The sequence below is a fragment of the Kitasatospora sp. MBT66 genome, assembly GCF_000710405.2.
In the GTDB taxonomy this organism is placed as follows: Bacteria; Actinomycetota; Actinomycetes; order Streptomycetales; family Streptomycetaceae; genus Kitasatospora; species Kitasatospora purpeofusca.
Genome location: NZ_JAIY01000003.1, coordinates 997,464 through 1,053,643, shown reverse-complemented (window position 1 = coordinate 1,053,643; position 56,180 = coordinate 997,464). Strand labels below are relative to the sequence as shown.

At 74.1% G+C, this 56,180-nt stretch carries 55 protein-coding genes and 1 pseudogene (1 of these 56 only partly in view); 28 read left to right on the top strand and 28 right to left on the bottom strand.

Going from position 1 to position 56,180, the window contains the following annotated elements; all coding sequences use genetic code 11:
• Both BI06_RS06670 and BI06_RS06665 read left to right on the top strand, forming a co-directional pair.
• Positions 1-166, top strand: partial view of a GMC family oxidoreductase gene (locus BI06_RS06670; protein ID WP_082558306.1) — the end only. Its footprint begins 1,742 nt before the window's first position; only the last 166 of its 1,908 coding nucleotides appear in the window; its start codon lies beyond the left edge, outside the window; the stop codon is at positions 164-166.
• Complete coding sequence (locus tag BI06_RS06665) at positions 163-1,050, top strand: hypothetical protein (protein WP_030397662.1); 888 nt, start codon at positions 163-165, stop codon at positions 1,048-1,050. The genes BI06_RS06670 and BI06_RS06665 overlap by 4 nt, the downstream gene beginning before the upstream one ends.
• Before the next feature lie 217 nt (positions 1,051-1,267).
• Here the strand turns inward: BI06_RS06665 and BI06_RS06660 are convergent, their stop codons facing one another.
• The 7 genes from BI06_RS06660 to BI06_RS06630 form a co-directional block, all read right to left on the bottom strand.
• Positions 1,268-1,789 (bottom strand): hypothetical protein, encoded by a 522-nt coding sequence (locus BI06_RS06660; RefSeq protein WP_043465680.1) that lies wholly within the window; start codon positions 1,787-1,789, stop codon positions 1,268-1,270.
• Positions 1,790-1,943: 154 nt separating this feature from the next.
• The gene (locus BI06_RS06655; RefSeq protein WP_082558305.1) at positions 1,944-3,044 is read right to left on the bottom strand and encodes a bile acid:sodium symporter family protein; all 1,101 of its coding nucleotides are present in this window, start codon (positions 3,042-3,044) and stop codon (positions 1,944-1,946) included.
• Positions 3,041-3,388: a hypothetical protein gene (locus BI06_RS53250; RefSeq protein ID WP_037782338.1), complete on the bottom strand. Its 348-nt coding sequence runs from the start codon at positions 3,386-3,388 to the stop codon at positions 3,041-3,043. The genes BI06_RS06655 and BI06_RS53250 overlap by 4 nt, the downstream gene beginning before the upstream one ends.
• Positions 3,385-4,275, bottom strand: a complete 891-nt coding sequence (locus BI06_RS06645) for an oxaloacetate decarboxylase (RefSeq protein WP_030397666.1) — start codon at positions 4,273-4,275, stop codon at positions 3,385-3,387. Before BI06_RS06645 ends, BI06_RS53250 begins: the two co-directional genes overlap by 4 nt.
• Before the next feature lie 190 nt (positions 4,276-4,465).
• On the bottom strand, positions 4,466-5,530 hold the full coding sequence (locus BI06_RS06640) for an acyltransferase domain-containing protein (RefSeq protein ID WP_233290028.1): 1,065 nt from the start codon (positions 5,528-5,530) through the stop codon (positions 4,466-4,468).
• Positions 5,531-5,636: 106 nt separating this feature from the next.
• Entirely contained in the window at positions 5,637-6,554 is a 918-nt protein-coding gene (locus BI06_RS06635) for a class I SAM-dependent methyltransferase (protein ID WP_369826051.1), read from the bottom strand.
• Between the two features lie 168 nt (positions 6,555-6,722).
• Positions 6,723-7,265 (bottom strand): PadR family transcriptional regulator, encoded by a 543-nt coding sequence (locus BI06_RS06630; RefSeq protein ID WP_030397669.1) that lies wholly within the window; start codon positions 7,263-7,265, stop codon positions 6,723-6,725.
• A gap of 204 nt (positions 7,266-7,469) precedes the next feature.
• On the opposite strand from BI06_RS06630, the gene BI06_RS06625 reads away from it, so the two are divergent.
• From BI06_RS06625 to BI06_RS06605, 5 genes are all read left to right on the top strand, one after another.
• Entirely contained in the window at positions 7,470-8,882 is a 1,413-nt protein-coding gene (locus BI06_RS06625) for an MATE family efflux transporter (RefSeq protein ID WP_063794918.1), read from the top strand.
• 38 nt (positions 8,883-8,920) lie between these two features.
• On the top strand, positions 8,921-9,121 hold the full coding sequence (locus BI06_RS06620) for a hypothetical protein (RefSeq protein WP_030397671.1): 201 nt from the start codon (positions 8,921-8,923) through the stop codon (positions 9,119-9,121).
• A 20-nt stretch (positions 9,122-9,141) separates the two neighbouring features.
• On the top strand, positions 9,142-9,963 hold the full coding sequence (locus BI06_RS06615) for a hypothetical protein (protein WP_043465670.1): 822 nt from the start codon (positions 9,142-9,144) through the stop codon (positions 9,961-9,963).
• A 105-nt stretch (positions 9,964-10,068) separates the two neighbouring features.
• Positions 10,069-10,959 (top strand): alpha/beta fold hydrolase, encoded by an 891-nt coding sequence (locus BI06_RS45970; protein ID WP_233290027.1) that lies wholly within the window; start codon positions 10,069-10,071, stop codon positions 10,957-10,959.
• 156 nt (positions 10,960-11,115) lie between these two features.
• A complete protein-coding gene (locus BI06_RS06605) occupies positions 11,116-11,592 on the top strand; it encodes a hypothetical protein (RefSeq protein WP_043465667.1) in 477 nt (158 codons plus the stop codon).
• A 197-nt stretch (positions 11,593-11,789) separates the two neighbouring features.
• Here the strand turns inward: BI06_RS06605 and BI06_RS06600 are convergent, their stop codons facing one another.
• Positions 11,790-13,211 (bottom strand): MFS transporter, encoded by a 1,422-nt coding sequence (locus tag BI06_RS06600; protein WP_051740320.1) that lies wholly within the window; start codon positions 13,209-13,211, stop codon positions 11,790-11,792.
• Positions 13,208-13,834, bottom strand: coding sequence for a TetR/AcrR family transcriptional regulator (locus tag BI06_RS06595; protein ID WP_030397676.1), 627 nt, complete (start codon positions 13,832-13,834; stop codon positions 13,208-13,210). The genes BI06_RS06600 and BI06_RS06595 overlap by 4 nt, the downstream gene beginning before the upstream one ends.
• A 74-nt stretch (positions 13,835-13,908) precedes the next feature.
• On the opposite strand from BI06_RS06595, the gene BI06_RS52285 reads away from it, so the two are divergent.
• A complete protein-coding gene (locus tag BI06_RS52285) occupies positions 13,909-14,082 on the top strand; it encodes a hypothetical protein (RefSeq protein ID WP_199523237.1) in 174 nt (57 codons plus the stop codon).
• Between the two features lie 36 nt (positions 14,083-14,118).
• On the opposite strand, the gene BI06_RS06590 is transcribed toward BI06_RS52285, so the two are convergent.
• From BI06_RS06590 to BI06_RS06580, 3 genes are all read right to left on the bottom strand, one after another.
• Positions 14,119-15,456 carry a cation:proton antiporter gene (locus tag BI06_RS06590; RefSeq protein WP_043465665.1) on the bottom strand — a complete coding sequence of 446 codons (1,338 nt, stop codon included), beginning with the start codon at positions 15,454-15,456 and terminating at the stop codon, positions 14,119-14,121.
• A gap of 7 nt (positions 15,457-15,463) precedes the next feature.
• Positions 15,464-15,949, bottom strand: a complete 486-nt coding sequence (locus tag BI06_RS06585; protein ID WP_030397678.1) for a cation:proton antiporter regulatory subunit — start codon at positions 15,947-15,949, stop codon at positions 15,464-15,466.
• A gap of 268 nt (positions 15,950-16,217) precedes the next feature.
• Positions 16,218-16,397 (bottom strand): antitoxin, encoded by a 180-nt coding sequence (locus BI06_RS06580; protein ID WP_030397679.1) that lies wholly within the window; start codon positions 16,395-16,397, stop codon positions 16,218-16,220.
• A gap of 229 nt (positions 16,398-16,626) precedes the next feature.
• Here BI06_RS06580 and BI06_RS06575 point away from each other — a divergent pair, with 229 nt between their 5' ends.
• Together BI06_RS06575 and lpdA are read left to right on the top strand one after the other, a co-directional pair.
• Entirely contained in the window at positions 16,627-18,132 is a 1,506-nt protein-coding gene (locus tag BI06_RS06575; protein ID WP_043466380.1) for a M28 family metallopeptidase, read from the top strand.
• Positions 18,133-18,339: 207 nt separating this feature from the next.
• Positions 18,340-19,755, top strand: a complete 1,416-nt coding sequence (gene lpdA / locus BI06_RS06570; protein ID WP_030397681.1) for a dihydrolipoyl dehydrogenase — start codon at positions 18,340-18,342, stop codon at positions 19,753-19,755.
• Positions 19,756-19,847: 92 nt separating this feature from the next.
• On the opposite strand, the gene BI06_RS06565 is transcribed toward lpdA, so the two are convergent.
• On the bottom strand, positions 19,848-20,288 hold the full coding sequence (locus BI06_RS06565; RefSeq protein WP_043466377.1) for an Lrp/AsnC family transcriptional regulator: 441 nt from the start codon (positions 20,286-20,288) through the stop codon (positions 19,848-19,850).
• A gap of 91 nt (positions 20,289-20,379) precedes the next feature.
• Here BI06_RS06565 and BI06_RS06560 point away from each other — a divergent pair, with 91 nt between their 5' ends.
• The 5 genes from BI06_RS06560 (at position 20,380) to BI06_RS06540 (ending at position 26,377) form a co-directional block, all read left to right on the top strand.
• Complete coding sequence (locus tag BI06_RS06560; RefSeq protein WP_043465661.1) at positions 20,380-21,300, top strand: SMP-30/gluconolactonase/LRE family protein; 921 nt, start codon at positions 20,380-20,382, stop codon at positions 21,298-21,300.
• A 221-nt stretch (positions 21,301-21,521) separates the two neighbouring features.
• Positions 21,522-21,728: a hypothetical protein gene (locus BI06_RS06555; protein ID WP_030397684.1), complete on the top strand. Its 207-nt coding sequence runs from the start codon at positions 21,522-21,524 to the stop codon at positions 21,726-21,728.
• A gap of 90 nt (positions 21,729-21,818) precedes the next feature.
• Positions 21,819-23,204: a diaminopimelate decarboxylase gene (gene lysA, locus BI06_RS06550; RefSeq protein WP_369826049.1), complete on the top strand. Its 1,386-nt coding sequence runs from the start codon at positions 21,819-21,821 to the stop codon at positions 23,202-23,204.
• 210 nt (positions 23,205-23,414) lie between these two features.
• Positions 23,415-24,479 (top strand): ATP-binding protein, encoded by a 1,065-nt coding sequence (locus BI06_RS06545; RefSeq protein ID WP_043465657.1) that lies wholly within the window; start codon positions 23,415-23,417, stop codon positions 24,477-24,479.
• Between the two features lie 98 nt (positions 24,480-24,577).
• Complete coding sequence (locus tag BI06_RS06540; protein WP_043465654.1) at positions 24,578-26,377, top strand: hypothetical protein; 1,800 nt, start codon at positions 24,578-24,580, stop codon at positions 26,375-26,377.
• Between the two features lie 76 nt (positions 26,378-26,453).
• On the opposite strand, the gene BI06_RS06535 is transcribed toward BI06_RS06540, so the two are convergent.
• Entirely contained in the window at positions 26,454-28,118 is a 1,665-nt protein-coding gene (locus tag BI06_RS06535) for a peptide-N4-asparagine amidase (RefSeq protein ID WP_051740319.1), read from the bottom strand.
• A gap of 189 nt (positions 28,119-28,307) precedes the next feature.
• Here BI06_RS06535 and BI06_RS06530 point away from each other — a divergent pair, with 189 nt between their 5' ends.
• From BI06_RS06530 to BI06_RS06515, 4 genes are all read left to right on the top strand, one after another.
• The gene (locus BI06_RS06530) at positions 28,308-29,042 is read left to right on the top strand and encodes a leucine-rich repeat domain-containing protein (RefSeq protein ID WP_043465651.1); all 735 of its coding nucleotides are present in this window, start codon (positions 28,308-28,310) and stop codon (positions 29,040-29,042) included.
• Positions 29,043-29,241: 199 nt separating this feature from the next.
• Entirely contained in the window at positions 29,242-30,585 is a 1,344-nt protein-coding gene (gene thrS, locus BI06_RS06525; RefSeq protein WP_304440870.1) for a threonine--tRNA ligase, read from the top strand.
• A 179-nt stretch (positions 30,586-30,764) separates the two neighbouring features.
• A complete protein-coding gene (locus BI06_RS06520; protein WP_030397691.1) occupies positions 30,765-30,992 on the top strand; it encodes a hypothetical protein in 228 nt (75 codons plus the stop codon).
• A 554-nt stretch (positions 30,993-31,546) separates the two neighbouring features.
• The gene (locus BI06_RS06515; RefSeq protein ID WP_043466367.1) at positions 31,547-32,389 is read left to right on the top strand and encodes an undecaprenyl-diphosphate phosphatase; all 843 of its coding nucleotides are present in this window, start codon (positions 31,547-31,549) and stop codon (positions 32,387-32,389) included.
• Positions 32,390-32,415: 26 nt separating this feature from the next.
• On the opposite strand, the gene BI06_RS06510 is transcribed toward BI06_RS06515, so the two are convergent.
• Positions 32,416-32,823, bottom strand: coding sequence for a VOC family protein (locus BI06_RS06510; RefSeq protein WP_043465649.1), 408 nt, complete (start codon positions 32,821-32,823; stop codon positions 32,416-32,418).
• Positions 32,824-32,913: 90 nt separating this feature from the next.
• Here BI06_RS06510 and BI06_RS06505 point away from each other — a divergent pair, with 90 nt between their 5' ends.
• Positions 32,914-33,411, top strand: a complete 498-nt coding sequence (locus tag BI06_RS06505; RefSeq protein ID WP_082558300.1) for a MarR family winged helix-turn-helix transcriptional regulator — start codon at positions 32,914-32,916, stop codon at positions 33,409-33,411.
• Between the two features lie 235 nt (positions 33,412-33,646).
• Positions 33,647-34,225 (top strand): DUF4240 domain-containing protein, encoded by a 579-nt coding sequence (locus tag BI06_RS06500; protein ID WP_043466363.1) that lies wholly within the window; start codon positions 33,647-33,649, stop codon positions 34,223-34,225.
• Positions 34,226-34,295: 70 nt separating this feature from the next.
• On the opposite strand, the gene BI06_RS06495 is transcribed toward BI06_RS06500, so the two are convergent.
• Both BI06_RS06495 and BI06_RS06490 read right to left on the bottom strand, forming a co-directional pair.
• Positions 34,296-35,237 carry a hypothetical protein gene (locus tag BI06_RS06495; protein ID WP_043465647.1) on the bottom strand — a complete coding sequence of 314 codons (942 nt, stop codon included), beginning with the start codon at positions 35,235-35,237 and terminating at the stop codon, positions 34,296-34,298.
• Positions 35,238-35,272: 35 nt separating this feature from the next.
• Positions 35,273-35,905, bottom strand: coding sequence for a C40 family peptidase (locus tag BI06_RS06490; protein ID WP_051740318.1), 633 nt, complete (start codon positions 35,903-35,905; stop codon positions 35,273-35,275).
• Between the two features lie 193 nt (positions 35,906-36,098).
• On the opposite strand from BI06_RS06490, the gene BI06_RS06485 reads away from it, so the two are divergent.
• Entirely contained in the window at positions 36,099-36,536 is a 438-nt protein-coding gene (locus BI06_RS06485) for a RidA family protein (RefSeq protein ID WP_051740317.1), read from the top strand.
• A gap of 292 nt (positions 36,537-36,828) precedes the next feature.
• On the top strand, positions 36,829-37,548 hold the full coding sequence (locus BI06_RS06480) for a ScbR family autoregulator-binding transcription factor (protein WP_051740380.1): 720 nt from the start codon (positions 36,829-36,831) through the stop codon (positions 37,546-37,548).
• A 138-nt stretch (positions 37,549-37,686) separates the two neighbouring features.
• On the opposite strand, the gene BI06_RS06475 is transcribed toward BI06_RS06480, so the two are convergent.
• Both BI06_RS06475 and BI06_RS06470 read right to left on the bottom strand, forming a co-directional pair.
• Complete coding sequence (locus BI06_RS06475; protein WP_043465643.1) at positions 37,687-38,748, bottom strand: TIGR03617 family F420-dependent LLM class oxidoreductase; 1,062 nt, start codon at positions 38,746-38,748, stop codon at positions 37,687-37,689.
• A gap of 64 nt (positions 38,749-38,812) precedes the next feature.
• A complete protein-coding gene (locus BI06_RS06470) occupies positions 38,813-39,268 on the bottom strand; it encodes a MarR family winged helix-turn-helix transcriptional regulator (RefSeq protein ID WP_030397701.1) in 456 nt (151 codons plus the stop codon).
• A gap of 159 nt (positions 39,269-39,427) precedes the next feature.
• Here BI06_RS06470 and BI06_RS06465 point away from each other — a divergent pair, with 159 nt between their 5' ends.
• Together BI06_RS06465 and BI06_RS06460 are read left to right on the top strand one after the other, a co-directional pair.
• Entirely contained in the window at positions 39,428-40,909 is a 1,482-nt protein-coding gene (locus tag BI06_RS06465) for an MFS transporter (protein WP_043465640.1), read from the top strand.
• A gap of 160 nt (positions 40,910-41,069) precedes the next feature.
• Positions 41,070-42,746: an AMP-binding protein gene (locus BI06_RS06460; protein WP_051740316.1), complete on the top strand. Its 1,677-nt coding sequence runs from the start codon at positions 41,070-41,072 to the stop codon at positions 42,744-42,746.
• A 94-nt stretch (positions 42,747-42,840) separates the two neighbouring features.
• Here the strand turns inward: BI06_RS06460 and BI06_RS06455 are convergent, their stop codons facing one another.
• The 7 genes from BI06_RS06455 to BI06_RS06425 form a co-directional block, all read right to left on the bottom strand.
• Complete coding sequence (locus BI06_RS06455; protein WP_051740315.1) at positions 42,841-43,992, bottom strand: peptidoglycan recognition family protein; 1,152 nt, start codon at positions 43,990-43,992, stop codon at positions 42,841-42,843.
• Positions 43,993-44,191: 199 nt separating this feature from the next.
• Positions 44,192-47,695 (bottom strand): ATP-binding protein, encoded by a 3,504-nt coding sequence (locus BI06_RS06450; RefSeq protein ID WP_051740314.1) that lies wholly within the window; start codon positions 47,693-47,695, stop codon positions 44,192-44,194.
• 195 nt (positions 47,696-47,890) lie between these two features.
• Positions 47,891-48,364 (bottom strand): hypothetical protein, encoded by a 474-nt coding sequence (locus tag BI06_RS06445; RefSeq protein ID WP_043465639.1) that lies wholly within the window; start codon positions 48,362-48,364, stop codon positions 47,891-47,893.
• Positions 48,365-48,543: 179 nt separating this feature from the next.
• Positions 48,544-49,599, bottom strand: coding sequence for a CU044_5270 family protein (locus BI06_RS06440; protein ID WP_043465638.1), 1,056 nt, complete (start codon positions 49,597-49,599; stop codon positions 48,544-48,546).
• Positions 49,596-50,294, bottom strand: a complete 699-nt coding sequence (locus tag BI06_RS06435; protein WP_043465637.1) for an RNA polymerase sigma factor — start codon at positions 50,292-50,294, stop codon at positions 49,596-49,598. Before BI06_RS06435 ends, BI06_RS06440 begins: the two co-directional genes overlap by 4 nt.
• Positions 50,295-50,427: 133 nt before the next feature.
• Entirely contained in the window at positions 50,428-50,808 is a 381-nt protein-coding gene (locus BI06_RS49240; protein WP_149030278.1) for a hypothetical protein, read from the bottom strand.
• A gap of 107 nt (positions 50,809-50,915) precedes the next feature.
• Positions 50,916-52,427 carry an MFS transporter gene (locus BI06_RS06425; RefSeq protein WP_107113275.1) on the bottom strand — a complete coding sequence of 504 codons (1,512 nt, stop codon included), beginning with the start codon at positions 52,425-52,427 and terminating at the stop codon, positions 50,916-50,918.
• A 167-nt stretch (positions 52,428-52,594) separates the two neighbouring features.
• On the opposite strand from BI06_RS06425, the gene BI06_RS06420 reads away from it, so the two are divergent.
• The 3 genes from BI06_RS06420 to BI06_RS06410 all read left to right on the top strand — a co-directional run bounded on the left by BI06_RS06420 (position 52,595) and on the right by BI06_RS06410 (position 54,956).
• The gene (locus BI06_RS06420; protein WP_369826055.1) at positions 52,595-53,059 is read left to right on the top strand and encodes a MarR family winged helix-turn-helix transcriptional regulator; all 465 of its coding nucleotides are present in this window, start codon (positions 52,595-52,597) and stop codon (positions 53,057-53,059) included.
• A 305-nt stretch (positions 53,060-53,364) separates the two neighbouring features.
• Positions 53,365-53,571: a hypothetical protein gene (locus BI06_RS06415; protein WP_030395545.1), complete on the top strand. Its 207-nt coding sequence runs from the start codon at positions 53,365-53,367 to the stop codon at positions 53,569-53,571.
• Between the two features lie 152 nt (positions 53,572-53,723).
• A complete protein-coding gene (locus BI06_RS06410) occupies positions 53,724-54,956 on the top strand; it encodes a serine hydrolase (RefSeq protein ID WP_030395544.1) in 1,233 nt (410 codons plus the stop codon).
• An 81-nt stretch (positions 54,957-55,037) separates the two neighbouring features.
• On the opposite strand, the gene BI06_RS06405 is transcribed toward BI06_RS06410, so the two are convergent.
• Entirely contained in the window at positions 55,038-55,697 is a 660-nt protein-coding gene (locus BI06_RS06405; RefSeq protein ID WP_082558299.1) for a GNAT family N-acetyltransferase, read from the bottom strand.
• Between the two features lie 78 nt (positions 55,698-55,775).
• Positions 55,776-56,180: pseudogene (locus BI06_RS06400) on the bottom strand (ornithine cyclodeaminase family protein); the annotation flags it as partial.

Below are 56,180 nucleotides of genomic sequence, written 5' to 3'. Positions count from 1 at the left end.
CATGGCCGCCCTCGCCCTGCGCAGCGCCGACCGCGCCCACCACGACCTGACGGCCCTGCGCGGCCCGGCGGAACTCACCGCGCCGCGACCGTCCGAGCCTTCCGCCGCGCCCGCTTCCTCCTCCGCGCCCGCGTCTTTACCGACCCCGTCCAGGGAGCCCTCATGACCGGTCTGCCACTGCCCCCCGTGCCGGAGCCGTACTACCTGCCCTTCCACTACGGAGCCCTGCACAACATCGGGGTGGACTACCTGGTCGACCCCGGACCGGTCCAGGAACTACTGGCCGAGCGTCATCCGGCTCTGGCCGCGGCCGACTTCGGCGGCCGGGCCTGCGTCTCGCTCAACTACCAGCTGTACTTCGCCCAGTACCCGACCGGCGGCGGGATCACCGAGGAGGTGGAGATCAACGTGATCGCCCACCCCCGGTCCGCCGCCGACCGCCTGCCGGCCGTCGACTACGGCCAGTACGCCCGGGGCCACGACCAGACCAGGCTGCTCGGCATCGCCCGCCTCCATGTGCTCTGCGACAACCCGCTCGCCATCGACGCCGGCACCCGGCTCTACGCCGAGCCCAAGCACCCCGGCTGGTTCACCGCCGTCCTGCCCTCCCTGAACGCGGCCGCCGTGCACGACCGCTGGTCTGTCGCCTGCCACCGCGCCACCCTCGGCCCGGACGGGCTGCGCCGGCACGAGGAGGAGTTGTTCGCCGTCGAGGCCGACCTGGCCGGCCTCGACAGCGAGCCGGTCGTCAACACCCCCGTCACCGGCTACGGCACCGACGAGGAGGGCCGACTGCTGGCCGGCCCGCTCACCGTCCACCAGCCCTACCGCTTCCACCCGCTGGACGCCCGCACTGCCGACCGGGTCCGCCTCACCCTCGGCGAACGCGGCCCGGAAAGCCCTGGCGCGGACAGGCCCGGTCCGGGCGGTCCCGCCCGGGAAGCCGTCGCCGACCTCGCCCGCCTGGTCGGCGACGCCCCCGCGGCCGGCGCCTGGACCTACCAGTCCGCACCGGTGGCCGCCCACCACCGCCCCTACTACATCCCCTGACGCCGGGTGGGTGCGGAGGTGGGCGCCTCCTGGTCGATGGTGGACCGGGCCCGGAGGCTCCGTCCGCGTCCTTGCCCACAGTGACCGGTGGGCCGGACAGCAGCCGCCCGTGGGCTCCACCGGCGGCTGCTGTCACGGGCCCTGGTTGCGCCCGGCGCGCCCCGTGGGCCGCCGTTCGGTCAGAGGCAGGGTGCCGTGCGGAAGGTCGGATCCGGGCCTACGGCAGGTTGACGCTCGCGCTTCCGTAGATGGGGCTGGTCACCGGGGTGCCGCCGAGGACCGTCGTGATGGTCGCCCGCGCGCCGGTCTGGTACGAGCCCTGCTTCAGCGGGTACTCGGTGTCGGCGGTCGCATTCAGCGCGTTGTACGCGGTCCTGGAGTTGTAGGTGACCTGGGAGCCGTTGTAGTAGAGCGCCACATCGACCTGGATCTTGTAGACGAGGGCCGAGCACTCGACGCTCGCCAGGCCCTCCTCCCCTCCGCCGTAAGGGCCCCCGTAGTAGCGGAAGGGCGTCGACGGGGTCACGGTGCAGTCGATCGTCAGCGGCGCGGCCCCGGGGCGGGTGGCGGGGACGGTGAGGGTCAGGACGCCGGCGCCGTTGCCCGGCTTGGCCAGGGTGGCGGTCGGGTGCGCGGTGGCCGCGTGCGCGGTGGTGCTCGGCACCACCAGGGCGGCCAGGGCCGCCGCGCAGGCGCCGAGGGCGGCGCGTCGGATGAAGGGGCGGGTGTCGTTGCTCATGGCTGTCTCCTTGGACCGCCCGCGCGCGGAGCCGGATGCTCCGGTGGCGGGGCTGTGAAGAAGTGACATGTACGAGCGGAACACTCCGGGGCGGCGGCGCCGGGGATGGTGCCGCGCCAGGGCCGTGCCAGTCTTCAGGCATCCTGACTGAACGTCAATATGCCTTTGTCATACTCGTGTTGACCCCCGAGCCTCCTTCGTCCGCCTGACCTGCGGGAGTCGGTTCCCCGTCCGCGGCTCGGGACCAGCGCCCGGCCAGGAGCGCGCCGGCCACCAACTGCAACTGGTGGTACATCATCAGCGGCAGCACCAGCAGACCCGCCCGGGAGCCGAAGAGGACGGTGGCCATCGGCAGCCCGGCGGCCAGGCTCTTCTGCGAGCCGCAGAGCACCGCAGCGATGCCGGAGGCGCGCTCCAGGCCCAGCGCCCGCGCGCCGAGCCTGGCAATGGCGAGGGCGGCCGTGAGCAGGCACAGCAGCACCGCCAGCAGCCCGAGCAGCGCGACCGGTGTGACGGTGGCCCACACGCCCTGCTCGACCGCGCCGCTGAACGCGGTGTACACGACCAGCAGGATCGACCCCCGGTCGACCGGGGCGAGCGCCCGGCGGTGGCGCCCCAGGAAGTCGCCGATCCAGGGGCGCAGCAACTGCCCCGCCACGAAGGGCGCGAGCAACTGGGCGCAGATCCGCAGCAGCCCGTCGGCCGAGAGGGCCGCGCCCGCTCCCAGCAACCAGGCCGCGAGGAGCGGCGTCAGCAGCAGACCCGCCAGGCTGGAGTAGGTGCCGGCGCAGATCGCGGCCGGGACGTTCCCCCGGGCGACGCCGGTCAGTGCCACCGAGGACTGGACGGTGGACGGCACCAGGCAGAGGAACAGCACCCCGGTCCGCAGCGGGCCGGTGTCCGCGACGGGGGTCACCGCCGTAAGGGTGAGACCGAGCAGGGGGAACACGACGAAGGTGCAGGCCAGGACCAGGCCGTGCAGTCGCAGGTGCCGCAGTCCGGCGACCGTCTCCCGGGTGGACAGCCGCGCCCCGTACAGGAAGAAGAGCAGCCCCACCGCGAGCTCGCAGGCCAGCTCGGCCCGGTGCGCCGCCCGTCCGGAGGCGGGGAGCAGCGCGGCCAGGGCCACGGCCCCGGCCAGCGCGGCCACATAGGGGTCGAGCACCCGCCACCACGGCCGCCGCCGTTCGCCGCTGCCCGCCGGGGGCGACGCCTCCGGCGGGGGCGTCGCCCGGTGCTGACCGACCGTGGTCATTCCTCGTCCTCCTCCGCTGCCGGGGGTGGGGGCAGGGGCGCGGCGGTGCTTCCGGCGAGGTCCAGCAGGCCGGGCAGCACCGAGGTCGAGCCGTCGTGGTCGCTGCCGGCGGACCCGTGCCCGAAGAGGAGATCGGCCGTCCGGTCGATCTCGACGATCGAGTCCGCCCCGGAGTTGTCGATCACGGTGAGGAGACTGCCTGCCCCGACGGCCACCCCCGGGACGGCGCAGCCGAGCAGGGCCCACGCCGCCAGCGCCAGCCCGACGGCGAGCACCCGGTGGCGGCCCCGGCGCGACGCCTCCGCCGGGGCCGGTACGGCCGGACCGGGCACCCGGAGCGTCATACGCCCACCTCCTCGCGCGTCCGGACGCCGGCGATGTTCCGCTCGAGCAGCTCGGTCGACTCGCGGACGCCGATCGGCTGGCGGCCTCCGGCCTCGGCCGGGAGCCGGCCGTCCGCGACCTTGAGGCCGGCGAGCGCCTCGTCCATCGCCCGGTGGGCGGCGAACAGGCACGGGGTGCTGTAGATGGCCACGTCCACCCCGAGGGCGTCCAGCTCGGAGAGCGACAGCCGGGGCGACTTGCCGCCGGCGATCTGGTTGAACAGCAGCGGCTTGTCGCCCACCACCCGGCGGATCCTCCGGATCCACTCCTCGCTGCGCACGCCGTCGACCAGCACCACGTCCGCCTCGGTGGCGGCGAGGGCCTCGGCCCGGCGCAGGATGTCGGCCTCCTCGGTGGCGTCCGTGCGGGCGACCACGACCAGATCGGTGCGGGCCGCGAGGACCTGGTCGAGCTTCTCCAGGTACTCGTCGAGGGGGAGGACCTGCTTGCCGTCGGCATGGCCGCAGCGACGCGGCCGCTTCTGGTCCTCCAGGATGACGCCCGAGGCTCCGATCCGCTCCAGCCGCCGCACCACGTGGCAGGCCACCTCGGGGTCGACGTAGCCGTCGTCGATGTCGACCAGCAGGTGGTGCCGGGGGAAGGCGCCGCGCAGCCGCTCGACGAAGGCGACCATGTCCGGCCAGGCGATGAAGCCGATGTCGGGCAGTCCGTAGTAGGAGGCCGCGAAGCCGAAGCCGGAGACGAACATGCCGTCGTAGTGCTCGGCCGCGATGGAGGCGGAGTACATGTCGTAGACGCCGATGAGCGGGGCCGTCCCCGGGGCGGCGATCCGCTCGCGCAGCCGCTGCCCGTAGCCGTCGTGAAGGTTCTCGTGACGCAACGTCATCTCCTCGTCTTCCGGGGATCCGTGCGCGACACGCACGGGACTTTGCCGAAAGTTGGCCATTCCTATGGCCAACTGAGGCATCATCACTATGCGCTCTTTAATGTTCCGTGGGCAAATCTTTAATGGATGTTCCCTCGTTCGAGTGAGTCCGATCAGATTTATCTGAATGGTCATTCCATCGGATATCGACTCATCGATCCGGCGTCTGCCCGACGGCCGGGTGGACTGCCGGGGCACCGGCCGTGACACCGGCCGGGAACGGCAGCCGGCCGCCCCGCACGTACCAGTGGCCGCCCGCCCGCAGATGGTCGACCAGGGCGCGCTGGACGGCGGTGTCGCGGGGCAGGGAGTCCAGCGGCCGCTCGACGTCGCCGAAGACGAATTTCAGCGGATTGGTGTCCTCGGGCACCGACGGCCGGTCCGGCTGCTCCAGCGGGGAGAACCGCCGCTGGAACCGGACGATGTTCGACCCGGCCGGCAGGTGGTCGGCGAGCTGCGGATCGAGCAGCCAGGAGAAGATGTGGCAGCTCCGGTACGGCTCCCCGGGGAAGTGGCGGGGGAAGAACTCTCGGGCCCGGTCCAGCGCGCGGTCGCAGGCCGCGGGGGAGAGCGGCCCGCAGTGGTCGGGGATGTGCAGCTGCAGGCTCCACGCGTCGGCGCCCCCGGTCCCGGTGGCCGGGATGTCCGCGGCGGCGAGCCGGGTGCGCTGGAACTGGAGGCGGCCGAGCTGGAACAGCTCGCCCCGGAAGTGCAGCGTCAGCCAGCGCGCGTTGCCCAGCCCGGACCGGCCGCGCCACCGGCTGACCGCGAGCTGCCGGCCGAGGTCGGCCAGCGTCGACCCGGTCACCTCGGCCGGGATGCCGAGCGCCCGGTGGTGCGCCCGGGCGAGCGGTGCCAGCGCGACGAACAACAGGGTGGCGAGGCCCGCGCCGCCGGCCGTTCCGGCGGCCCAGTCGCGGTCCAGCCCGGCCGGTTGCCCGAGCGTCCCCACGGCCGCGGCCTGCGTGCGCAGCATCTCCTCGAAGAACGTCCGCAGTCCCCGGTCGCGGTCCAGCCGGGTCCGGGCCGCCAGCAGGCCGTTCACCTCCTCGAACGGCACCGCGAGCCCCCGCAGGGCCTCGACCAGTTCCTCGTCCGACGGGAGCGGGGGGAGTTGCGGGAGCGATGCGAGCTGCTGGAACTGCTCGAGCCGGGGGAGCCGAGCGGACTCGGAGGCGTTCGGTGGGTACGGCAGATCGGGCGTACGCGACGGCACTTCGGGGCCCTCCACGGGTGCGGCGTCCGGCCCGCCCGGCCGGCGGACCCGACCCGGCGACCCTATCGGCGGTCCGGCCCTACCCGCCGCGCCCGTCGCACCTCCGCTACGCCCCCGGCCCCCGCCGCGTCCGCAGCGCGCCCAGCGCCCGCCGGACCGACCGGGTGGCGACCGGCGGCAGCAGGTCGAGCAGCACCCGGCGCGCGCCCGAGCGCCGCGCCGCCGGACGGACCGCGTTGTTGAGCCGCAGCACCGACTCGCCGGCGATGGTGTCCTCGTCCACCGTGAACCCCTCCGCCCGCCAGTCGCGCGCCAGCAGCGCCCGCCGGACCGGATCCGGATCGCCCCACGTCCCGTAGAACTTCATCGGCGTCAGCAGCACCGGCCGCAGTCCGCCGGTGAACACCGCCTGCCATACCGCCGCCGACACGCCGGGCGTGTGCTCCGAGCGGTAGTCGTCCAGCACCACCAGGCCGCTCCCGGACAGCGCCCGCCGCGCCACCGCGATGTCCCCGGCCACGTGCTCGTAGAGGTGGGAGGCGTCGATGTGGACGAAGCGGCAGCTGCCGTCCGGGACCCGGCCGTCGGCCAGCACCGAGGTCGGTGCCTGCACGATGGTCGGCAGTTCGGGATGGAACGCGAGGTAGTTCGCCTCGAAGCCGCTCCGGGTGAGCGAGGCCCGGTAGGACATCGTCATCTCGGCGGCGTTGTCGGCGTCGCCCGCCTCCGAGTCGAACAGGTCGCAGACCGTCAGGTGCTCGCCCGGCCGCAGGTGGTCGCCGAGCAGGACGGCGCTGCGCCCCAGGTAGCTGCCGAGTTCGAGGATGTCGCCGGTGGTGCCGGCCGCGCTCTGGGCGGCGAGGAGGTGGCCGAAGGCCTGCTGGTCCAGCCGGAAGAACCAGCCGGGGATGTCCTCCCGGCGTGCGGCGGCCCGGGGCGCGCCCGGTCCGGGGCCGGTCGCGGACCGTGCGGCGCCGGCGGTGTGCGCGGTGTTCGCGGCGGCGGCGATGTCGGCACTGGGCACGGCGGTCTCCCTCGGGTGCGGACGGCGCGGGTCGGGGACCGGCCCGTGACCTGGCCACTCGCGGCGGGCGCCGGGGTGCCGGACGGACCGGCCGCGGGGGTGGCGGTCATCATAGCCACGCGCCGCGCCGGTGGGATCCCCTCGGGGGCGACGTGTCCGGCGGCCCGTTCAGGCGTTCGGAGTGCCGCGTTCCAGTTCGGCGATGGTCTCGGTCAGCCAGGCCCGCTCGGCCGCGCCGGAGGCCCGGGCGACCAGCAGGATGCCGCGCCGGAACGGGTTGGGTTCCTGCTCGGCGGTGACCGGGAGACCGTCCGCGTCGTAGAAGAAGCTGCTCGGCGCCTCCAGGAAGGCGAGCCGCCGCCCGAGGACGGCGGCCTGCCGGGCCGGGTCGGCCAGCCGGTCGAGGAAGGTGGCGACGGTGAAGAAGCGGATCTGGTCGGAGATCTCGACCTCGGTCGGCTCGGCCAGCCGCCGTTCCAGCTCGGCGCGCCCCTCGGCGGTCAGCTCCAGGACCTGCCGGGGGGCGGCGCCGGTGCCCGGCTCGGTGCGCCGCAGCAGCAGCCCGGCCTTCTCCAGCCTGGTGATCGCGGGGTAGAGCGCGCCGTCGCTGACCGGCCGGACATGGCCGGTCAGACCGGTGATCAGGGCCTTCAACTGGTAGCCGTGCAGCGGCTCGTCGTGCAGGAAACCGAGGATCGCGAGCGTCAGCACGGTCGGGGGCCCTCCGTCGTCGTGGCGTTCCGGCGTCGCGGCGCGTCGCCGTTGCGTGGTGGTGCACAGGTGCGACGGCGCCACAATATCTCTTGTCGAGGTGCCTCGATTCGATGTATCTCTATTCGAGGCCAGCAGGCCAGCGGGCCGGCGAGGCCAGCGAGGCCATCGCGACCGAAGGCCGACGGGGACAGCGGAGGAAGCATGCGGGGGCATCTGCCACGGCTCGTGGCACTGGCGGGACCGGTCTACGGGGAACTGCTCTCGGGGGTGGTCGCCTCGGTCGTCGGCGCCTACTGGGTGGCCGGGTTGGGCGCACCGGCGGTGGCCGCCGTCACCCTGGCCGGCACCGTGGAGAACCTGCTGCTCGGCCTGGTCCTGGTGGTCGCGTCCGGCACCACCGTGCGGCTCGCGCACGCCCACGGCGCCGGTGACCGGGCCGGGGCCGGGCGCGTCGCCCGGGCCGCCTGGCGGCTCTGCGCGCTCGGCAGCCTCCTGATTGCCGTCCCCGGCTTCCTGGTCAGGGACCGTATCGCCGGCGCCTTCCTGGACGGCGAGGCCGCCGCGCTCGCCGCCGACTGGTTCACCGTGGCCTTCCCGGCCTTCGCCCTGTTCTTCGCCCAGCGGATCGCCGACGAGCTCTTCAAGGGCGTCGGCGACACCCGGACGCCGCTGCGGACGGCCCTGCTCGGCAACGCCCTGCTGCTCGTCCTGGACCCGTTGCTGATCCTCGGGCCCGGCCCGTTCCCGGCGCTCGGCGTGACCGGCGCGGCGCTGGCGCTGACCGCCTCCCGGGCGGTCGCGCTCGCCGTCACCGCCCTGCTCCGCCGCCGCCACCGGTTGCCGGCCCCGGCGGGCGGGGCGCTCGCTGAGGGGCCGCTCACGGAGGGCCTGCTCGCGGAGGGGCGCGCGATCACCGCGACCGGCGCGCCGTTCGGCCTGGACTTCACCGCGCGGATGGGCGTCGGGACGGTCCAGCTCGGACTGGTCGCGGCCTTCGGCGTGCCGGCGGTGGCCGGGTACGGAGTGGGCTACCGCGTCCTGCTGATCGTCACGATGGCCTTCTACGCCGTCCGGCAGGCCGCCGCCATCGAGGCCGCCCGGCTGACCGGCGCGGCCCGTCGGGCCGGAGTCGACCCCGCCGTCCTCGTGCGCTCCCTCGCCCGCGACACCGCCGGGCTGGCCGGGGTGCTCGGGGCGGCTGCGGCCCTGCTCTGCGCGGCGGCCGCGCGACCGGTGGCCGCGCTGTTCACCGACGACCCGGCGGTGGCCGGCGAGGCCGTCGGTTTCCTCCGGATGGCCGGCCTCTACCTGCTGCCCTACGCGCTGGTGGTCGCCCTCGGCGGAGTGCACCAGGCGGCCGGTGCCGGACGGCGGCCGGTGGTCGCGGTGCTGCTCGGCCTCACCGCCCAGCTCGCCTCCGGCGCGGCCCTGTCCGGTCCGTTCGGGGTCCGCGGCCTCTGGGCCGGGATGACGATCGGCGCGCTGGTCCAGCTCGCGCTGCTCCTGCTCCCGCTGTCCCGCCGCCGGGCCGGAGCAGTTGGGGACGAACCGCGCCGGAACGTGCCTGAGGAGTCGTCAGAAATTCGATTGATCGAGCGGAACGCGTCTGCCTAAGGTGCGTGCGATCGATTTCCGAGACCGGAGCGTGCGCCATGGAACTGAACAGCCGTCACACCGCCCTGATCGGTGCCGCCACCGCGGCGCTCGCCGCCGCCGCCGTGGTGAGCGGCGTCAGCGCGGTCCAGGAGCCGGCCACCGCCCCCGGCATCGTCGTCGAGGCGCACATAGCCCTGTTCGGGCAGCCCGTCGGCGGCTCCGACGGGCTGGCGGTCCAGGACCACATGGCGCTCTGACCGCTCGCCGGACACCGCCCATGACCGAGCCGACGGCTGCGCCCGGGCACCCCGGGGCGGGCGCCGCCGCCCGGCCCGGCGACCCCACCGCCCTCATGGTCGCCGGCACGGCCGAGCGGCTGATCCGCCTCTGGGCCGGCCGTGCCGAGCTGCACCACCCCGGGTGGGGCCGACCGTTCCGGCAACTCGGCGACCTGCTGCCCGAGCAGGACGTCGAGTTCGCGGCGCACAACCCGCAGATGGTGCCGCTGCTGTGGTACCCCGCGCTCCGCCACGGCAGCCGCACCCGACCGGTCGTCGAGGTGTTCGACCACCTGCCCGCCGGGCTGGGCCCCGCGCTGCCCCGGCGGCAGGAGCTCTCCCGGGTCTACAGCTGGGCCCTGGCCTCCCGCACCGCCCTGGACTGGATCGCGGACTGCCTGGACGGCCGGGGTCTGCTGGAAGTGGGTGCGGGCAGCGGTTATTGGGCCTGGCTGTTGCGGGCCCGCGGCGTCGACGTGCTCGCGACCGATGTCGAGTCCCGTACCGAACGGAACGGCTTCACCGACCGCTTCCAGTACACCGAGGTCCGGCCCGGCCGGGCCGCCGAGGACGCCGCCGCCCACCCCGACCGGGTACTCGCCCTGCTCTGGCCCCCGCACCGCGACCCGATGGCCGCCGACACCCTGCGCGCCTACCGGGGGCCGGGCGTGCTGTACCTGGGCGACCGCCCCGGCGGCCTCTGCGCCGACCACGACTTCTTCACCGAACTGACCACCCACTGGCGTCGGCTGTCCCGCTGCCCCCTCACCCTCCGCTGGCTCGGCAACCGCGACGCCGCCACCTACTTCGTCCGCCGCTGAGCCCGACCCACCGATCATCCCGAGCCCGTCGGGGCACGCATCCGACGATCCGGCCCGACGAAACGACCTTGGCGGAGCATCAGCGACGCCGGTAACCTCCTGGCGGTGACTCCGACGGAGAAGCAGGGCTTCGTGACGATGACCGACGGGGCGCAGGTGCACTGGAAGGCCCTGGGGGACACGACTCGGCGGCCGGCCGTGGTCCTGCTCCACGGTGGTCCCGGGCTGCCGGACTACCTGGGCGGCATCGCCCCGATGGTCGCGGACCTCGCACCCGTGTACCGGTACGACCAGCGCGGCACCGGTCGATCGGAGTGGCGCGGCCGTCATTCCCTCGCCCGGCACGTCGAGGACCTCGCCGAACTCCTCGACGCCTGGGAGCTGTCCGAGGCCGTGCTGATCGGCCACTCCTACGGCACCGGTCTGGCGAGCCGGTTCTGTCTGCGCCACCCCGAGCGGGCGCGCGCCGTACTGCTGCTGTGCGGTCCGTTCGTCGGCGACTGGCGCACCGGCGAGCGGGCGGAACGCGGCCGCCGGATGTCGACGGCCCAGCAGCAGCGGCTCCGCGAGCTGGAGGAGTTGCCGCAGCGTACGGAGGAGCAGGAGGTCGAGCTGCTCACCCTGGCATGGTTCACCGACCACTCCGATCCCGAACGCGGGTGGCGCTGGGCGGCCGAAGGTGCCCGGCGGCGTCGGCCGGTCAACTGGTCCATGAACGCCGAACTCGGCCGCGAAGGCCGCGCCGATCCGCTCGACGGCCACCTCGCAGACCTGCGCACTCGCCTGCCCACCCGGACGGAGCTTCTCGGTGGGGTCGACGACCCCCGTCCGGTGTCGGCGCTCGAGTCGCTCGCACTCCGGCTGGGCGTGCCGCTGACCCGGATCGAGGGCGCGGGGCACGAGCCCTGGCTGGAGCAGCCCGACGAGGTGCGCGCGCACCTGCGCCGGTTCGTTCGGGACGCCATCGGCACCGGCCAAAGGCTGTCCGACAGTTGATCTTGTCGCAGTTCGAGGCGAGCTGACGGACGGCGGCCCCGGATGGGCATCGGCCCGGGCCGGTGCCGGCGCTCACCCGATGGAGTGGCCACGAACGGCCAGGTCGCGCGGAAACCCGCCACCCCGCAGACGATGTAGACCGGGCGCCTGGCCCTGGTGGCCGGGGCGGCCTTCATGGCCGTGCTGGTGCCCGCGACGACGGCCCAGGCGGCCGTGCCGTCGAATTCCGACCTGGAAGTGGTTCGGCTCGACCCGGACCCGGCCACGCCGGGCGGTTCGACAACGCTGCACGGCTTCGTCGCCAACGGCGGCCCTCAGAAGACCGCGAACAGCTTCACCGTCAGCGTCCGCCTGCCGCGCGGCGTGACACCCGAGGAGCCCTACTTCCCCGAGGACTGCCAGGCGACGCAGGGCCTGCTCGGCGTGTGGACCGTCCGGTGCGTCTTCCCGGCCGGCCTCAACGTGGACGACAGTGCCACCGCGCTCGTCCCGGTCAGGGTCTCCGAGGATGCTCCGCTCGGGAATCTGACCGGCGGACGGGTCAGCGTCAGCAGCATCGACGACATCCTCCACCTCGGCAACAACACCACGCCGTTCGTCATGAAGATCGTCGAAACAGGCCGGCAGGGCTGAAACCCGCGGCAGGGCTGAGGCCCAGCGGCGAACCCCGGGGGCCGCCCCCTGCTCACCGGCACCGCCGAGGAGCAGGGGGCGTCGCCCTTGCGCCGAGCACCGTGGCGGCGGCCCGGGCGGCGGCCCGGCTGCTGGAGCCGGTCGCGGACGGGGAGCCCGTCCCGGCACACGGCCGGAGGCATGTCCGAGGCCGGGCTTCAGCGCTCAGCGTCCCGGAACGCGGGCGCGGGCGCGGGCGCCGGTGTCGGTACCGGTGCGGCGGGTCGGTGGGCGGCCGGGAGGCGGGTGGCGAGGAGTGTGCCGGTGACGGCCACGGCTGCCAGGGTGAGCAGGGCCGGGGCGAGGGCTTCGGCCGGTGGGCGGCCGGCGGCGAGGGTGGTCGCGGCGGCGACGCCGAGGGCGGGGCCGATGTTCATCGCGGTCTGCTGGAGCCCGCCCGCGACCCCGGCGGCCCCGAGCGGCGCGGCGCGGACGACCGCCGTCGTCGCGGTGGCCATCACCGACCCGAAACCGGCGCCCAGCAGCAGGAACGCCGCGCTCGTCACGATCACCGGGGTGTCCGGGCGGAACCCGAAGGCGAGGAGGATGCCCAGGGTGAGCGAGGACATCCCCGCCACCACCGTCCGACGCGGACCGTGACGGCGGCCCAGGGCGGCGGAGGCGGGCGCGGCCACCACCATCGCCAGCGCGAGCGGCAGTGCCCGGAGCGCGCAGGCGAGCGGGTCGAGGGCGAGCACGTCCTGGAGGAAGTAGGTGACGAGGAAGAGCGTGCCGAACAGGGCCGCCGAGGCGGTGAGCAGGACGCCCAGTGCGGGGGCCACCGTCGGGGCGCGGAGGACGGCCGGTGGCAGCAGCGGGTGCCGGGTCCGCCGTTCGTGACGGAGGAAGGCGGTGCCGAGCGCCGTCGCGGCCGCCAGTCCGAGCCAGACGGCCGGGGACGGGCCGTGCTCGGGCACCTCGGCCAGGGTGAACACCAGCGCGGCCAGCGCGCCGCCCAGCAGCCCGGCGCCCGGCAGGTCCAGCCCGGCACCCGGCGCGGCGGCGGTCGCCTCGGCCGACGGCGGCAGCCGCACCAGCAGCGCCGAGACCCCGGCGACCGCGGCGGGGACGACCGTCAGGAAGAACACCGACCGCCAGCCCAGTTGGGCGGTCAGGGCGCCGCCGACCAGCGGACCGGCGGCGGCCGACAGCCCGATCGCGCTGGTGCGCCAGGCGATCGGCCGGGCGAGCAGTTCGGCCGGGTAGACGGCCCGGAGCAGCCCGAGGGTGGCGGGTTGGAGCAGCGCGCCCGCCACGCCCTGGAGGACACGCAGACCGATCACCCAGCCGATGCCGGGGGCGAAGCCGATGCCCGCCGAGGCGGCGCCGAAGCCGATCGCGCCGACGGCGAAGACCTGGCGGTGGCCGAACCGGTCGCCGAGCCGGCCCGCGAACACCAGCAGGGCGGCCACGGTGACCAGATAGGCGGTGCTGGTCCACTGTACGGCGGCCAGGGAGGTGTCCAGGTCGCGGCGGAGGCTGGGTTGGGCGACGGTGAGCACCGTGCCGTCGAGGGCGACGACGGCGGCGCCGAGGATGCTGCCGACGAGGGTGAGGCGCCGGGTGCGGGCGGCCGTCATCCGGCGTCCCGGCCGAGGTGGGCGTCGAGGGTGGCGCGGAGGACCGGTTCGACGCTGTCGCCGCCGGTGGCGAGGCGGAGGCTGCCCCAGGCGCGGAGCTGGGCGAGACCGTGCAGATTGGCCCAGAGCGCCGCCGCGACCACGGTGGGCGGCGGCGGTCCGTCCCCGTCCCCGTCCGCATCCGCGGACGGCCGGATCGCGGCGACCAGGCGGGTGACGGCCTCGAAGAGGGGGAGCGAGGTGCGGCGCAGCTCCGCGCCGCTGCCCTCCAGCACGTCGTGACGGAACATCAGCTCGAACATGCCGGGCTGCTCGGCCGCGAAGGCGAGGTAGCCGCGGGCGAGTTCGTCGAGCCGGGTCCGGGCTGCTGCGGCGGAGATGGTGCTGGCGGGCGGTGCGTCGAGGCCCAGCGCGGTGGCCAGCTCGCCGAAGCCGTGCCCGGCGATGGCGGCGAGCAGTTCGGCGTGGGTGGCGAAGTACCTGCGCGGGGCGCCGTGCGAGACCCCGGCCTGGCGGGCGATCTCGCGCAGGGTGAGGGCGTGGACGCCCTCCAGCGCGAGCAGTTCGACCCCGGCCGCGACCAAGCGGGCACGCAGGCCGACGGACTTGTCCTGTTCGGTCATGGGGATGTGTCTATCAAGATCGAGTAGACATTGTCTACTCGCGCTCCCGTCCGGCCCGGGGGCACAATCGCCGCATGGACGAGGGCGGCGAGCCGGCCTGCTGGCTGGACCGGGTGTGCGAGGACTGCGGACGCGTGCGCGAGCGGCCGGGTCCCGGCTCCTGCGAGAACTGCGGCAGCGGCGCGGACGCGGTGGACGGGAAAAAGGAGCAGCACAACGAGAACCCCCGGGCGGATCACCGGAGGTGAGCCGCCCGGGGGCAGGGGGTCAGGCGTGTCCCGGGGTCAGCGTGACAACCCGTCCAGAGCCTGATCGGGGCCGGGGTCCAGCACGGTCCCGGAGTCCGGCGAGTCCTCCACCGGCTCCACCTCCGGACCCTGCGCGGGCAGCACCGCCTCCGCGGCCGGGACGGCCGCAGTCACGCCTCCCGCCCGCGCCTTCGGCACCCAGGCGCCCCGCCGCCGCGCGAACACCGCGCCCAGCCGCTCCACGGCGGGCTGGGTGTACCGCGCGGCCAGCGGCCCGGTGATCACCAGGATCAGCACGTACGCCGTGGCCAGCGGCCCGAGCCCGGGCTCGATGCCGGCCGTCACGGCCAGCCCGGCGATGACGATCGAGAACTCGCCCCGGGACACCAGCGCCCCGCCGGCCCGCCATCGTCCACGGGTGGCGATCCCCGCCCGCCGGGCCGCCCAGTAGCCGGTCGCGACCTTGGTGACGGCGGTGACGGCGGCCAGCAGCAGGGCCGGCAGCAGCACCGGCGGGATGCTGGTCGGATCGGTACTGAGGCCGAAGAACACGAAGAACACCGCCGCGAAGAGGTCCCGCAGCGGGCTGAGCAGGGTGTGTGCGCCCTCGGCGGCCTCGCCGGAGAGCGCGATGCCGACCAGGAACGCGCCGACCGCCGCCGACACCTGGAGCTGCTGCGCGATCCCGGCGACCAGCAGCGTCAGCCCCAGCACCACCAGCAGCAGCTTCTCCGGGTCGTCGTGCGAGACGAAGCGGGAGATCAGTCGGCCGTAGCGGAGCGCGACGAACAGCACCGCTCCCGCCGTGGCGAGCGCGATGGCGAGGGTGATCGAGCCGGCGACCAGGCCGGCCCCGGCCAGCAGGGCGGTGAGGATCGGCAGGTAGACCGCCATCGCGAGGTCCTCCAGCACCAGGATGCTGAGGATCACCGGGGTCTCCCGGTTGCCCAGCCGTCCCAGGTCGCCGAGTACCTTGGCGATGACTCCCGAGGAGGAGATCCAGGTGACGCCGGCCAGCACCACGGCCGCCACCGGGCCCCAGCCGAGCAGCAGCGCGGCGATCGCGCCGGGTATCGCGTTGAGCAGGAAGTCGACCGCGCCGGCCGGGTACTGGGCCTTCAGATTGGTGACCAGGTCGGCGGCGGTGTACTCCAGACCCAGCATCAGCAGCAGCAGGACGACGCCGATCTCGGCGCCGGTCGCCACGAACTCCTCGCTGGCGCTCAGCGGCAGCAGCCCGCCGGTGCCGAAGGCGAGGCCGCCGAGCAGGTAGAGCGGGATCGGCGAGAAGCCGTACCGGCCGGCGATCCGGCCGAGCAGACCGAGGACGAGGATGACCGAGCCGAGCTCGATGAAGACGGTGGCGGTGTGCACCCCCCGATCACCCCCGGTCCAGGATCGCCGCCGCCGCGTCCACACCCTCGCGGGTGCCGATCACGATCAGCGTGTCTCCGCCGGCCAGCCGGAAGTCCGGCGCGGGGGAGGGCACGGCGCCGGTGCGCCGCAGGACGGCGACGATCGAGGCGCCGGTCTCGGTGCGCATCCGGGTCTCGCCCAGCAGTCGCCCGTTCCAGTACGAGGTGCCGTCGACCGGGAGCCGCTCGGCGACCAGGCCGAGGTCGGTGGTGTGCAGCAGACCCGGGCTGTGGTGGGCCGGCGTCAGGGCGTCGACCAGGGCGGCGGACTCCTCGGCCGTCAGCCGGAACGCCTGCGAGCAGGCGTCGGGGTCGTCCGAGCGGTAGACGTTGAGGCTGCGCGAGCCGTCGCGGTGTGCGATCACCGACAGGTGCCGCTGTTCTCGGGTGGTGAGGTCGTACTGGACGCCGACACCGGGCAGCGGGGTGGTTCGGACACGGGCGATCGACACGGCGGCTGTCCTCTCGTCAGGGGGGGTTCCCTCGGTGGTGCGCGGACACGGACGCGGACACGGGCGTGCCGGGGCAGGGGAACACCGGCGCCTGACCGCGTACAGGACGCGAACGCGCTACCGGATCAATAGTAATGAGTATGTAAAGTCCGAAAATATGACCAGGCCCGTGCGGGGCGCCGAAAGGCGCGCGCACGGGCCTGGGACGGACCGGGCGACTGCGTGACGGTCCGTGGTTCTGGAGCTCGGGGGGTCCGACGCGGTGGGCCTACTGCGGCGGCCGGTCGTCCCGCAGCTGGTCCTTGATCTTGTCCTGCGCCGTGTCGACGTGGCCGCTGTACTTGCCCTGCGTCCGCTCGTCGACCATGTCGCCGGCTTTGTCCACGCCCCTCTCGGCCTGGTCCTCATGGCCCTTGAGCAGGCCCTTGAGCTTATCCATCATGGACATCTGGTCACACTCCCGGAAGAGACGGCCCCACCTCCTCCAGCATCGCCGCAGAGCGGGGTGTCCGCATCCGGTCAGCTTTCGCGCCGGGGTTGGCAAGACGTCCCGGAGCATGTCAAATCGGGAGACCCACAGACCGTCGGAAGGACTCACGTTGAACGCTCGGACCGGTCGCCCGGCCACCGCACCCCGCTCCAACGCCGCCCCCACCCGCCGGACGGCGGGCGCCGCGCTGGCTGTCGCGGCGCTGGTGACCCCGCTGCTGCTGGTCGGCACCGGCAGCGCCGCCGCCGACGCGGACCCGGCCCGCAACGGGGCGAAGCTGGCCGCCCGGCTGATCGCGGGCAGTGACGCCGACGACGCCTTCGGGACCCTGGAGGCGTTCCAGCGGTTCGCCGACCGCAACGGCGGCACCCGGGTGGCCGGCGCCCGGGGCCACGAGCAGTCCGCCCAGTACGTCTACGACCAGGCCCGCCGGGCCGGGCTGAAGGTCTCCAAGCAGGAGTTCGAGTACACCTTCTTCCAGGCCCTCTCGGAGAAGTTCGCCGTCGTCTCCCCGCAGGCCGAGGCGGTGCCGCTGAAGGCCATGACGTACTCGCTCAGCGGCCCGGCGGGCGGCATCACCGCCCCGCTCGCGGTCGTCCCGGTGGACGACACCACCGGCTGCGAGGCGTCCGACTACGCGGCCGGCGCCTTCACCGGCAAGGTCGCGCTGATCAAGCGCGGCGGTTGCAGCTTCGCGATCAAGCAGGCGGCCGCGGCGGCCGCGGGCGCCGCCGCCGCCGTCGTGTACAACAACACCGACGCCGAGCTCAGCGGCACGCTGGTGGAGCCGGACGCCGGGCGGCTCCCGGTCGGCAGCACCAGCAAGGCGGCCGGCGAGGCCCTCGCCGCCAAGGCCGCCGCCGGGCCCGTCACCGTCAGCCTGGACCTGCGCACCTTCATGGAGAAGCGCAAGACCTGGAACGTGCTGGCCGAGACCCCGGGCGGGGACCCGAACAACATCGTCATGGTCGGCTCCCACCTCGACTCGGTGGTCGAGGGGCCCGGCATCAACGACAACGGCTCCGGTTCGGCCGGCATCCTCGAGGTCGCCAAGAACCTCGGCACCCGGCCGGTCAAGAACAAGGTGCGGTTCGCCTGGTGGTCCGCCGAGGAGTTCGGCCTCAAGGGCTCCGAGGCGTACGTGAACTCGCTGTCCGAGGCCGAGAAGAAGAAGATCCGGCTCTACCTCAACTTCGACATGATCGCCTCGCCCAACTCGGCCCAGTTCGTCTACGACGGCGACGACTCCGACCACGTCGGCTCGGGCCCCGGCCCGGCGGGCTCCGCCCAGATCGAGCGCCTGATCACGGACTTCTTCGACGACTGGAGCGTCCCGCACGAGGGCACCGACTTCACCGGCCGCTCCGACTACGGGCCGTTCATCGAGGCCGGCATCCCGGCCGGCGGCACCGACACCGGCGCCGAGGTGATCAAGACCGCCGACCAGGCGGCCAGGTACGGCGGCACCGCCGGGGTCGCGTTCGACAAGTGCTACCACAAGGCCTGCGACGACCTGGACAACCTGGACCTCGCCGCCTTCGACCTCAACATCGACGCCATCGCCAACGCCGTCGGCCGCTACGCCTGGGACCTCTCCTCGCTGACCGCGCCCGTCGCGCCGAAGCAGACCGACGGCCAGGTGGGCAGCGGCGGCGGCCTCCAGGAGAGCCACGCACACGAGGTCGCGTCCTGACCCGTCCCGAACCGGCCCGAACCCGGGCCTGACCAGGCCTGATCCCGCCTTCGGCCCCGCCCCGCGCTTCTCGGGGGCGGGGCCGCGGGCTTGTCGGGCGGGCGCCGGTCCCGGGCGATCGGGGGTCCGCCGGGTGCGCGGAGCGGCGGCCTGACACCATGGACGGCGAGAGCACGACACCGTGACACCCTCGGAGGAATCAGCACCATGAGCAGCAGCACGCACTACGACGTCGTCGTTCTCGGGGCCGGTCCCGGCGGTTACACCGCGGCTGTGCGCTCCGCCCAGCTCGGCCTGAAGGTCGCCGTCGTGGAGTCGAAGTACTGGGGCGGGGTCTGCCTGAACGTCGGCTGCATCCCCTCCAAGGCCCTGCTGCGCAACGCGGAACTCGCGCACATCTTCACCAAGGAGGCCAAGACCTTCGGCATCAAGGTCGAGGGAACGGTCACCTTCGACTACAGCGAGGCGTTCAAGCGCAGCCGCACCGTGGCCGACGGCCGCGTCAAGGGCGTCCACTACCTGATGAAGAAGAACGGCATCACGGAGTACGACGGCCGCGGCACCTTCGTCGACGACCGCACCCTCCAGGTCGCCCTGAACGGCGGCGGCTTCGAGGTCGTCACCTTCGACCACTGCATCATCGCCGCCGGTGCCAGCACCCGGCTGCTGCCCGGTACCAGCCTGAGCGACCGCGTGGTGACCTACGAGGAGCAGATCCTCACCGAGGACCTGCCGGGCAGCATCGTCATCGCGGGCGCCGGCGCGATCGGCGTCGAGTTCGCCTATGTGCTGCACAACTACGGTGTGCAGGTCACCATCGTGGAGTTCCTCGACCGGATGGTGCCGCTGGAGGACGCGGACGTCTCCGCCGAGCTGGCCAAGCAGTACCGCAAGCTCGGGATCCAGGTGCTCACCTCGACCCGGGTGGACTCGATCGACGACAAGGACCCGGCCGCCAAGGTCAAGGTCACCGTCACCGCCAAGGACGGGCAGCAGCAGGTCCTGGAGGCGGACAAGGTCCTCCAGGCGATCGGCTTCGCGCCGCGCGTCCACGGCTACGGCCTGGAGAACACCGGCGTCAAGCTCACCGAGCGGGGCGCGATCGCGGTCGACGGCCGGGGCCGCACCAACGTCCCGCACATCTTCGCCATCGGTGACGTCACCGCCAAGCTGATGCTGGCGCACGCCGCCGAGTCGATGGCCGTGATCGCGGCCGAGACGATCGGCGACGTGGAGACCATGGAGCTGGACTTCGCGATGATCCCGCGCGCGACGTACTGCCAGCCGCAGATCGCGAGCTTCGGCTACACCGAGGCGCAGGCCCGCGAGCTGGGTTACGACGTCAAGGTCTCCAAGTTCCCGTTCACCGCCAACGGCAAGGCGCACGGCCTCGGCCACCCGATCGGCTTCGTCAAGGTCATCAGCGACGGCACCCACGGCGAGCTGCTCGGTGCCCACCTGATCGGCCCCGAGGTCACCGAGCTGCTGCCGGAGCTGACGCTGGCCCAGCAGTGGGACCTCACCGTGCACGAGGTCGCCCGCAATGTGCACGCGCACCCGACGCTGGGCGAGGCGGTCAAGGAGGCGATCCACGGGCTGGCCGGTCACATGATCAACATGTGATCAGCCCGTTGAACGGCCGGGTCCGTCCGGCGGGGACCGCCCCGCCGGACGGACCCGTCGTGTTTCCCCGGCGGCTGTCGCCCTCGCCCCGGTCAGAGCGCCGGTGACGGCGGCCGCTCGAAGAAGGACTCCAGCACCACGGTCGCCCGGGTCCCGTTGACGCCCTCGATCGCGTACAGCCGGCGCAGCACGTCCTGGAGCTGCTCGGTCGTCGGCGTCCGCACCTTGACCAGCACCGACGCGGCGCCGGCGATGACGTGGGCCTCCTCGATCTCGGGGATCGCGGCGAACGCCCCGGCCGAATCGCCCATCCACGCCGACGAGTCGACCATCACGAAGGCCAGTACCCCGAGGCCGAGCGCCTTCGGGTCGACCTCCACCGTGGTGCGGCGCAGGACGCCGCGCTCGCGCAGTTTGCGCACCCGCTCGTGGGCGGCGGCGGTGGAGAGCCCCACGGCGCGGCCGAGTGCCGCGTAGGCCTGGCCCGCGTCCTGCTGGAGCAGCGCCACCAGGGCCCGGTCGGTGTCGTCCAGATTTTCGATCGCCATGGTGGAACCATACCTGGTTCTGTCATACTCATGATCATCAGAACCACGTTCGGCCGTTTGCGATAGGACATGAATGATGTCTGGTCAGATTGAGTTCGGGTTGTACGAGATCCTGGACGACCGCTTCCGCGCCTGCACCTACGGGGACACCCGGCTCGAGCAGCTCCACAGGGACTGCCGCTGGGCCGAGGGCCCGCTCTACGTGCCCGCCTGGCGGCAGCTGATCTGGAGCGACATCCCCAACGACCGGATCCTGCGCTGGGACGAGTCCACCGGGACGGTCGGCGTCCTCCGGTCGGCGGCCGGGCACAGCAACGGCAACACCCTCGACCGCGAGGGCCGCCTGATCACCTGTGAGCAGGGCAACCGCCGGGTGACCCGCACCGAGTACGACGGCACGGTCACCCTCCTCGCCAGCCACTACCGGGGCAAGCGGCTCAACTCGCCCAACGACGCGGTGGTCCGCTCGGACGGTGCGATCTGGTTCTCCGACCCGGACTTCGGCATCACCAGCGACTACGAGGGCCATGTCGCCGAGAGCGAGATCGGCGCCTGCAACCTCTACCGGATCGACCCGGACAGCGGCGAGGTCCAGCTCGCCGCCGACGGCTTCCGCGGCCCCAACGGGGTCCTGCTCTCCCACGACGAGCAGCGCCTCTACGTCTCCGACAGCCGCGCCGGGCACATCCGGGTCTTCGACATCCGCGAGGACGGCACCCTGGCCGGCGGCGGCGTCCACATCGAGGGCAGGGGCAGCCGCTTCGACAACATCCGCTTCGACCGCGACGGCCGGCTCTGGGCGGCGGCGTTCGAGAACGGCATCCACTGCTACGCCGAGGACGGCACCCTGATCGGCCGCATCCTCGTCCCCGAACCCGTCTCCAACCTCACCTTCGGCGGCCCGAAGCACAACCGCCTCTTCATCACCGCCACCACCTCGCTGTACTCGCTGGTGACCTCGATGACCGGTACCCACCGGGTCCCCCGCCACGCCTGACGCGGGACCGGTACGACGGCCCCCGGTGCGACGTTCCGCGTCGCCCGGGGGCCGTCGTCCTGCTCGCGCCGCCGCCGTCGTCAAGGTGCCGTCAAGGCGGGGCCGGTTCGCGTACGCCCCGCGTCAAGAGCCGGTGCGGACCCCCGCCCGTGGGGGTGGACTGGATCTGCGAGCGGGACCGACCGAGGCCCCCGCCGCGACCGGAAGGACGACGACCCGCCATGACCGAGTTCCAGGTGATCTCCGACGACCCCCGCAACCGCCGGCTGTCCGGCGCCGCCGAGGAGGCCCTGCTGCGCCGACTGCTGCACGGCACCGTCTTCGACCCCAAGGCCGGCGCGGCCGCCACGACGACGGCGGAGCGCGAGCCCGAGGAGCGCCGCGCGAGCTCCGCGCACTGCCGTCACGCGATGTACTACGAGGACTGACCACCCGTCGGCCGGCCCACCGCGCGCCGCCGACCCCGTCCTTCCCCTCCCGTTCCTCCCCTCCCGTCCTGTTCCGACCAGGAGCACCGTGTGACGACCACCCTGCGCACGCCCCCGTCCTCCCCGGGCCCCGAACCCGTCCGGTTCCCCCTGCCCCTGCCCGCCGCCGAGCCCGGCCCGCTCGGCAGCCCCTGGCCCGCTTCCGCCCGCCCCGGCCCGAACGGGGACCTGCTGATCGGCGGCGTCGGGCTGGCCGAGGCCGCCGACCGCTTCGGCACCCCGCTCTACGTCCTCGACGAGCAGGAGTTCCGCTCCCGCGCCCGGGCCTTCCGCCGTGCCCTGCCGACCGCCGAGGTCTTCTACGCGGCCAAGGCCTTCCTGTGCAGCGCGGTGGTGGACTGGGCCGCCGACGAAGGTCTCGGCCTCGACGCCTGCTCGGCGGGCGAACTCCGCCTGGCCGCGGCCGCCGGCTTCCCGCCCGAGCGCATCCTGCTGCACGGCAACGCCAAGACCCCCGAGGAACTGCGCCTCGCCCGCCGCCTGCGCGTCGGCCGGATCGTCGTCGACGGCGCCGCCGAGATCCCCCGGCTGGCCGCCCTGGCGGTCGCGGACGCCCCGCAGCGGGTACTGGTCCGGGTCCTGCCGGGGGTGGCCGCCGGGCACCACCGCGCGGTGCGGACCGGCGTCGACGGGCAGAAGTTCGGCTTCCGGATCGCCGGCGGGGACGCCGCCGACGCGGTCGCCCGGATCCTCGGCCAGCCCGGCCTGCGGCTCACCGGGCTGCACTGCCACCTGGGCTCCCAGATCACCGAGGCCGGACCCTACCTCGCCGCCGTCGACCGGCTCGTCGGACTCCTCGCCGAAATCCGCGACCGGCACGGCGTCGAGCTGCCCGAACTCGACCTCGGCGGCGGCTACGGCGTCCGCTACCTCACCGGGGACGCGGAGCTCGACCCGGAGCGCTTCGCCGCCGAGCTCACCGCCCGGCTCGCCGCCCGCTGCGCCGAACACGGCCTCGCCGTCCCGAGCCTGCTGGTCGAACCCGGCCGGGCGATCGCGGCTCCGGCCGGGGTGGCGCTCTACCGCGTCCTGTCGGTCAAGCGCGGCACTGACGGACGGGCCTTCGCGGCCGTGGACGGCGGCATGAGCGACAACCCGCGCCCCGCCCTCTACGGCTCCGCCTACCAGGTGCGGACGGTCGGGCGGCCCACCGACGGTCCGACCGCGACCTTCGACGTGGTCGGCCGACACTGCGAGGCCGGGGACGTCCTGGTGCACGGCGCCACGCTGCCGGCCGACCTGCGCCCGGGGGACCTGCTGGCCGTTCCGGCCGCCGGCGCCTACCAGCTCTCGATGGCCTCCGGCTACAACCTGGTCGGCCGGCCGCCGGTCGCCGCCGTGCGGGACGGGCGGCTGCGGCTGCTGATCCGGCGGGAGACCGTCGAGGACCTCCGCGCCCGCGAGGTCGGCCGCTGACCCGTCGGTGGCTGACCCCGTCGGTTGCCGACCCTGCCGACAGCTGACCCTGTGGACAACTGCCCCTGCCGACAGCTGACCCGCCGACAGCCGTCCGGCACGCCCGGCCCGGGAGCGGATCTGCCTCCCGGGCCCGGAAATCCAGGTGCGCCCGGGCCGACTCCCGCCGCACACTGGGCCGGTCACGCACCGTCGCCGCGAAGGAGCCCCGTGCAGGGAGCAGTCAGCGTCTCGCCCGCCCAGATCCCCGAACTGCTGCTCGGCCTGGCCACCGTCCGCCCGGTGTTCCTCTGGGGCGCCCCGGGGATCGGGAAGTCCTCCCTGGTCAGGGAGTTCGCTGAGGCGCTCGGACTGGAGTGCGTGAGCCTGGTCGGCACCCAGCTGGCCCCGGAGGACCTCATCGGCGTGCCGCAGCTCACCCCCGAGGGCCGCTCCCGCTTCTGCCCGCCCGAGCAGATCGCCCGCGACCAGCCCTACTGCCTGTTCCTGGACGAGCTCAACGCGGCGTCGCCGGACGTCCAGAAGGCCTTCTACTCGCTGATCCTGGACCGCCGGATCGGTTCCTACGAGCTGCCGCCCGGCTCGATCGTGATCGGCGCCGGGAACCGTGCCACCGACGGCGCGCTCGCCCGCCCGATGGCGTCCGCACTGGTCAACCGCATGGTCCACGTGCATCTCCGGGCCAGCGCCGAGGACTGGCTGCGCTGGGCGGGCGTCGCCGGCATCCACCCCTGGATCGTCGACCACCTCACCGACCGGCCCGACCACCTGTGGTCCGCGCCGCCCAAGACCGAGGAGCCGTTCTCCACCCCGCGCGCCTGGCACATGCTCTCGGACGCGCTGCACTCCTTCGGGCCCACCCTGGACGAGGGGACGCTCAAGGTCGTCGCCCACGGGCTGCTCACCGCGCAGCACGCGATCGCCTTCTGCGGCTACGCGAAGATCGTCCGCAACTCCTACGGCCTGGAGGCGATCCTCAAGGGCGACGCGCGCTGGCCGCACCGGGTGGAGGACCGCGACCTGCTCTACTACCTGGCCGACGCCTTCCGCGGCCGACTCGTCAAGGAACTGCCCGCGCAGAAGGAGCACGCCTCCGGGGCGCAGCGGCAGACCGCGTTCCGGGCGAAGTCGCTGCTGGTCCAGCTGGCCGAGATCTCGGTGGAGGTCGCTCGGACGGTGATCGCCGACGGTGCGGACGGCAACCCGGTGCTGCCCGCCTGGTTCCTGATCGAGGCCGCCCGGGACATGCCCCGGCTGGTCGAGGCCCGCCGGTGAGGCGCACCGCCGGCCCGCGGGTGAAGCCCGTCGTCGAGGTCCGCCGGTGAAGCGCACCGCCGAGGTCCGCCGGTGAAGCGCACCGCCGAGGTCCGCGGGTGAAGCGCGCCCAGGCCGACCGGAGGGAGCCGGACCCGGGCACCGAGGCCTTCGCGGAGGGCGTCCGGCTGCTCCGCCGCAATCCGGCCCTCGCCGCCCTGCGTGCCGACATCTGCCGCACCGAGAACTGCGACACCGCCCCGCCGGACGGCTGGGCGGTGGCCGACTCCAACGGCACCCTGCACGTCAACCCGCGCCGCCGGGCCGAACCCGAGGAGTGGGCCTGGGTGCTCGCGCACGCCCTGCTGCACCTGGGCCTCGGCCACCTCCCGGGCGCCCGCGGCACCCGGACCCCGCCCGACGCCTTCGAGGCCGCCGCCCGCTGCGCGGTGGTCAACCGCTTCCTCGCCACCTTCCCGGTCGGCCGCGCCCCGGTCGCCCTCCCGCAGGAGTACCCGGGCGGCGGCGAGGAGGAGTTGGCCGCCCGATGGCGCCGCGACGGCCTGCCCGCACCCGCGGTCGCCGGGACCGCCGGGACGGCCGGAACCGCCGAGCACGACCAGCTGCTGCTGGAGTGGCGCGGCCACGGGCCGCCCGAGGACTGGACGGTGGAGTTCGCGGCCGCGCTCACCCGTACCATGTCCGCCGCCATGGACCGGGCCGGCGGCCGGTTCGACGCCGAGACCGGCGAGCGCCTGCCCGAGCGGCCCTGGAGCAGGGCGCTCAACTGGTTCGTCTCCTCCTACCCGCTGCTCGGCGTCGTCGCGGCCGGCCTCACCGTGGTGGCCGACGCCGAACTGGCCCGGGCCCACGACATCGCCGTGGCCGCCGTCGACAGCGAGGCCGGGGAGATCTACGTCAACCCGCTGCGCCGCTACTCCGACGAGGAGTGGCGGTTCGTCCTCGGCCACGAGATCCTGCACGCCGCCCTGCGGCACGGCGAGCGCCGCGGCGGCCGGGACCCGTTCCTGTTCAACGTCGCCGCCGACTACGTCATCAACGGCTGGCTGCTGGAGATGGGTGTCGGCGAGATGCCGGACGGGCTGCTGCACGACCCGCAGTTGAAGGGCCTGTCGGCCGAGGAGGTGTACGACCGGATCGTCCGCGACCGGCGCCGGATCCGCCGCCTCGCCACCCTGGCGGGGAAGAACCGACCGGACATCCTCGGCGAACGGCTGGGGCCGCCCCGGGACTTCGTGGACCTCGACGACTTCTACCGGCGCGGCCTCCAGCAGGGCTTCGAGCTGCACGGGCGCGAACGCGGGCTGCTGCCGGCCGGGTTGGTGGAGGAGATCCGCGCACTGGCCCACCCGCCGCTCCCGTGGGACGCGCTGCTGGCGCGCTGGTTCGACGAGTTCGTGCCCCGGCCGGAACCGGTGCGCAGCTACGCCCGCCCCGCGCGCCGGCAGTCCGCCACGCCGGACATCCCCCGGGCGGGCCGCCACCACCCGGAGGAGGAGGCGCCGCGCTGCACCTTCGGGGTCGTCCTGGACACCTCCGGTTCGATGGACCGGACGCTGCTCGGCAAGGCGCTCGGCGCGATCGCCTCCTACGCCGCCGCCCGGGACGTGCCCGCGGCGCGGGTGGTGCACTGCGACGCCGCCGCGCACGACGCCGGGTACCTCCCGGTGGAGGAGATCGCCGGGCGGCTCCGGGTGCACGGGCGCGGCGGCACCGTGCTCCAGCCGGGCATCGACCTGCTGGAGCGGGCGGAGGACTTCCCTCCCGGGGCACCCGTGCTCGTGATCACCGACGGCGAGTGCGACGTACTGCGGCTGCGCCGCGAGCACGCCTTCCTCGTTCCGCGCGGTGCCGCACTGCCGTTCACGGCGCGCGGGCCGGTCTTCCGGATGAGCTGAGGTCCGCCGCACCGGGCCGCACCGGGCCGCACCGCATCGGGCCGGACCAGTGGCCCGGCCCGGTGCGGACGGAGGGTCAGCCGACCGGCCAGCCGTCCACGGTGGTGACGGTGCGGTGGTAGGGGCCGTCCGGGCCGGTGCTGCGGTAGTCCTCGGTGGCGGTGCCGGTGCGGACGGTGGTGTCGCCGTCGTGGCGGTGGGCGGTCGGGCGCAGGGTGTGGTCGACGGTGCTGCGTTCGGTCACCCGGGCGCCGGTCGCCGTGGTCGCCTCCCGGTGCTGGCCGAGTTCCATGGCGGTGGTCTGGTCGGTGTTGCCGGCCGCGTCCTGGGTGTACCGGTAGGTGACGTCGAGCGGCTGGCTCTCGTGCACCGTGCTGGTGCGCCGGGGGCCGGAGCCCCAGGTGGCGGTGGAGCGGGTGAGGTCGGTGCGGTTGTGCAGGGTCAGGTCGTTGCCGTTGGCGCGGAAGCGCTGGGTGGAGCCGAACACGAGGTCGTCGCGGACCTCGGTGGTGACCCGGCCGTGCGAGGTCTGCAGCCAGCCCCGGGCGAGGTCGTGCCGGGCGGCGGTGACCGTCCAGTCGCCGCTGCCGCCGCCGTGGTCGCGCTGGGCGGTGGTGGTCGCGGCCTCCGGGGCGACCCGGTAGTCGGTCAGCTGCCCGGTGGTGCGGGCCGCGCCGTGGTCGACCTCGGCGAAGAGGTTGACCTGGCCGGTCCAGAGGTCGTTGCTGCGGGCCTCGGCGGCGTTGACGGCGATCGCGACCCGGTGCGGGCGGCCGTCCACCAGCAGCCCGGCGTACGGGGTGAGGTCCAGCCGGTAGGCGGGCAGGTCGAAGGCGAAGACGCCCGGGGTGGGCCGCCACAGCAGCGGGTCCCAGCCGCCGGTGTAGATCACGGGGTAGGGCCAGACCGCGCCGACCACCCGTCCGTCGACGCTGAGCCGCAGTTCGCGGAACGGGCCCTGGCCGCAGACGCCCGTCCCGGGGTTGGCGCGGGCGAACTCCTCGGGCGCGGAGGCGTAGGCGAACTCCTCGCAGGCGCCGCCGCCGCGTGCGTACACCTCGGCGGTCAGGCGTTCCAGGTTGGGCGGGAAGGTGAGGTCGGTGCCTGCGCTCGGTGTGGCCCGGTCGAGTCCGAAGGGCCCGGTGGTGAGCAGCCGGTCGGCGGTCCTGGCGGCGGGCCAGTGGGCGGAGGCGGTGTAGAAGGTCAGGCTCGCGGAGATCCGGAAGACGCCGGTGTAGGTGTCGTCGGTGACGTTGGCGAGGTCGAGCGCGAAGGGCTGAGGTCCGGCGGCGAACAGCGGCGCGTAGCGGGTGACATCGCGTTCGAGCGCCCACTCGATGCCGTCCTTGGACGGTTCGGGGGTGGAGGAGAGCAGGACCTGCACGCCGCCGACCCGGACGGTGAACAGCCGGTCGAACTGCCGCCCGGCGACCTGCCCGTGCAGGTCGAGCACGACGGCGGACCAGGGGCCGGCGCAGTCGGCGGGCGGGGTGACGGTGGTGTTGTACGGCGTGTCCGGCGGGTTCCCGTAGCCGTTGCGGAACGGCTGGTCACGCATCACTTCGACGGTGCAGGAGCGGGTGTCGGGCCGGGTGAGCGGCTTCGCCGCGGTGAACGGGTCGTGGTAGTCGGTGCCGAAGTCGGCGTGCGCCGGTCCGGCGGCCGTCAGTGCCCCGGCGAGGGCGAGGAGGACGGCGGCGGCCGTTCGGCCGGCTCGTCGGATCAGTGGATGGACGGCCAAGGGGGGCCCTCTCCCGGCCGACCGGAGGGTGGGGCGAGGACGGTCGGCGCGTAGCTCGTCGGACGGTTCCGGCATCCTCCCGAGCATGGCATGCAAGCGTCAAGCGGTAGGCCGGGCCGTGGGAAGCGCGCCGGGACGCGGGGAGTGCCCCGGCGCGGTCCGGCACGGTCCGGGAGGCAGGATGGCCCGGTGACCGACATCATCCTCAACCTCTGGCGGCAGCACCTCGGCACCGTGCCCGAGGAGGTGTGGGACCGCACCGATCTGACGGTCCTGATCCTCGCGGACACCGGCATCACCGAAGTCCCGCCCCGGATCGGCCGACTGAACCGGGTGCGGACCCTCGACCTCGGGCACAACCGGATCTCCGCCGTCCCGGCGGAGCTCGGCGACCTCGCCGGCCTCACCGACTTCCTCTACCTGCACGACAACGCGCTCACCGGACTCCCGGCCGCCCTCGGCCGGCTCACCGCGCTCCGCTACCTCAACATCGGCGAGAACCGGATCGCCGAACTCCCGTCCGAGATCGGCGCGATGACCGGCCTGGTCGAACTGCGCGCCCAGCACAACCTGCTCACCGCGCTGCCGGACTCGCTCGGCGGCCTGCGCGCGCTGCGCGAACTCTGGCTGCGCGGCAACGCGTTGACCGGCCTGCCGGACTCCTTCGCCGGGCTCGCCGAACTGCGTGAACTCGAGCTCCGCGAGAACGCGCTCACCGAGGTGCCCCCGGCCCTGGCCGGCCTGCCCCGGCTGCGCCGACTGGACCTGCGCGGCAACCGGATCACCGCGCTGCCGGACTGGCTGGCCGACGGGGCGGCGGGGCTGCCCGCGCTGGAGAAGCTGGACCTGCGCTGGAACCCGGTCGAACCGGCGCCGTCACTGCTCGCCGCCCTGGCGGCACGCGGCTGTGAGGTCCTGCGCTGAGACCGGGCGGAAAACCGTTCGCCCACCGCGGCGTTCGGCTGTAGCGTGGACGGCATGAAGCGCGCTGCAGCCGTCCTCACGACGACGCCGGAGAGAGTCCCGGCGCGCTGACTGCTGACTGAGTCCGAAGCCCCGGGGCGAGTGCCCCGGGGCTTCGCCGTACCCGTCCACTCGCCCGCACCGCAGAGTGGAGACCCCCGTGAACAGCCACCCGATCGCCCCCGACGCCGGCCCCGGCGCCGCATCCGATGCCGGCCCCGACGCCGCTCCCGTCCCCGTCCGCGCTGCCGGCCCCGACGGCGACCACCGCCGGCTGGGCCGCGCGCTCGGACTCTTCGACACCGATCCGCTGATCGGCTCCGGCCTCCCGTACTGGCTGCCCGACGGCGCCGCGATCCGGCACACCCTGGAGGAGTTCGTCCGCGACCGCGAGCGGCGCGCCGGATACCGCCATGTGTACTCGCCCGTCCTCGGCAAACGCGAGCTGTACGAGATCTCCGGCCACTGGCAGCACTACCGGGACGACATGTTCCCGCCGATGGACCTCGGCGCCGAGCAGGTCGTGCTGCGCCCCAGCCTCTGCCCGCACCACGCCCTGATCTACCGCTCACGGCCCCGCAGCCACCGGGAGCTGCCGCTGCGGATCGCCGAACTCGGCGGCATGTACCGCTCCGAACTCTCCGGCGTGCTCGGCGGGCTGACCAGGGTGCGGGCGATCCAGCTGAACGACGCGCACGTGTTCTGCACTCCCGACCAGGCCGCGGACGAGGCGGTCGCCGCGCTGGAGCTGATCGGCGAGGCGCACCGCGCGCTCGGCATCCGGCCGGTCCGGTACCGGCTCTCGCTGCCGGGCGAGGGCGGCAAGTACGTGGCGGACCCGGCGCTCTGGGAACGGGCCACCGCGCTGCTCACCGAGGTGCTGTCGCGCTCCGGCGTGCCGTTCGAGGCGGTGCCGGGCGAGGCCGCGTTCTACGGGCCGAAGATCGATGTCCAGATCGCCGACGCGGCCGGGCGCGAGTCCACCCTCTCCACCGTGCAGATCGACTTCCACCAGCCGGAGAGGTTCGGGCTCCAGTACATCGGGCCGGACGGGGCGAAGCACCGCCCGGTGATGGTGCACCGCAGCGTCATCGGCAGCGTGGAACGGGTGGTCGCGCACCTGATCGAACTGTACGGCGGGGCCTTCCCCGCCTGGCTGGCACCGACCCAACTGGTGCTGCTGCCGCTGACCGAGGGCGAGCGGGCGCTGGCCGGGCAACTGCGCGAACGCTGCCTGGACCTCGGGCTGCGGGCCGAGGTCGCCGGGCCCGAGCGCGGCAGCCTGGGCGCGCGGATCCGCGAGGCCCGGCTGGTCCCGTACCAGGCGGTCGTCGGCCCGCGCGAGGCGGCGGACGGCCGGCTCGCCCTGCGCCTGCGCGACGGCCGGCGGCCGGAACCGCTGCCGGCGGGGGAGGCGCTGGCCCGCATCCGCGCGCTCGTCGGCGCCTGCGCCGAGGAGCTGTGGGACGAGCCGGGGGAGAGCCGGGGCGGTTCCGCCGGCTGACACCGGGTGAGCCCGGGTGGCCGCCGCCGGATCGCCCCGGACGCAGTCGTACACATACGACTAGCGGCGCGCGCGGTGTGTCGGCCGGGCCGCCCGGCGCACCCGCCGTTCGAATGGGGGCGGCGGCCACCGTCCCCGGCCGCCGCCGTCCCTCAGTCGAGCTCCTCCGGAGGTACCCCATGCGCCTCGCCCGCCGAATCGTCGTCACAGCCCTGACGGCCGGGCTGACCCTCGGCGGTGTGGCGGTCGCCGCCCCCGCCACCGGCGTCACGCTGCGCCCGCTGCCGGTCCCGGACTCCCGGTACTGCACGGCCGCGGTCGGCCACACCCCGGCCGCCGCCCGCCAGATCAGCCCGCTGCACGGCCGGACCTGCTCGGCGCTCTACCACCTGGACGCCCCGCGCTAGGGTCCCGTCCTCGGACCCCCGCCTGCCGCGCGACGCTCCTCACCCCGACCGGCGGCACCCGCAACGACAGCGCCCCGTCTGCCCTGCCCGCCCTGCCCGCCCTGCCCGCCCCGTCCGCCCCGGACGGGGCGGTGCCGTTTGCCGCCGCCGAGCGGTCTCGACCGAGAGCCCGTCGAGTGCGAGTGAGTCTCCTCGGCGTTTCGTCAGTTCCGTGCTTGTGATCGTTCTTTTCTCGCCTCCGGCAGCCGGGTGCTGAATCCGGATCAGTCCGCCGGAGCGGCACGGGCGGACCGGCGTCGGCCGTGACCTGCGTCTTCAGGAAACGTTCAGCCTGCCTCGGCCATGCTGGCCGCGCCACCCGATCGCACTGGCGCGCGAACGCCGCGCAGCCCCTGGGCCCGGCAGCCCGTTGCGGGGCCGCCGCCCGGCGATAACGGCGGTGCAGGCAGCGGTCCGGCCCGGGCTGCGGGACGGCGCCCGGGCCCCTCCTCCGAGCGGAACGGGAAAGACACGATGCGAAGCGAACAGCGGGCCTGTGCGGCGGGTGTCCGGTGATCAGCTGGTTCCACGCGGCCGTCCTCGGCCTGATCCAGGGGCTCACCGAGTTCCTCCCGGTCTCCTCCAGCGCCCACCTGCGGGTCTTCTCCGCGCTGCTGGGATGGGACGACCCGGGCGCCGCGTTCACCGCGGTCACCCAACTCGGCACCGAGTCCGCGGTCCTGATCTACTTCCGCAAGGACATCACCGCGATCGTCTCCACCTGGATCCGCTCGCTGTGGACGCCGGAACTGCGCCGGGACCCGAATGCGCGGATGGGCTGGTTCGTGATCGTCGGCACGCTGCCGATCGCGGTCCTGGGCAAGCTGTTCCAGACCACGATCGAGACCCAGTTGCGGGACCTGCGGATCATCGGCACCACGCTGATCGTCTTCGGCCTGGTCCTGGCGGCCGCGGACCGCAGCCGGGCCGTGCGCAGTGCCCGGCGGATCGACTCCCTGACCTTCCCGCACGCGCTGGTCTACGGTGCCGCCCAGTCACTGGCGCTGATCCCGGGTGTCTCGCGGTCGGGCGGCACGATCAGCGCGGGCCTGTTCCTCGGCTACAGCCGGGAGGCCGCCGCGCGCTACTCCTTCCTGCTGGCGATCCCGGCGGTGCTCGCCTCGGGCGTGCTCGAGCTGTTCAAGATCGGGGAGGGCCCGGCGCCCGCCTGGGGACCGACGATCCTCGCCACGCTGATCGCCTTCGCGGTCGGCTACGCGGCGATCGCCTGGTTCCTGAAGTACATCTCGCACCACAGCTTCCTGCCGTTCGTGGTGTACCGGATCCTGCTCGGCGGCCTGATCATCGGTCTGGTCACCGCCGGGGTGCTCGCCCCGAACGCCGGCACGGTCCACTGACCCGCCGGCCCGGCCGCCGGGCCGGGTCAGTACGACTGGAGCTCGATCAGCCGGCCCTCCGGGTCGCGCAGATGGGCGGTGCGCAGCCCGGGCCCCCACTCGGGGCGGTCGGTGGGGCCGACGACGGAGCCGGCGCCGTGCCGCAGGCAGAGGTCGAACGCCTGCCCGACGTCCTCGACCCGGAACACCAGCATGGTGCCGTCCTGGGCGGCGGCCGGTTCGGCGGGCAGTGCGGCGGTGCCGACGGTGGCGGCCAGCAGGCTCCGGTCGAACAGCGACAGCACTGCCTGACCGTCGAGGTCCCAGGTGGCGTAGGGGCCGTCGGGAGTGCCCTTGACCAGGGCGGCGCCGGTCAGCGGGGTCAGTACGGCCCGGTAGAAGCGGAAGCAGGCGGGGAAGTCGGCGACGAGCAGGCGGTGGTACAGGGCGTCCATGGTGAGGGCTCCTCGCCTCGGGTGAAGGTGGTTGGCGACGCGAAATCATAGGTCTGCACCCACTATAGGGCCGCACCCTAGACTTCTCCCATGGCCCCAGAGGAACCCGGCTCCACCGCTCCCGCTCCCGCCGGTCCGTCACCCGCGGGGGCGACCCCGCCGACCCTGCTGGACCTCAGTACCTACCTGCTGTCCCGGACCGGGAAGGCGGCCCGCTCGCGGCTCGCCGAACGCCTCGCCCGGCGCGGACTGCGGCTGTGGGACATGGCGGTGCTCGCCGCGCTGGCCGACTTCGGCCCGCACGCGCAGCGGGACCTCGTGCGGCGGCTGGGGGTCGACGCCAGTGACATGGCCAAGGTCGCCGACCAGTTGGCCCTCGCCGGGTACGTCGAGCGGGCCCGGGACGCCGCGGACCGCCGTCGGCTCTCGGTCACCGTCACCGAGGCCGGCCGTGCGCTGCTCGCCGAACTGCGGGCCGAGGCGCTGGCCGTGCAGGACGAGGTGCTGGCGCCGCTGAGCGGGGCGGAGCGGCGCGTCCTGCACGAGCTGCTCGCCCGGGTCCACGCGGAGCTGCCGGGCACCCCGTGATCCGCTGCGGTCCGCCGTGCCGCCCGTGTACCGCCCGGCAGGTCCGGGCTGCCGCCTGACAGCAGCAGCCCGGACAGCGGCAGGTTCCACTCCCGTCCTCCACTCGCGTCCTCCAGGAGCGTGCGGAGGCCCGGTGCGGGAGCTCCCGGCCGGGTGCGGGCGGTTGCGCGGTTCGGGTTCGGCGCCCGACCCGTCCCGGCCCGGCGTGTCAGTGCCGGCTGCGATCCTGTGCGGCATGGACGACGAGACCTTCTGGGCGCTCATGGACGAGCTGAGCCGTCGCCCCGGCGGCCGCCACGAACGGCTGGAGTGGCTGCGCGGGGCGTTGCGGTGCGGTTCGGCGGCGGAGGCAGTCGAATTCCAGGCCCGTCTGGAAGCCGCGTGCGCGGCGGTCGCCACGGGCGCACTCTGGTCGGCGGCGGACCGGATCGAGGGTGGCCTGTGTTCCGACGACGGCTTCGACTACTTCGCGCTCTGGCTGGTGGGCCAAGGGCAGGAGACGTACCGGGCGGTGCTCGCCGCCCCGGACGCCCTCGCCGACGTTCCCGAGGTGCGGGCCCTGGTAGGAAGGCCCCTGCGGGAGTGGCGCGACGAGGAGTGGCCGGAGTGGGAGGAACTCGACTATGCGGCCCAGGAGGTCTTCGGCGAGTTGACGGGTCGGCAGGGCGACAGCCCGGAGGCGTTCTACGAGGCCCTGGACGCCGTCCGGGGGACATGGGCGGACCCCGAGGAGGACAGCGCCACCGTAGCGGTCGCGGCGAGGACCGGAACACCCCGGCTCGACGCCCTCTTCCCCGCAGAAGCCGGCTCCTGACCGCCGACGCGACGTCTGCGCAGGGGGCATGCCCGACGCCGACCCCCGCGGGCGCGGGGACGGCATCCTACTAATCGGTCCAGCGGACCGGGTGTCCGGACGGGTCCGTGGTGAGCCAAGTGCCGTCGCCGAGGGGGTGGATGTCGTAGGGATCCCTCCCATGTGCGTCGAAGTCGCCGCGGACCCGGCCGGAGCGCGCGTCGACGCGGTAGTGGCGGAACCATTCCTCCTCGTCCTCGGTCTGGCCGACGACGGTGACGATGACGGTGTCCGGGTCGAGATGGCCGCCGGACCATTCCAGACAGGCGTCGGCCGGCTCGTGCCCGAAGGCGTCGACCGAGAGGGTGAACACCACCTCGCCCTCCGGGAACGCGTGGACGGCCATGTCGCCCTGGTCGTGGTTGACGGTCATGAACCGGTGGCCGTCCGGCGACAGGTCGATGAGGCACCGGTCGTCCCAGGGGTACTGGAAGAGGTCCAGCCCGGTCCCGGTCAGCGAGGCGCGGTAGACGGCCGTGCCGTCCTGTCCTTCTCCCACGTTGAGGAGGACCTGGCCGCTCGCGGCGTGCGGCAGTTGCACTCCGCCGTGCCCGGCGGTCCGGAGGTCCGCCTGCGCGGTGACAGCGCCGGAGCCGGCGTCCAGGGCGACCCACTGGTCGGGGCGGCCGCGGCCGGCCATGACGTCGGGGCGGTAGACCCAGAGCACGCGTCCGTCCGGCGACAGGACACAGCCGGGTCGGTGTGCGAACTGCCGGGCCGACCCCGGTTCGAGTCCGGACCTCCAGACCTCGACGCCGTCCGGTGCCACGCACACGACCGCGTCCGGTGTCGTGCCGTACAGACGCCGAAGGTCGGCGGCAACGGCGTGGTCGACGACGTCGTCCCCGGGAGCGGGCGACCAGACCAGGACGGGCGACAGCCGACCCAGGTCCTCGGCGGCCAGGTCGTAGGCGCAGATGCGTCCGTCCACGAGCCGCGTGATCATCCGGCGGGGGTGTCGTGATCCAGTCATGCCCGGAGGCTAGCGTCCCCGGCGGACCCGGGAGGTCACGGGCCGATGCGGCGAGGCCCCGGGGGAAGTTCCTGGCGGTCGAGCGGCAGCGGGCGCCGGGCGCCGGCGAACTCGCGGGCCCAGCGCGGCAGGTCGAGGACGCCCTCGACCCGGGCCACCAGGGTGCCGGTGCGTTCCGCGTGGATCATCGCGCCGTCACCGGCCCAGAGGCCCACATGGTGCAGCGGCGCGTCCGGGCGGGAGAAGAACAGCAGGTCGCCGGGGAGCAGTGCGCTCCGGTCCACCGGGGCGGAGCGGTGGAACTGGGCGACCGTGTAGTGGCCGAGCTCCACCGCTCCGCCGCTCGCCCGGTACCAGCAGTGCAGCGACAGGCCGCTGCAGTCGAAGCCGATGGTGCTCTCGCCCAGGCACTGCCCGTCCAGGTAGCCGTTCTCCTCGTCGCAGAAGCCGAGGCTCGGGCCCAACCGGTCGCCGCCGCCCCAGGCGTACGGCACGCCGATCTGCGCGGCCGCCACGGCGGCGACCCGGAGGCCGAGCGCGAGCCCCCCGTCCTCCTCGCGGGGGCGGGCGGCGGCGGAACCGGCCCCCAGCGGGGCCAGGGCGGCCCCCAGGGCGACTCCCAGCAGCCCGCGGCGGCCCCAGCCCCCGGTGGTGTGCGGAAACGGCACGGCAGCCCCCTCGGTCGTCGGCGAACCACCAGGATCCCGGTTCGGGCTCCCGCACCGCCATCACCCGCAGAGGTGAATTCCCGGCCGGCGGGGCCCGGGGCGTCCGGGGCGGCGCGGTAAATCGATTGACGGTCAGGGCCCCGGCTTCGAACGATGGCTCCGACAGGACCGAACGACCGTCCGGGAGGCACCCATGAGCAGCGCCGTCAGGCTGATCCGCAACCACCGGCTCACCCAGGCCGTCGACTACGCCTACGCGGCGGCCGTCGACGTGCCGGTCCGCTCGCTCTGGCTGGCCGGCGCCTGTCCGCTGGACACCGAGGGGCGCACGGTGGCCGTGGGCGACTACGCGGGGCAGGCCCACCAGGTGATGCGGAACCTGATCGCCGTGCTGGAGGGCGAGGGTGCCGCGCTCACGGACCTGGTGCGCACCACGGTGTATGTGGCCTCCTCCCGGCAGAGCGACCTGGTGGCCGCCTGGGAGGTCTACCGCGAGTACCTCGGCGCGCACGATGTGCCGAGCACCCTGCTGGGCGTCTCCGTGCTCGGGTACGCCGACCAGTTGGTGGAGGTCGAGGCGGTCGCGGTGCTGAAGCGGGAGGGGGAGGAGCTGGAGGTGGAGGCGGGGTGAGCTGAGCCGAGCGGGGGCCGGGGCGGGCGGAGCCGGACCCCTCCGGCCGGTCGCCGCCCGGGAGTTCGGCCGGAGTCGGCCCGGAGTGCGCCCGGGAGGCGGGCCGGGGAGCAGGTCCCCGCGTCGGTCCGGACCCGGGGTACGGGTCCGGACCGGACCGCATGGTCGGTATTCTCTGACAGCCCGTGTGCGGGCGCCCCCGCCGGGACGGCAGTAGGGGCGTTCCCGCGCCCCGGGTAAGATACGGGCTGTTTGGTTTTGTTTCGGTGCGGGTGTGGTGGGGGTGGTCGGGGTGGTGCGACAGGAACGGGCGCTGCGGACGCGGCGGCTGATTCTGGAGGCCGCGGCCTCGGTGTTCGACGAGTTCGGCTACGAGCGGGCGACCATCGGTGAGGTCGTGGCCCGGGCCGGGGTGACCCGCGGTGCCGTCTACTTCCACTTCGCCTCGAAGCGGGAGCTCGCGCAAGGGGTGATCGAGGGGCAGTTCGAGGCCGAGGCGGTCCCGGAGCGCTCCTGCAAGCTCCAGGAGTTCGTGGACACCGGCATGGTGGTCACGCATCTGGTGCCCATCGACCCGCTGGTCAGCGCGGCGGTCCGGCTGTCGGTGGACCAGGGCGCGGACAAGCAGATGGGCATCGACGCCGCGCCCGGCTGGATCTCCCGGCTGGAGCGGCTGCTGGTCGACGCGGGCGAGCGCGGCGAGCTGCTGCCGCACGTGGTGCCGGCCGACACGGCCGGGCTGATGACGGCCTCCTGGGTCGGCGTGCAGCTCCAGTCGCAGCGCTTCACCGGCCGCGCCGACCTGGCCGTCCGGGTCTCGACGCTGTACCGGCACCTGATGCCGAGCGTGGCCGTCCCCGGCGTGCTCGCCAACCTGGACCTGGCGCCGGACCGGGGCGCACGGGTCTACGCCGAGATGACGGCGACGCGGGAAGCGGCGGCACGTGAGGTGGCAGCGCGTGAGGTCGGGGAGGCCGCCGGTCCGGAGGGCTCCGGGGCCGACGTCGGCTGAGGCACTGTCACACCCCTTCGCCCGTAGCGCCGGTGACGCCGGTGGTGCGGGCGAACCATACGGCGCGTCCGGTTTTCCCGCCGGACCGCCCCTCCGGGCCGACTGCGGAGGGTAGCCGCCCCGGCCCCGTCAGTGCGGTCACGGGCGGCCGTCCAGGGCACGCAGCGCGTCCAGGACGTCCAGGCCGAGGTCCGGGTCGGCGTCCTCGGGCAGGCTGACCGAGACCCTGGTCGCCAGACCGGCGTAGCGGCGGTGGATCTCCCGGGCGGCCTCCTCGACGGTGCCCGCGACGGCGAAGGTGTCGAAGACCCGGTCGTCGATCAGCGCGGCCATCTCCGGCCACCGTCCGCGCAGCGACAGCCGGTGCAGTTCCTCGTGCAGGTCCTCCCATCCGTGCTGGGCCAGCACCGGGCGGTAGGCGGGCGTGGAGGCGTAGAAGGCGAGCCGCTCCCGGACGGACGCGCGGTGGGCCCGCAGTTCCTCCTCGGTGCGCCCGGTCGCGGTGAGCACGCTCCCGACGATCTCGAACGGCCGGCCGGTCCAGGCCGCGCCCGCCGCCTCGGCCGCCCCGCGCTCCTCGGCCAGCGCCGGCAGCACCTGCCCGGTCAGGTAGCCGACCGAGGTGAACGGGTGGCTGAGGAAGCCGTCGGCCACCGCCCCGGCGGCGCGCACCATCAGCGGGCCGACCCCCGCCAGCAGGATTCGCGGCACCCCGGCCGGGATCGGGTCGGGGGCGAACACCGGCGTCATCACCGTGTGGGTGTAGAAGTCGCCCCGGAAGCGCAGCCGGTCGCCGGTCTGCCAGCTGTGCCAGATCGCCCGCACCGCGTGCACGTACTCGCGCATCCGGGCGGCGGGCCGGTCCCAGGGCATCCCGAAGCGCTTCTCGATGTGCGGCTTGACCTGCGAGCCGAGTCCGATCACGGCCCGGCCGCCGGAGGCCGCGTGCAGGCCCCAGGCCTGGTAGGCGAGCGTCATCGGGGTGCGGGCGAGGGCGACCGCCACGCCGGTGGCCAGTTCGATGGAGCCGGTGCGGTCGGCGGCGCGGGCCAGCTGCAGGAACGGGTCGTAGGCGGTCTCGGAGACCACCAGCCGGTCCGCGCCCCGTCGTTCGGCCCGCTCGGCGGCGTCGAGGATGCCGGCCGGGTGCGCGGGGGCGAGGGCGTCGAGGAGGAGGGCGGGGGCCTGCGGGCGGTCCATGCGGTCGGGGCTCCTGGAGGGGCGGGCGGGCATCGTCGGGGCCGGGGTGCCGGGCGACGGTGGGTCAGGGGCGGGGCCAGGGGCGGCCGTCGAGGCGCTCGATGCCGGTGTTGAAGCGCCGCAGGAAGTCGGCGAAGGTCCGGACGTCCTCGGCGGGCCAGTCGGCCATCACCAGGTCGAGGGCGTGGGCGTGCGCGGCGCGGTCCTCGTCGAGGCGGCGTTCGCCCTCCTCGGTGGTGCGGAACTTGCGGGCCATCCCGCCGTCCGGGTCCGGGATCCGTTCGACCAGTCCGGCCCGGGTCATCGCGGCGGTCTGCCGGTTGAGGGTGGAGGCGTCCAGTCCGAAGGCGTCGCTGAGTTCGCCGATCGACATCGGGCCCTGCATCCGGATCCGGCTGAGCAGGATGTAGGCGCTGCGGTCGAGCCGGCTGCCCTCCGGCCGGGCGCCGGCCGGGCTCAGGTAGTGGTGCCGGCTGAGCACCATGTACTCGAACGCCACCTCGTCCGTGGGCCCGCTCATGATGCCGTCCTTCCCGTCCCTGGTTCCGGGGCGCTGACCTGCGGTGTTTGCGCACAGTATCGCAGGCGGTCGCCCATGGTGGGTGATGTGCACGATACATATCATGTGTACTGTGCATATGAACGCACCTCCTGCCCCGGAATCGAGGAGCCCCCGCTCATGGCCGCCCCACAGACCACCGCCCCCGACCGGACCAGGGGGGTCGTCGCCACGCTCGCCCTCACCGGTACGGTGGCCGCGATCATGCAGACCCTGGTCACCCCGCTGATCGGCGAGCTGCCGAAGATCCTCGACACCTCCCCCTCCAACGCCTCCTGGGTGATCACCGCCACCCTGCTCTCCGCCGCCGTGTTCGTGCCGATCAGCGGCCGCCTCGGCGACCTGTTCGGCAAGCGGCGGATGCTGCTGGCCTGCTGCGCCCCGCTGCTGCTCGGCTCGGTGATCTGCGCGCTGACCTCCTCGGTGCTGCCGATGATCGCCGGGCGCGGCCTCCAGGGCATGGGCATGGGCGTGGTGCCGCTCGGCATCAGCCTGCTTCGCGACGTCCTGCCGCCCGAGCGGCTCGGTTCCGCGATCGCCCTGGTGAGCGCCTCGATGGGCATCGGCGGCGGCCTCGGCCTGCCGATCTCGGCGGCCGTCGCCCAGTACGCCAGCTGGCGGGCGCTGTTCTGGGGCGCGGCCGTCCTCACGGTGGCGGTCGCGGTGATGATCCGCCTCCTGGTCCCCGCGCCCACCACTCGCCCGGCCGGCGGACACTTCGACGCGGTCGGGGCGCTCGGCCTCGGCGCCGGCCTGGTCTGCCTGCTGCTGCCGGTCTCCAAGGGCGGTGACTGGGGCTGGACCGACGGGACGACGCTAGGCCTGTTCGCGGCCGCGGTGGTGCTGCTGCTCGCCTGGGGCGCCTGGGAGCTGCGCCTCGCCGAGCCGCTGGTCGACCTGCGGGTGACCGCCCGGCCGAGGGTGCTGCTGACCAACGCGGCGTCCGTCCTGGTGGGCTTCGGGATGTACGCGCAGGCGCTGATCGTCCCGCAGTTGCTCCAGCTGCCGGCGGCCACCGGGTACGGCCTGGGCCAGTCGATGCTCGCGATGGGGCTGTGGATGGCGCCGTCCGGTCTGATGATGATGGTCGTCTCTCCGCTCGGCGGCCGGCTCTCGGCGGCGCGGGGTCCCAAGTTCACCCTGGTCGCCGGCGCGCTGGCGATCTCGGCCGGGTACGGGCTGTCGATGCTGCTGATCGGGTCCACCTGGGGCGTGCTGGTGGTGACGCTGATCTGCAACGCCGGTGTGGGCCTCGCGTACGGCGCGATGCCGGCGCTGATCATGAGCGCCGTGCCGCTCTCCGAGACGGCCTCGGCGAACAGCTTCAACAGCCTGATGCGCTCGCTCGGCACCTCGGTCTCCGCGGCCGTGGTGGGTGTCGTGCTCGCCCAGCTGACCACCACCGTGGGCGGGCATGTGCTGCCCTCCGAGACCGGCTTCCGGGTGGGCCTGCTGATCGGCTGCGGGGTGGCGCTGGCCGCCGCGGCGGTGGCCGCCACCGTCCCGGCGCCGCCGGCCCCGGCGGTCCAGGAGTCCGCCGCCGTCCAGGAGCCCGCCGGGGCCGCCGGGCCCGCCCCGGTCCAGGACGGCACCCCGGCCTGATGTCCGATCGGGCCTGACCCCGGGTCACGCTCCCTGCCCGCTCCGCCGCTCGCCGCCCCGCCGCATCGTCCGCGGCGGGGCGGCGGAACCGGGTGACGGGGGGTGGTGCTCTGCGTAGACTCGGTCGCCTTCTGCCCGGACGAGTCCTGGAGCCGTTGCCATGACCCCGCCCCCGCCCCCTCCCGCGCCCGCTCCCGCTCCCAGCATCAGCGCCGGCAGTACCTCGGTGCCGCTGCTGGAACACACCATCGGCGTCGCGCTCGACCGCGCGGTGGCCGCGTTCCCGGACCGGGAGGCGCTGGTGGACCTGCCGAGCGGGCGCCGCTGGACCTACCGGGAGCTGGCGGCGGAGGTGGACCGGCTCGCGCTCGGACTGCTGGGCCTCGGTGTCGGAGTCGGCGACCGGGTGGGCATCTGGGCGCCGAACTGCCCCGAGTGGGTGTTCACCCAGTACGCCACCGCCCGGATCGGCGCGATCCTGGTGACCGTCAACCCGGGCTACCGCTCGCACGAGGTCGAGTACGTGCTGCGGCAGGCGGGGATCCGCACGGTGGTCGCCGCGGCGGGCTTCAAGACCTCCGACTACGCGGCCATGCTCGCCGAGGCGGGCCCGCGCTGTCCCGGCCTGCGGGACGTGCTGCTGATCGGCTCGCCGCAGTGGCGGGAGCTGGCGGCGGCGGGGGAGCGCGGCGACCGGGAGCGGCTGACGGCCGTCGGCGCCGGACTCGGTGCCCACGATCCGATCAACATCCAGTACACCTCGGGGACCACCGGCTTCCCCAAGGGCGCCACCCTCTCGCACCACAACATCCTCAACAACGGCTATTTCGTCGGGGAGTTGTGCGGCTACACGGAGGCGGACCGGATCTGCGTGCCCGTCCCGTTCTACCACTGCTTCGGCATGGTGATGGGGAACCTGGCGGCGCTCTCGCACGGCGCCTGCGTGGTGGTCCCGGCCCTGGCCTTCGACGCGGCGGCCACCCTGCGCGCGGTGGCGGCCGAGCGCTGCACCTCGCTCTACGGCGTGCCGACCATGTTCATCGCCGAGCTGAACGACCCGGGCTTCGCCGAGCACGACCTGTCGAGTCTGCGCACCGGGATCATGGCCGGCTCGCCGTGCCCGATCGAGGTGATGAAGCAGGTCGTCGACCGGATGGGCATGCGGGACGTCTCCATCTGCTACGGCATGACCGAGACCTCCCCGGTCTCCACCCAGACCCGGGCCGAGGACCCGCTGGAGCGCCGGGTGTCCACCGTCGGCCGGGTCGGCCCGCACCTGGAGGTCGCGGTGGTCGATCCGGAGACCGGCCTGACCGTGCCGCGCGGCACCCCCGGCGAACTCCGCACCCGGGGCTACTCGGTGATGCTCGGCTACTGGGACCGGCCGGAACGCACTGCGGAGGCGGTCGACGCCGAGGGCTGGATGCACACCGGCGACCTCGCGGTGATGGACGAGGAGGGGTACCTCAACATCACCGGCCGGCTCAAGGACATGGTGATCAGGGGCGGCGAGAACATCTACCCGCGCGAGGTCGAGGAGTTCCTGCACACCCACCCCGACATCCTGGACGTCCAGGTCGTCGGCGTCCCCGACGTCAAGTACGGGGAGGAGCTGATGGCCTGGATCCGGCCGAGGCCCGGCGCGCCGGAGCTGACGGCGGAGACGCTGCGCGAGTACTGCGCGGGCCGGATCGCGCACTACAAGGTGCCGCGCTACGTGCACCTGGTGGAGGAGTTCCCGATGACGGTCACCGGGAAGGTCCGCAAGGTGGAGATGCGGGAGCGGGCCGTCGAACTGCTGGGCCTGGCCGACGCGGCGGAGGTCGAGCACGCCTGAGCGCGGGGGTGCTCCCGTGGCCCGTTCGGGGCCCCGGGAGCACCCGGGCCCCGAACGAGGACGACCGGTCGCACCCGCCGGTGCGCAGCACCCGTCAGAGCGCGGCGACCTCGGCCCGCAGGGCGGGGAGGGTGGCGTAGAAGACGCCGCCGGGGCAGTCGGTGGCCAGCCAGTCGCGGTGGCCGCTGATCAGGTCGACCGGCTTGGTCACCCCGTTGACCGGGTTGACGAAGGTGACGTGCGCCTGCGGGTCCAGCCCGTGGGTGCGGGCGGCCAGCGAGAGCACCAGGGCGAGCGACTTCCGGGCCTTGGCGGTGGGCTGCTGGTCGACCAGGGTGCCGAGCAGGGCGACGCCGAGGTTGCCCGAGTTGAAGCCGGCGGTGTGGAAGGCGGTCACCGCGTTGCCGTTGGCGTCGAACCCGGGGATGCCGTCGTCGCCGGACCAGCGGCCCTCGTAGATCCGGCCGGCCTCGTCGATGAGGAAGTGGTAGCCGATGTCGCCCCAGTCGTTGGTGATCGCGTGGTACTCGTAGATCGCGCGCACGGTGGCGGCCGGGTCCGGGTCCGCGTTCGGGGTGTCGGTGTGGTGCACCGTCAGGGTCTGCAGCGGGTAGTACTTGGCGGGGGAGTTCTCCACGCCGTTCTTGAACCGCTTGGACTCGTCGGCGCCCCAGGCGGCGCGGCTCAGGTACTCGACGCCGCAGAAGGTGACCGGCGTGGTCGGGGAGAGCGTGGTGGTGCGGGCCGGGCCCGTGGTGGTGTCCAGCGCGGTGGAGCGCAGGTTGGTGGCGCCGTCGGGCAGGCGCAGGTCGTAGCCGACCGCGCCGTCGGCGGGGACCAGCGCGGCCGAGACCGGGGCGGCCTTCGCGGCGGTGCCCGCGACGTCGGGGCCGCCCGCGCAACCGGTGGCGATCGGCTGCCAGGCCCCCGGGCCGGTCTCCTCGTGGTGGAGGCGGATGGCGCCGCCGCGGCGGGGGCCGTCCCAGCTGACGCCGACGTACTGGATCGGGAACTCGGTCCGCACACCGGCGGCGGCGCGACCGGCGGCGGAGCGGGCCCGGGTGGCCGGGACGGTCACGGTCCGGGCTGCCTGGTTGCCCGGCGCGGCCGGAGCCGGGGTGGCCGGCGCGGCCGGGGTGCTCGGCGCGGCGGCGTGCGCGGCCGGGGCGGTGGCGATCGCGGCGGCGGTGGCGCCGATCGCGGTCACCAGCGTGCGACGGCTCACGGCGGAGCTGGGGTTCGGCATCGGGATCCTGTTCTCGGGGTGGCACGGACGTGCAGGTCGACCGGCCATGAGCCGGTCAATGAGTCGATCATGAATCTACCCAAATGATCGTTTCTGGTGGCAACCCCTAAAATTCGGCTGCCCGAACGGGCAACCCGCCCGACCGTCCGTCGGATCGCCCGCCCCACCGCCCGGCCGGACCCGCCGCGGGCCGCCGCCGCTACCCGAGGATCCGCAGCGCCGCCGCCGCCCGGGCCCCCACCGGTGCCCCGGCGCACGCGAGTTCACCGAGATAGAGGCAGACATCGGCCCGCGCCGCCCCGGCCCCCGGCACCGCGAGGAACGCCCGCGCCAGCTCCTCCGGTTCGGCGTCCCCGGCGACCAGACCGTGCAGCAGCTTGCGCACCGCCGGCTCGAACGGGTCCCGAGGATTCTCGTACGGGGACTCCAGGAAGGCCTCCCAGGCGTCCGCCGAACCCGCCGGCCCCTCCGTCAGCAGCCGCAGCACCGCCACCTCCACCAGCACCGTCGACGAGGCCGCGACCTCGGGCGCCACCTCCGCCAGCAGCGCCCGGGCCTCCTCGAACCGTCCGTCGTGCCGGTACGCCGCCGCCAGCGCGCACCGCACCGCCGGATCCGCCGGATCACGGGCCAGCACCGCCGACAGGTCGGCGACCGCCGCCGCCGGACGCCCGGCCTGCCGGTGCGCCTGACCGCGCTCGGCCAGCGCCCAGGTGTAGTCCGGATTGTGGGTGACCGCCGCCGTCAGATCGGCGATCGCCTCCTCCACCAGACCGGCCTGCCGCCGGGCCTGTCCCCGGGAACCCAGCGCCCAGGGGTCGTCCGGTTCGAGTACCAGCGCGGCACTCAGATCGGTGATCGCCTCCTCCAGGTCCCCCGCCAGCCGGTGGGCCTCGCCGCGCAGTGCCAACGCCCAGGCGTACTCCGGGTCGATCACCAGAACGGCCGTCAGGTCCGCGATGGCGTCGTCCAGCCGGCCAGCCTGCCGGTACGCCTGCCCGCGCGCCCGCAGCGCCCACACGTCCGAGGGGTCCAGCGCCAGCGCCGAGGACAGGTCGGCCACCGCCTGCGCCAGCCGCCCCGCCTGCCGGTGCGCCTCGCCCCGCTCGGCCAGCGCCCACGCGTACTCCGGGTCCAGCGCCAGCGCCGCCGTGAAGTCCGCGATCGCCTCCTCCAGCCGCCCCGCCTGCCGGTGCGCCTCGCCCCGCTCGCCGACCGCCCACGCGTACTCCGGGTTGAGCGCCAGCGCGGCGGTGAAGTCCGCGACCGCCTCGTCCAGCCGGCCCGCCTGCCGGTGCGCCTGGGCACGTGAGCCCAGCGCCCAGGCGTTCTCCGGGGTGAGCGCGATCGCCGCCGTGAAGTCCGCCACCGCCTCCTCGGGCCGGCCCGCCTGCCGGTGCGCCTCGCCCCGCTCGGCCAGCGCCCACGCGTTCTCCGGACCGAGCGCCAGCGCGGCGGTCAGATCGGCGATCGCGTCGTCCAGCCGTCCGGCCTGCCGCAGGGCCTGGCCCCGTGAACTCAGCGACCAGGCGTCACCGGGATCCAGCGCCAGCGCGGCGGTGAAGTCCGCGACCGCCTCGGCCAGCCGCCCGGCCGTCCGGAACGCCTCGCCGCGCTGGGTGAACGCCCAGGCGTACTCCGGGTCGAGCAGGATGGCGGCGGTCAGATCGGCGACCGCCTCGTCCAACCGCCCGGCCAGCCGGTGCGCCTGGCCGCGCGAGCCCAGCGCCCAGGCGTCGTCCGGGTCGAGCGCCAGCGCCGCCGTGAAGTCGGCCATCGCCTCCTCGGCCAGCCCGGCCAACTGCCGGGCCTCGCCGCGCCGGGACAGCGCCCAGGCGTACTCCGGGTCGAGGGCCAGCGCCGCCGTGAAGTCCGCCAGCGCCCGCTCGTGGTGGCCGTGCCAGTTGAGCACCCGCCCCCGGTATGCGAGGGCCTGCGGCAGGTCGGCGGCGATCGCGACGGCCTGGTCGAGGTCGGCGAGGGCGTCGTCGTCCCGGTCCTCGACGAAGTACTGGTAGCCGCGATGGGTGAGCGCCCAGGCCCGCACCCGGACCGGCAGACCGGGACCGGCGAGCACGTCCAGGACCGCCAGCACCGGCTGCTCACCGGCCGCCGCCGCGTGGATCCGGCGGGCCCAGCGGGTCAGTTCGGCGTCGTCGCTGTCCTGCGCGGCCTGGTTGAGCATCTCCGCCCACGGCGCCAGCGCGTCCGGGGCGTCCCCGGCGGTGCGCGCCGTGTGCTCCAGGGCGCGCGGCAGCCGGGCCAGCGGATCGGCGCAGAGCAGGTGGTAGGTCTCGCTCAGCAACTGCCGCCGCCACCTGGGGTCGGCGCCGCGCCGGGCCGCCGGCAGGTACAACTCGACCGCCGCCCGCGCCGCGGCGTGGTGCTCGGCGAGGCGGGTGTGCGCGGCCGTCCACTCCCGCGGGGTGTGGATCCGGCGCCGGCGCACCATGCTGGTGCGGACCACGGCGTGGTACTGCAGGAAGTCGCCGCGCCCGGTCACGAAGGGCTGCACCGACAGCCAGTCCCAGACCGCCGGTTCGGCCTCCGGCACGGCGCAGGCGAACAGGTCGCGGTTCAGCTGCAGCGGGAGCGCCGCGGCCAGCACGGTGTCCCGGCGCTCCGGTTCGGGGATCCACTGCAGGAAGCGCACCACCGCCTGGTCGACCATGTCGGCGCCGACGTCGGCGACCTCCTCCACCGCGCCGGGATCGGCCGCCGCCAGCAGCGCGACCAGCAGCGGCAGCCGCATCGACATCCGCAGCACCGCGTCGACCACCAGCGGATCGGTGACCCCGCGCGCCGTCAGCAGGTCGCGGGCCTCCTGCTCGGTGAACACCTCCAGCGGCACGTCCACCAGGACCGCCCGCCACGGCGCCCACTCGCGCTCGGCCAGCTCGTCCCGGCCGGCCAGCACGAACACCACCTCCAGCGGCAGCGGGCCGAACGCGTCGTCGAGGATCTCCCGCAGCCAGCCGTCGAGATAGCGGCCCGTCAGCTCCCAGGTGTCGAGGAAAAGGACGATCCAGGGGCGGCGGTCACGGTCCCGGCCGCGGTCCCGGTCGCGGTCGCAGAGCCGGGACAGCTCCGCGACGAAGGCCCGGCCGAGCGCCGCCTCCTCCACGTCGCCGCCGCGCCGACGCTGGCGCACCCCCGCGATCAGGCGCTCGGCGCCCTGGGCCACCGCATCCGGGTTCGCCACCGCCGCGACCACACCCGCACCCGGTAGCACCGAGACCGCCCCGAGCGCCGCCTGGGCCACCAGCCGGGTCGGCAGCGACGCACCCTCCCCACCGGGCGGCTGCTCCGGCTCGCGGTCCGCCGCGGCCTGGAGCGAACGCCGGTACTGCTCCAGGGCCTTGTCGAACTCCCGCAGCGGACCGGCCTGTTCGGCGAGCTGCCGGGCCAGTGCGCCGAGCGCCGTCTCGACGCTGTGCACATCGGTCTCGTCGACCAGGGCGGTCAGCGCACCGGCCCGCCGGGCCGCCTCGCGCCACTGGGCGAGCAGGGTGGACTTGCCGACCCCGCCGACCCCGCGCACATGGAACAGGAAGTCCGCCGGATCCGGCCCGGAGTCCGGGTCCGGATCGCGGGCGAGATTGTCCACGAACAGCGCCAGCTGCGCTCTGCGGCCGATGAATTGCGCACCGGTGCGCTGCCGCACCGCCTCCGCACGCGACAGACGCCTCCGTGCCTGTGCCATGCCACCCCCTGCCGTGCTGCCCGGCGGGTCGCGCCGACCACGAGTCCGGTGCCGCCGGTGCCGCTGTCGTGAGGACGACCGTAGTGAATCGGCCCCCGTGCTGTCCTGCTTTCGGCCATCTGTCGTGTGCAGGGCGGGTGTTGACAGCAGGGCCGGCGGATGCTCCGGAGTGGTGCGGGGTGGGAGGGGGAGGGGTCAGACGATGGTGATCCTGAACGTGCGGCTGTTGTTGCCCGGCGTCGGGTCGTCCGGGAGCTCGGCCTCGACGGTGCCGTCCAGCACCTCGGGGTCCATGCCGGAGGCGACCGAGATCCGCACCTCGGCGGTGACCGAGGCACCCGGCGCCAGGCCGGCCGGGACGGTGCAGGCGACGGTGTGGCCGAAGGGCAGCGTGGAACAGGTCGCGCCGGAGGACGTCCCGCTGCCCACCACCCCCGGCGGCAGGTGCACGTACAGCGTGAACGGTACGGCGGTCGCGGTTCCGCCGGCGTTGGTCACCGCCGGGCGCAGCAGGGTGGAGCCGCCGTCGGCCACCGGGGCGGGGTCGGCGGCCGAGACCACGAGGTCCGCGCCGGTCGCGCACGTATCGGCGGCCGCCGCCGGACCGGCGGCCAGGACCACCGCCGCGCACGCCGCCCGCAGGGCCCTGGAAAGCAGCAGTCGGGACATCACGCTCACCCATTTCGTTCGGTGTCCGCCGGACCACGGCTCGGGACCGGCGGCAGGCCCGGTCGGGCCGTGCCAGGGTCAGCATCGGTGCCCCGCCGTGCCGCCGGAGCGGGACACGGCGGGGCACGGCGGGGCACCGCCCGTACGGGTGACCCCGCGGGCCGTCCGGTGCGGGACCGTCAGACGGTGGCCTGACCGGCGCCGGGCCGCTGGTTCTTCGCGTCGACGATCGCCCGGGTCACGATCGTCGTGCGCTCCACCACGGTGCCGGGCTTGACGCCGTTGAACTCCCGGACCTGCACGCCGCGGCTGCCGAGGTACTGGTGGCTCTCCCGGTCGAAGATCCACTCCGACCGCTCGCCGGTCTGCGGGTCGAGCCGCGCCAGCGCGATCCCGTCCCGGCCGGAGACGTCCTGCGCGTGCTCGACCACCACGACGCCCGGAATCCTGCCCACGGCCTCGTAGAGCGCGGCGGCGAGGCCGGCGGGCACCAGCTGCTCGCGGATGACGGAGCCGATCTCGTTGAACGCCTGCTGGTCGTGGTCCCGGTCGCCGCTCACCGTCGCGTAGACGGACTTCAACAGGGCGTCGGGGTCGGTCGGCTGGGTCGCGAGCCACTTGTAGGTCGATTGCTTGCGCGGCGCTTCGTTGTCCAGCGTGATACCGCCCTTGTCCTGGTAACCCGGCTCGTCCAGCCAGCCCTTGGTGCCGTCGGGCGACTTCCACACCTCGCGGTCGTGCAGCGGCTGCACCCAGGTGGTGGACTCCCCGGTGTCCACGTTGTTGCGGGTGGACATGAAGGAGACCCGGCTCTTGATGTAGATGAACTGGCCCGGCCCCGGCTGGGGCGTGCTGCGCGCCGTCGCGGCGGCGGCGATCTCGCGGACCGTCGAGGCGAGTTGCACCGTGCTGCCCTCCTCGATCTGCACGACGGGCGCCTTGACCAGCTCAGGGGCGGCCACGGTGTCGGTGCCGGGCGAACCGCCGACGGACACCACCACGGCCAGGGCGGCGGCCGCGGCGACGGGGGCGGCGAACAGCACGGCGCGGCGCAGCGGCCGCCGTGCCGGGGTGGCCGCGGGGGCGTGGTCGGACTGGTGGATCTCGCTCATCAAGTACTCCTCGAGCAGGTCCTGGCGGTCGGCCGCCAGGCGGGGATCGGCCGGCGGCGGCAACAGACGGGCCAGTTCCGCGTGGTCGAGCGGTTCGTTGTGCCGCCACGGGTTGCGGATCATCGGTGCGTCTCCTTGTGCGGCCGGGCCGCAATGCTGCGGCCGCCCTGTACTTGTCCGGGGATCGGGAGCGGTTCCGTGGTCTTCTGCGAGGCGTTCTTCGTGGCGTACTCCGCGCCGTTCCTCGTGCCGTTCTTCGCGGCGAGCTTCCGCGCGGCGCGCAGTTCGTCGTCCGCGAGCCTGCGCAGCCGGGTGCGGGCCCGCGAGAGGCGCGAGCGCACGGTGCCGACGGGAATGCCGAGGGTGGCCGCCGCCTCCGCGTAGCCGAGCCCGGACCAGACACAGAGCGCGAAGACCTCGCGCTCCGACCGCCGCAGCCGTCCCAGGGCCTTCCGGGCGGCCGCGAGCTGCTCGGAGTCGGCCATCCGGCCGACGAGTTCGTCGGCGAAGTCGGGCACCGGATCGGCCACGGGCATCCGGGCCATCGCCAGGTTGTGGCGGCGCGCGGCACGCGTCGTGTTGCGCAGCACATTGACGGCGATGCCCATGAGCCACGGCCGTGGACTGTCGCCCTCGTCGCGCAGCTTCCCGCGCAGGCGCCAGGCCTCCAGGAAGGTCAGCGACACCACGTCCTCGGCGAGCGCCCAGTTCCCGGTCACACGCACGGCATGGCGGTACACCAGGGAGGAGTGCTCCCGGAAGAGCTCGCGAAATGCTTCGGGTTCCCCGGCTCGGAGCCGGGAGTGCGGATGGTTCACGTCAAGCCTTGTCCGGGCGGACCGGCCGGTTCCTGTGACGCGCGTCACCAGCGGCGCCCCCAGGGATGTCCCCCACGCTGCCGATCATGCAGCACGGCCGACCACCCACCACCCCCGGGCCTGCCGGCCGGGGCTACGGCGTGGTGGCGGCCGGTCCGGTGGGGGGCTTCAGGCAGGGGGTGGTGATGCCCAGGACCATCCGGTTGTCGCCGGCGGTGCTGGAGACGTCGACGATGTACCGGCTCCCGGGATGGCGTGCGGTGACGGTGGAGTTCGGCTCGGTGGCGGGCGTCTCCTGATAGGCGGAGATCTTGAGCCCTTCGGTGGTGAGGAGGTCCCTGACCTTGCGGGCCACGTCGTTGTGCTGGGCGTCGGGGACGTGGCTGTGGACCGCGTAGAACAGGGTGTAGCGGTCGTCGGGTGCGGATTCGGAGCGGCTCCGCCCCCGCCGGGGGCCGGCGGGGGCGGGCCTGAGTTGCCGTCGACGGACCCACTCCGGAGGTTGACGAGCCACTTGTCGCCCCCGTCTGCGTAGGGGCACGTGAGTCGGTGTCCGGTTGCTGCTGCCCCGTAGCCCAACAGCGGCCATGGGCCCGGCTCCTGCCGTGGTGCGCGGTCGGGTCAGGTTGTGGCGAGGTGCTGCTTCGGGTCGGTGGCGGGCTCGGTGCTGGTGCCGTGCTGCTCGTCCTCGGGGCGGCCCTGCTTGGGCAGCAGGAAGGTGATCGCGAGGAAGACGGCCAGCAGGCCTGCCTGGACGATCAGTGCGCGGTGGAATCCGCCGGTGAAGTCGCCGGTCTCGGCCCGGGCGAAGAAGACCGAACCGAAGACCGCGACGCCGATGGAGCCGCCGACGGCCTGGACGGCGGAGAGGACGCCGGAGGCGGAGCCGATCTCCTCGTCGTCGACCGCGGCCAGGACGAAGCTGAACAGGGCGGCGATCACCATGCCGGCGCCGATGCCCGCCACCGCCACGCCGGGGACGATGGCCCGGATCGAGAACGAGGCGGCGTCGAGGCCGTCGAGCTCGAACCACAGCACGGCCGCGCCGGCCAGCTGGACCAGCGGTCCGATCTGCAGTACCTTGCGGCCGATCCGGTCCGCGAGGAACGCGCCGCTGACCGCGCCGCCGATCGCGGTTCCCACGGCGAGGGGCAGGTTGCCGAGGCCCGCCTCGCCGGCGGTGAAGTGGTGGCCGATCTGGAGGAACAGGGTCAGTACGAGCTGGGTGCCGATGAGTCCGCCGAAGAACAGGGCGATGCCGCCGAGGCCGACGGTGAAGGCCGGCTTGCGCAGCAGGCCGGGGGTGACCAGCGGTTCGCGGCCCGCGGCGGCGGTGCGGCGCTGCTGGAGGGCGAAGAGGGCGAAGCCGATCGCCGAGGCGGCCATGGACAGCCAGGTCCAGAGCGGCCAGCCGTTCTCCTGCCCCTGGTTCAGCGGCAGCACCAGCAGGGCGCAGGAGATCGCGACCAGGGCGGCGCCGGTCAGGTCGACCCGTACCGTGCGGTCGCCCGCCTTCCTGGGGACGAACCTCGCGGCGACGACCAGGGCCGCGATTCCGACCGGCAGGTTGATCAGGAAGACCGACCGCCAGCCGAGGCCGAAGAAGTCGCCCTCGATGAGGAAGCCGCCCAGGACCGGGCCGATGATGCCGCCCAGGCCGAGGACGGGACCGAAGATCGCGAACACCTTGGTGAGCTCGGGGCCGGAGAAGTTCTCCCGCAGCAGGCCCAGGCCCTGGGGCAGCAGCATCGCTCCGGCGGTGCCCTGCAGCAGGCGGAAGGCGATCAGCGACCCGATGTTCGGCGCGGCCGCGCACAGCAGCGAGCTCGTGGTGAAGGCCGCGAGTCCGATCAGGAACATCCGGCGGCGGCCGTAGCGGTCGCCGAGCCGGCCGCCGAGGACCAGGCCGGCGCCCAGGGTGAGGGCGTAGCCGCCGATCACCCATTGCAGTCCGACGGAACCGGCGCCGAGGGACTTCTCCAGGTCCGGTCCGGCGACGTTGACGATCGAGGCGTCCAGGAGATCCATGATCTCCGCGACGATCATCACCGCCAGGATCAGCCACCGCCACCGGTAGGGCCCGGTCGCCTCGTCCTGGGCGGGGGACGGGTCATGCACGTCAGATACCTCCATGGTGAAGTAATTCCACCATGAAGGTAAAGTGGTGGCGGTAGGTTGTCAAAGCGGGCCGCCCACCTGGACGCCCGGCAGGAGCGAGGACACTCCGCAGGAGAGAAGAGGTGGCTGGCCCGGTGGAGGAAGCGATCGGCGACGGTGTCGCGGCGCAGCGCGAGCGACTGATGGAAGGGCTGCGGATCTACGGCGGCCACTACGCCGAGCTCAGCCGACGCTTCGCGGCCTGGCTGGGCCTGCACTCCACCGACGCGACCGCGGTGCTGGAGATCGCCGCCGCCGAGGAGCGCGGGACCCCGCTGTCCCCGGCCCGGCTGAGCGAGCGCATCCCGCTGTCCACGGGTGCCACGACCGCGCTGCTGAACCGCCTCGAAGCGGCCGGGCACATCACCCGCACCCGCGAGCACTCCGACCGGCGCGTCGTCACCCTGCGCGGCGGCCCGCACATCCAGGAGCGGGCGGACGAGTTCTTCGGCCCGCTGGCCGGCCGCCTCGACGCCGCGATGTCGCCCTACCCGCCGCAACTCCTGGAACAGTTCGAGCAGTTCATGGCCGAGCTGAACGCCGCCATGGACGCCCACCTCGCCGCCGGCGACGCACCCGCCGCACAGCGGCCGGGGGACAAGCCCTAGGGAGCGGGGCGTGACATCGCTGATCGCCGCCGTCGCCGCACGCCAAGAGGCCGCCGACTCCCGCTGATGGAGGGCTGTTGGAGGGCTGATCGGTGCCGCGAACGCGGGGCCCGGGGGCGTGCGGCGACGTACGGCCGGACGGACCTGTCGAGGTCACCCCGGGGGCGTAAGTTCTCACCCGTTCGGCCTGTACGGGTTGCGGGAGCATCCGGTTTTCCACGTTCGTGTGCAAACGTGTGTCGCGTCCGGCCGTCCTCGGAGGCGGTCGGCCAAGGCTATTGACCATCCATCAAGGAGAACCTGAGATGTCGGTTCGTGGAAAGCTCCGCCAGTTCGCCGTGATCGCCACCGTCGCCGCCGCGGCTGCCGTGATCGCGCCGACCGCTGCGGTGGCTCACGGTGGCGGCTCGCAGCCGTCCGCCTCGTCGGGTCTGCAGGCCGGCAACGGTGCGGTCGGCCTCGTCGGCCCGCGCGGCAGCTGGGTGCAGTACTTCGACCGTTCCAACGGCTGATCCCACGCTCCTCGAACGCCCCGGGGCCGCGGCCCCGGGGCGTTCGCGCGCGTCCGGCGGGGCGGTCCACCGGGCCTCGCGCTGCTTCCACCGGAGGACGCTGCGGAGTGTTGCGCCGGATCGTGCCCGGAGCGTCCGCCCATAGTGCGGTCATGACCTTCTCCCGCACCAGGGCGCTCGCCGCCGCCGTCCTCACGGTCGCGACCCTGACCTCCGTCGCGCTCCCGGCCGGACCGCCGGCCGCCGCCCGCGCCCTCGCCAAGAACCCCTCGCCCGCGCACTCCTGCGTCCGCTCGGACCCCGACGCCGACCCCCGGGCCCGCGAGGTGCTCGACATCGCCCGGCAGGTCCAGCAGGAGCTCGACCTGAAGTCGGTGATCCTGCGGGTCACCGTCGACGGCCACGAACTCGTCACCGGCGCCCTCGGCGAGTCGATGACGGGCGTTCCGGCCGAACCCGCCATGCACTTCCGGGCCGGTTCGGTCGCCTTCCCGTTCCTCGGCATCGTCCTGCTTCAGCTCGCCGAGGAGGGCGTGATCGGCCTGGACGACCCGGTCGCCCCCTGGCTGCCCGACCTGCCGCAGGCGGACCGGATCACCCTGCGGATGCTCGGCGACACCACCTCCGGGCTCGCCGACTACGTCACCGACCAGGGCTTCCTGGACGCGCTCGCCGCCGACCCGTTCCGGCACTGGACGCCGGAGGAACTGGTCGCGATCTCCACCGGGAAGAACTTCTGGTACGACCCCGGGACCAACTGGAGCTACTCGCACGCGAACTTCGTCCTGCTCGGCGAGGCGCTGGAGCGGATCACCGGCACCCGGCTGGACCACCTGCTGGAGCAGCGGATCTTCGGGCCGCTAGGCCTGCGCCAGACCGTCAACAGCTTCACTCCCGACATCCCCACCCCGGTGCAGCACGCCTTCACCGCCTCGCGCGGCACGTACGAGGAGTCGACGTTCTGGAACCCGTCCTGGACCACCGCCCCGGGCGCGGTGCTGATCAGCGACATCTGTGACCTGACCCGCTCGGTGGAGGCCGTCGGCACCGGCGCGCTGCTCTCCCCGGAGTCCTTCCGGACCCAGCTGAACCCCGGCACCGTCGGCCTGCCCGGTCCGGTGCACGGCTGCCCGCAGGACGTCTGCCTGCCGCAGACCGAGGCCCAGCACTTCGGCCTCGGGGTCATCGTCGACCGGGGCTGGATCCTGTCCAACCCCTCCTTCTTCGGCTACGCGGCGATCGAGGCCTACCTGCCGGACGAGCACCTGGCGATCGCCGTCAGCACGACGCGGAACTGCGCGGCCCCGGACCGCAACACCGCGCAGGAGGTGGCCGGCCGGATCGCCGCCCTGCTCGCCCCGGACCACCCGCTCAACGTCGGCTGATCCGTCGTCGACGGTCCGTGAGCTCCGCCGGGCGGGTGGTCCGGTGGAGCTCCGGGCGTGCTGCCGCGCGCTACCGGGGCACTACCGGGGCGCGGCCAGAGGCGCGGGTACCGGCGCGGGCTCGGGGTCGGTGGCCAGGCGGGCGTGCAGGTGCTCGTCGTGGTACGTCCCGTCGCCGAAGCGGTACGAGGCCCGCAGGGTGCCCTCGGGGAGGTAGCCGCAGTTCAGGGCCAGCCGGCAGGACGCCTCGTTGTCGACCGCGTGGGCGACCTCGATCCGGCGGGCCTCGGCCGTCCGGAAGCCCCAGCTGGTGACGGCCCTGGTGGCCCGGCCGATCAAGCCCCGGCCGCGCCCGGAAGGCGGTGCCCAGTAGCCGATCATCGCCAGGCCGTCCGCGCGGTCGGTCCAGCGCAGGTTGACGCAGCCCAGCAGGGCGCCGTCGGCGGCGTCCAGCACGGCGAACGGCGCGGCCGTGCCCTTGTCCCAGCTGTCCTCGCGGGCCGCCAGCCAGGTCAGGGCGGCGGCGGGGTCGCGGGTCGGGAGCGGGTTCCAGAGGGCGATCAGCGGATCGGCCGCGGCGGCGACCAGGCTGTCCAGCAGTGCGCCCGGCTCGGCGTCGGCCCGCCCCCAGGGTCGGAGCACCGCGTCGCCCAGGTCGAGCGTGGTGCGGCGGAAGGTGCGCGGCTCGACGCTGTCCGCGTCGGCGGGGGTGGGTGCGGGGGCGGGGGCGGAAGTACTCATGGGGGTCTTCCTACCGGGTCGTCAGGCGTGCCGCCAGCGGTTTTCCCTCGGGGTCGGGCCGGGAGCAGGCCCGGCGGGTCAGTGGAAGTCGAAGGCGGGCGCGGTGCCGGTGGCGCGGGCGGCGAGGTGGACCGGCCAGGCGAGGGCGAGGTCCTGCCAGGGGAGGCCGATCGGCGCGAACACGGTGGTCCGGTCGTCCGGCCGGGCCGGGACGGTGCCGCGCAGGACGTCGGCGAACTCGTCGGCGAGGTCCGGGTCCGGGCCGGAGCCGTGCAGGACCCCGGAGGCGGTGGCGAGCGCGCGGTCGTCCACCACGAGCCGGCTCGCGCGCAGCAGGGCGGGGGAGAGCTCGGTCTTTCCGCGCTCGTCGAAGCCGAGGGCGGTCAGGTGCAGACCCGGCCTCAGCACGTCGGCGTCCAGCAGCGGTTCGCGCGACCAGGTGGCGGTGATGACGATGTCCGCCGCCTCGACGGCCGCCCGCGC

Coding starts and splice junctions, on each gene's coding strand:
- BI06_RS06450 (WP_051740314.1), bottom strand. CDS start 47,695: ATGGCACAGGCACGGAGGCGTCTGTCGCGTGCGGAGGCGGTGCGGCAG.
- BI06_RS06410 (WP_030395544.1), top strand. CDS start 53,724: ATGACCTTCTCCCGCACCAGGGCGCTCGCCGCCGCCGTCCTCACGGTC.
- BI06_RS06465 (WP_043465640.1), top strand. CDS start 39,428: ATGGCCGCCCCACAGACCACCGCCCCCGACCGGACCAGGGGGGTCGTC.
- BI06_RS06555 (WP_030397684.1), top strand. CDS start 21,522: ATGACCGAGTTCCAGGTGATCTCCGACGACCCCCGCAACCGCCGGCTG.
- BI06_RS06415 (WP_030395545.1), top strand. CDS start 53,365: ATGTCGGTTCGTGGAAAGCTCCGCCAGTTCGCCGTGATCGCCACCGTC.
- BI06_RS06645 (WP_030397666.1), bottom strand. CDS start 4,275: ATGACGTTGCGTCACGAGAACCTTCACGACGGCTACGGGCAGCGGCTG.
- BI06_RS06475 (WP_043465643.1), bottom strand. CDS start 38,748: ATGGACCGCCCGCAGGCCCCCGCCCTCCTCCTCGACGCCCTCGCCCCC.
- BI06_RS06440 (WP_043465638.1), bottom strand. CDS start 49,599: ATGATCCGCAACCCGTGGCGGCACAACGAACCGCTCGACCACGCGGAA.
- BI06_RS06615 (WP_043465670.1), top strand. CDS start 9,142: ATGACCGAGCCGACGGCTGCGCCCGGGCACCCCGGGGCGGGCGCCGCC.
- BI06_RS06495 (WP_043465647.1), bottom strand. CDS start 35,237: ATGACTGGATCACGACACCCCCGCCGGATGATCACGCGGCTCGTGGAC.
- BI06_RS06425 (WP_107113275.1), bottom strand. CDS start 52,427: ATGGAGGTATCTGACGTGCATGACCCGTCCCCCGCCCAGGACGAGGCG.
- BI06_RS06505 (WP_082558300.1), top strand. CDS start 32,914: ATGGCCCCAGAGGAACCCGGCTCCACCGCTCCCGCTCCCGCCGGTCCG.
- BI06_RS06600 (WP_051740320.1), bottom strand. CDS start 13,211: ATGACGGCCGCCCGCACCCGGCGCCTCACCCTCGTCGGCAGCATCCTC.
- BI06_RS06520 (WP_030397691.1), top strand. CDS start 30,765: ATGCGCCTCGCCCGCCGAATCGTCGTCACAGCCCTGACGGCCGGGCTG.
- BI06_RS06665 (WP_030397662.1), top strand. CDS start 163: ATGACCGGTCTGCCACTGCCCCCCGTGCCGGAGCCGTACTACCTGCCC.
- lpdA (WP_030397681.1), top strand. CDS start 18,340: ATGAGCAGCAGCACGCACTACGACGTCGTCGTTCTCGGGGCCGGTCCC.
- BI06_RS06485 (WP_051740317.1), top strand. CDS start 36,099: ATGAGCAGCGCCGTCAGGCTGATCCGCAACCACCGGCTCACCCAGGCC.
- BI06_RS06405 (WP_082558299.1), bottom strand. CDS start 55,697: ATGAGTACTTCCGCCCCCGCCCCCGCACCCACCCCCGCCGACGCGGAC.
- BI06_RS06420 (WP_369826055.1), top strand. CDS start 52,595: ATGGAAGGGCTGCGGATCTACGGCGGCCACTACGCCGAGCTCAGCCGA.
- BI06_RS53250 (WP_037782338.1), bottom strand. CDS start 3,388: ATGACGCTCCGGGTGCCCGGTCCGGCCGTACCGGCCCCGGCGGAGGCG.
- BI06_RS06460 (WP_051740316.1), top strand. CDS start 41,070: ATGACCCCGCCCCCGCCCCCTCCCGCGCCCGCTCCCGCTCCCAGCATC.
- BI06_RS06445 (WP_043465639.1), bottom strand. CDS start 48,364: ATGTCCCGACTGCTGCTTTCCAGGGCCCTGCGGGCGGCGTGCGCGGCG.
- BI06_RS06595 (WP_030397676.1), bottom strand. CDS start 13,834: ATGACCGAACAGGACAAGTCCGTCGGCCTGCGTGCCCGCTTGGTCGCG.
- BI06_RS06625 (WP_063794918.1), top strand. CDS start 7,470: ATGCGGGGGCATCTGCCACGGCTCGTGGCACTGGCGGGACCGGTCTAC.
- BI06_RS06510 (WP_043465649.1), bottom strand. CDS start 32,823: ATGGACGCCCTGTACCACCGCCTGCTCGTCGCCGACTTCCCCGCCTGC.
- BI06_RS06470 (WP_030397701.1), bottom strand. CDS start 39,268: ATGAGCGGGCCCACGGACGAGGTGGCGTTCGAGTACATGGTGCTCAGC.
- BI06_RS06455 (WP_051740315.1), bottom strand. CDS start 43,992: ATGCCGAACCCCAGCTCCGCCGTGAGCCGTCGCACGCTGGTGACCGCG.
- BI06_RS06500 (WP_043466363.1), top strand. CDS start 33,647: ATGGACGACGAGACCTTCTGGGCGCTCATGGACGAGCTGAGCCGTCGC.
- BI06_RS52285 (WP_199523237.1), top strand. CDS start 13,909: ATGGACGAGGGCGGCGAGCCGGCCTGCTGGCTGGACCGGGTGTGCGAG.
- BI06_RS06580 (WP_030397679.1), bottom strand. CDS start 16,397: ATGTCCATGATGGATAAGCTCAAGGGCCTGCTCAAGGGCCATGAGGAC.
- BI06_RS06655 (WP_082558305.1), bottom strand. CDS start 3,044: ATGACCACGGTCGGTCAGCACCGGGCGACGCCCCCGCCGGAGGCGTCG.
- BI06_RS06660 (WP_043465680.1), bottom strand. CDS start 1,789: ATGAGCAACGACACCCGCCCCTTCATCCGACGCGCCGCCCTCGGCGCC.
- BI06_RS06560 (WP_043465661.1), top strand. CDS start 20,380: ATGTCTGGTCAGATTGAGTTCGGGTTGTACGAGATCCTGGACGACCGC.
- BI06_RS06620 (WP_030397671.1), top strand. CDS start 8,921: ATGGAACTGAACAGCCGTCACACCGCCCTGATCGGTGCCGCCACCGCG.